The following is a 42,793-nucleotide window of genomic DNA, read 5'->3' on the forward strand; positions in this document are numbered from 1 at the left end:
GGAACAGCGCATCTCCAACTTCATGCTCTGGCAGGTCGCCTACGCGGAATGGGTCTTCCCGACCGTGCTGTGGCCCGACTTCCGCGCGCCGCACTTCCTCGAATGCCTGCACATCTACCGGCAACGCGATCGCCGCTTCGGTGGCGCGCTGCCCGAGCGGAACGGAGATTCCCGATCGTGACCAACGCAGACGGCGGAACCCCCGACAGCGGCCAGGACGGTGCGACCGAGTTCGACGGCGGTACGTCACGGCCGAGTGCGGAGAACGGACGCGGGCCGTTGTTCGGCGCGGGCTCGCAGTTCCAGGAATTCGTCAACGATCCGCGGTGGGCGCTGGCCATGGTCCGGGCGACGGTGCTGGAGGCCGCGCACCCGCAGGTCGGCGCCGCGCTGATCGACAACTCCACTTTCGTCGCCCACCCGTGGCGACGGCTGCGCAACACCCTCCGCAGCTTGCAGCGCATGTTCGGGGACGACGAACAGGTACGGCTCCGCGAGGCGGCACGGCTGAACCGCCTCCACGCACGGCTCAATGGAGCCGACCCGCGGGGCCGGCCCTACAGCGCGATGGACCCCGCTGTACGGGCCTGGGTGGTGGCGACCATCTTCGAGTCCACCGTGACCATGTGCCGACTGAGCGGACAGCCTCTTGAGCAGCACGCCATGGAGCGGCTGTACACCGAGTTCCAGGCATACCTGGCCGCCATGGGAGACGAGGCCGGTCACCTGCCGCCCACCCTCTCCGAGTTCTGGCTCTACTACGACCACGTGGTGGCACAGGAGCTGGAGAACACCGAGGCGATGCGGATCATCCTCTACAAGCTGTTCGACCATCTGCCCGCTCCGGCCCTGCTGGGCGGGGTGCCCACGCTATGGGCCACCGGCCGGGCCGTCGTCGGCCCGCTCATCGGGGCGATCACCGTTGCCTCGCTCCCGGAGCCCTTCCGCCGACGTGCCGGGCTGCCCGAGATGCCCGGTGCTCAGACGCTGATGCAGGGGGCTTATCTGGCCGTCGGCCTGGCCCGGTTCCTGCCGAACGGCTGGCTCCGAGCTGACGCCATCGCCGACCTGCTGGCTCTCTCGCCCCACAGTGACGACCCGCGAGCTCGGGCGGTCACCGCCCTGCACGACAAAATGCGGCGGGCCGGTGCCCTGATCCGGCTCATCACGCCTCTCCCTCCGCAACCGGAACCCGTCTCCCGCAACGGCACCGAACGCAGTGCGGAGGAGTTCTTCCGCGAGGTACTCGACCAGACCGGCGACGGGTACCTGGACTGGCCGGACCTCGCCGCCATGGCCCGCGAACTGTCCACCCGCCTCGATCTGGAGGAGCCCGAGGAAACGAGGCTCTACAACGCCTACGCCGACTGGTGGCGCGAACTCCAGACGGCACTGGACACCGACGGTGACGGCCGCGTCAGCGCCCGCGAGTACGCCACCGCCGTTCCCGCCCTGGCCGGCCCCGCACTGATCAAGGTCGCCGAGGTCCTCTTCGACGCCACGGACAAGGACGGCGACCAGCACATCGACGCAGACGAATACCGGGCGCTGTTCCAGACCGCGTTCCACCGCGATGCGGTCGGCACCGACCGTACCTACACGCGCGGCGCCTTCATCGGGGACTTCCTGGCCTTCATGTCCGGCCGCCGACGATCGACAGCCTACGATCCTCTGCTCGCCCAGGCGTGAGCCGCTCAGTCGCGGTGCGCCGAACGCAGTCGGATGCGGATGTTGCCGAAGTGGTCGCGGATCGCCCCTTCGGCCCGCAGGGCGTCACCCGAGCGCACCGACTCCAGGATCTCCCGGTGCTGCTTGCAGGTGACCCTCGGATCCGTGGGCACGTCCACGAGGTCGGTCCGCACCCGGTGGAAGGCGTCCCAGAACGCCTCCAGTACCTCGCTCAGCAGCGTGTTGTCCAGCCTCCCGTAGAGCGCGGCGTGAAACGCCCGGTCCGTCTCGGCGCGCACCGAGCCCTCCGCCGCCTCCGCCTCCATCCGCCGTACAACCGCGTCCAGCTCGGCGAGATCCGCCTCCGGGATGCGGCCTGCCAGCCGCGCGATCAGCCCCGTCTCCACGGCCTCGCGCAGCTCGAGGAGTTCGAGCAGGCTGTCCTCGCCCCGGTAGTGCCCGGCGACGGTACGGAAGATCAGCCCCTCGATCATCGGCGCCATCGACATGGGTCCGACGTACGTCCCGAAGCCGTGCCGGATCTCCACGATCCCCATCGCCTGCAGCGCCTTGAGCGCCTCGCGTACGGAGTTGCGGCTGACGCCGAGGAGCTCCATCAGCTCGGTCTCGGTGGGCAGCGGGGCGCCCGAGGGGAGCCGCTGGTCGATGATCAGCCGCTTGATACGTTCCTGTATGTGCGCCGCCACCGCCACCTCCGATCCGGACAGCTTAGCGGCGGCGGCACGAGCAGGTCAGATGTGTTCGATGAAGGCGGCCCAGGCTTCGGGGGAGACAGTGAGCGGGGTCCGCTCGGTGTTCTTGGAGTCCCGGATGTGGACGGCCTTGGTGCGTATGGCTACCTCGACGCAGTTGTCCCCCTCGCTTCCGCTGTAGCTGCTCTTGAACCAGTCCGGTTCGGTCATGCTCATAGCGCTCCTCGCATCTGCTTCAGCAGGCTCACGGTCGCCCCACAGTCAAGGGCTTCCGCACGCAGCCTGCCATAGCGCTGGAGGAGGACACTCACGTCTTTCGGTGCGACTATCAGGCTGCTAGAACGCTGCCCTTCGGTGTAGCCGACCCACTGATGGTCCGGGGTCTCGGCCAGGTACATGTGGCCGTCGACACCGGAGTGCTCCTCCTGGCACAGCGGCATGAGCTGGATCTCCACGTTGCGCTGACGGCCGACCTCCAGCAGATGGTCGATCGACGCCCGGGTAACCTCTGGGCCTCCCAAGTGCCGTTCGAGTACGGCCTGTTCGATGATGAAGCTGAACGCTGTGCTCGGCCTCTCGGTGAGAAGGTGCTGGCGGTCCAAGCGGGCCGTGACCTCTCGCTCGACCTGTTCCTCAGTGACGGGCGGCAGCCTCCGCTCAAAGAGGGCGCGGATGTACGGTTCGGGCTGGAGCAGCCCGGGGATCGCCCGGCACTCATAAGCGAGGAGGGACACCGCCTCCTCCTCGATCCCCGCCCACCGTAAGAACCACGACGCGAGGCCGACCTTTCGGGTCAGCGTGCGGTACGCCGCGCCCAGGACGCGGGCGGCCGGGGCGCCCAGGACCTCCTCCGTGCGCGGGATCAGTTCCTTCGGCGGGAAGCGCCTGCCCTGTTCCATCTTCGCGACGTACGTCGCCGAGTACCGGACCCGTGGGGCGAACTGCTCCTGCGTCAGGCCCGCCTCGTCCCGTAGGGCCTTCAGTACCGCGCCAAAGGTCTTGAGGCTCTCCGACGTTTCCGGTTCGCTGTCTTTTGTCATCCTCATATCGTCACGGGCGGTGACCGGTCCGGTCCAGGCGGTGAACTGGTACAAGCGAAACTGGGTGGGTGTCGTGCCTGGCAGAGGCCGCCGCCGGGCCGGGACGCTTCCGCCATGACCGCACCACAGGGCCAAGTCCCCGTCACCGTACGTACGTTCGCGCAGCGATTCTCCGCCACCCGGCGCGGCGCCCGGCTCGCCCGGCTGTTGGCCGTCCACCAGCTCACCGAGTGGGGGTTCGCCCCAGGGGTGGGCGGCTATGACGCGGCGATCCTGGTCGTGGCCGAGCTCTCGGCCAACGCGGCGCTCCATGGGCGCGTACCGGGGCGGGACTTCGGGGTGCGGCTGGCGTACGACGAACGGAGTGGCGTCCTGGAGATCGAGGTGAGCGACACCCACGAGAAGTGCCCCGTGCCGAAGGCGCCCACGTCGGACGACGAGGAGGGGAGGGGGCTGATGCTGGTCGAGGCGGTGGCGGATCGCTGGGGCATCAGGGAGCGAAGGGGGCCGGGCAAGACCGTATGGGCGCGGATCACCCAGGCGAGGTGACTTTGAGCAAGGGTCCGGGGGATGGGGGCCGGGGCCTCGCCGCCGGCCGCCGGGCCGGTGGGGGTCGGCGCCGTGGCGGCTCAGCGGTGTGGGGGCTCGGGCCGATCCGGGCCGCCGGTCGACCGCCCCTCCGGGTACCCCCCTAAAAAACGCTTGATCTGAAGCAACTAATTTGTCAAACAGTTTCGAGAGGGGTACCCCACCCCCTGCCCCGCTGCTCACATGCGCCGAAGGCGCGAGACGGCGCCGCGCCCGACCGAACCGCGTAACCCAACACCCCCTCCCCGAGGGGCGGCTGGCGCGATGGACCGGCGCACCAGCCGCGCTCGACCCGGTCCGCACCACGGTGCGCCGGGGGGCGGGCCCTGGCGTGTGATCCTCCGGTACGGAAGATTCAGCGGCGCCATCAATTCGGTGCATTGCCGAATGAGTCGCACTGGAGGGGAACATGTCGCCTATTCGCATCTTTGTCGCATCGCTCGCCGTCGCCGGGGTGCTGGCCGGTATGGGGGCCGGTACCGCGACGGCTGCCGCCGTCAGCCGCTTCGACGACGGCAGCTTCGAGACGCCCACGGTGGCGGCCAACACGTTCGTGAACCTGGGGACGGGCGCGTCCATCGGGCCGTGGAAGGTCACGGCCGGAAACGTGGACCACATCGGGGACGGCTTCTGGCAGGCGGCCGAGGGTGGCCAGTCCGTGGACCTCAATGGTGGGGGTGCCGGGACGGTGGAGCAGACCTTCACCACGGTCCCGGGGAAGCGGTACTCGGTGACGTACTCCCTGGCGGGCAACCCGGCGGGCGGTCCCAGCGTGAAGACCGGATCGTTACTGATTGACGGGCAGAACTTCCGGAACTTCACCTTCGATATCACCGGCAAGTCCTTCGGGAACATGGGCTATGTGACCCAGGAGGTGACCTTCGTGGCGCGCGGCACCTCCACGACGCTGGCGTTCGCCAGCACCAACGGCAGCGCCTACGGGCCGGTCATCGACGACGTCAGGGTCAGCGCCTGCACGCCCTGCCCCTCCTGCGACTGATCGCAGAAGGGAGCCCTCGGCGCCCCCACGCGCCGGGGGCTCCCCCGTTCTCGGCAGAACTTCGCTCAGGCGGCCGCGCGCTGGCTGCGGGCCAAGGACGTCGCGGCCTTGCGGCGCTTGGGTGCGAGCACGTCGACCGGGGCGCCCGCGCCGCCGCCCGGCGTCTCGCGCCAGCGGTCCAGCCTGGCCACGACCTCGGCCAGCCGCCGATCGCCGGGATGGACGGCCACGTAGAAGAGCGACTCGTCCGGCTTCCGGTCGTCCCCGCCCCAGCGGACCACGCCGTCCAGCTCGGCGAGGATGTCGCGGATCACCACCTCCTGCTGCGGGAAGAAGCCGCCCTTGACGCCCGGCGGGTAGTGGCCGGGCCGGATCCGGACCGCCGTCCCCGACGCCTGGTTGCCCTCCGGCAGCCCCTTGCGGACCGTGCCGGGGCTGCGCCAGCCGATCACATCGCCCTTACGGAGCTCGTCGATCTCGTAGTGGTAGCGGCGGATCACATGGACCAGCACGGTCTCCGGTGCGCCGATGCGGACGGTGACGCCCTCCAGCGGGGTGCCGGGCACCGGGCGGGACCAGATGGCTCCGCCGCCGTCGGCGACCTTCTCCATCTCCCAGCCGTTGGGGCTCGGTCTGCCCGTCAGCACCCGGGCCTGGTTGGCCCGGAAGCGGCGGTATGCCTTCCGGATCTCCTCGCCGGTGGGCGTCTTGGAGTGCGAGGACGCGGCGTACGCGGGCGTCGCGAGCAGCGCGGAACCGGGGAGGGAGGCCAGCGCCGCCGCGCCGAGCAGCGCACCGGAGCGGGCGAGCAGCTGCCTACGGGATGGGTGGGATGGGTTGAACACGCTCATTCATCGTCCCCTCGTGACGGTAGGGCTGGTGGACCGGTTCTGGTCGCGGGTCACCACGGATACGGTGCCCGTGGCGATGGCCAGGGCGAAGGCGATACCCATGGCCGGGTTGACGTATCCGGGGACCGCGGCGTCGTAACTTCCGCCCTTGTCGATCTGGCAGGTGAAGCGCAGCGGAAGGTAGCGCGCTGAATAGCGGTCGACCTGGGCCGCCTTCTCCGGGCTGCCCGCCTTGGCGCACGCCTCGCGCATGGTGTCGCTCTCCATGAACATCACATGGAGCGCGCCCCAGATGTACAGGGCGATGGTCACGCAGACGGACAGCAGGGCGATTCCGCCGAGCCATTCGGCGCGCGTCTTCCGGCGGCCGGTGCGCTTGGCCAGGCCGGAGCCGAGGAGGGCGATCAGGGTGCAGACGGTGATGACCCCGATCAGGCAGATGAACAGCAGCAGGATCGAGTTGAGTCCGTCCGGCGAATCGGCCGCAAGGGATGAAGGCGCTTTGTTCACCGCATCATCCTGTTGTACTTCTCGAAGATGTAGTAGAGCGGCATGCGCTTTTTGGCGTCGGTGAAGGCGGGCTCCTTCGGGCCCTGGTAGCGCCGCAGCACCTCGTAGATCTCCGACTCCTTGTAGTCCAGCGAGGGCCGGCGGATCGCCGTTTCCGCGTCGACGCTGCCGGGCTTGCCGTCGGCTCCCCAGATATGGGCGTGGCCGACGGAGGTGAGGGCGAAGTCGTTGTCCGTGCGGAGCTTGTCCCACACCGAGAAGACGTCGGAGTCCTTGTCCGGGTCCTTCGGGGTGCCGGTCACCAGGCCGGTCCTGATGGAGTTGTTCCAGCAGAGAACGCCCACCAGCCCGAACATCTGGGCCACACCGGTGCTGCTGTCGCGCAGCGACACCACCCCGGGCAGGTCCTTGGCCCAGTCCGGCACATAGCCGTTGTGATAGAGCCACACCCCGGCGTCCTTGACCAGGTCCTCATTGCCGTAGTGCCGGAACTCCCAGAACGCCGTGGTCTGGATGAGTGCCTTCCGCATGCCGTAGGCCCGTGCCGTATTGGTCACGGCGACATCCCTGGCGATGATGGTTTCCAGGCACTGGGTGGTGGTGTAGATCCGGCCGTCGTCCTCGGGGAATCCGATGGACTTCATATACGTCTGGACGTCGGCGAGCAGCCCCGGGAAATAGGCCTGGTTGAAGAGGCTGTCCGGCATCGTCGCCACCGGGGGATTGAACGACCCCTGTCCGGTGTCCAGGCCGGAGGCGATGTTGTTGTCGATGTTGATCGAGCCGTCGCCGGAGCCGATCGTCTTGGTGACGATCTGGTCGAAGGCCCAGTTGGGCGGCAGCGGATAGCCGTAGTTCCCGGAGAATCCGCTGGACATGTCGGAGACGAAACTCGCCGTGGCATGGCCCGCCTCGGAGACCCGGATGCACACATTGCGCGGTCCGTAGACCCCGATCTTGTACCGGTTCCCGGCGATGGCCATGCCGTCCACGATGCCCTTGAAGTGCGGCAGGACATTGTCGGTGACCTCGTAGTCGTACGCGTCGAAGTCCACGGCGAAGAAGATCCGGGTGCCGTCCTTGAAGCCGTGGTCATCGGCGGCGTTCGCCGCCGCGATGCCCGCCGCGTTGCCCGCCGTGTAGTTGAAGCCCGAGGCGTCACGGCCGAAGGTCTGATAGATCGGGAAACACCGGAGCCCGTTGTCGGCGAGGGTCTGGAGCTCGCCGATCTGGATGGCCTTCTCGGGGAGATCGGTGGTGCTGGGGTTGGTGAGATAACGGCCGATGTACTTGTACCCGGCGGCCTTCAGGGTGTTGGCACGGGCCTGGGTGATCTTGGTGACGCCGTCGCACGCCTGGCCCTGGCGGTCCTGGTCGCCGTAGGAGACCAGCAGCGACGCCCAGGTGGAGTAGTCGCCCTTTCCGGTGACCGGGAGCTTGGCGAAGTCCTGGAAGCTGCTCACCGCCGATTGCAGCGCGGATCCGAACGAGGTGCTGAACGGCACATTGGGCCGCTGGTTCAGGATCATCGCGGCGGAGAACAGCCGCACCCAGGTGCTGGTCTCGCCCGAGGCGACGGTGTGCTGCTTCAGCCCGGACTGGGTGCCGGGGCCGAAGTTCCCGTTGGCCACACCGTCGGCCATGCCGAGTTCGTACTGCACCGCCAGCAGCATGGACTTGGCGACGGTCCGCGAGTGGTGCCCGTCGCACGGGATGACGAAGTAGTCCTGCCGCTTGATGTAGCTGGCGTTCAGATGCTGCTGCACCTTGCGGATGTCGGCGCCGCCGTCACCGGTGACGATGTAGGCGTCCATGGTGAGCAGCCCCTTGAAGACCTTGGGGGAGAGGCTGCCCGCCTCGAAGACGCCCGCCACGCCCATGTCGGTCATCAGCTCGGTGAGCGAGTTCGCCACCGTGGAGCTGAACGCCCCGTCGATCCCGCCGCCGTTGTACCCCTTGCAGTACAGCCCCGACTGAATGATCTTCGTGAACTTGGCCGAGGGCGTCGTACTGGCGGTGAGCTTCGGATACTTCGACTGGAGCGTGCTCAGCGTGGTGGGGCCGAAGCTGTCGGAGAGACTGGTGATGCCCAGCTCGTACTGGAGCGCCCGGGTGAGCGCGTACATCACGGTCCAGCTCGTCTTCCCGTCCACCTCGAGCGCCGGAATGCCCAGCTTCCCGCCGTATGTGTCGTTGATGAACTGCTGCGCCCGCATGACCATGGCGTCGGCCATGACGTCTCCTTCAGTGCCGAGTGACGGGGGTCAGTTGCACGCGAAGACGTAGTCGGACTTGTAGTTGATGTAGAGGCTGCTGGAGGTCTTGCCCATCTTGGCGGTCACCGGGGCGCAGGCGAGGCTGGAGACGTAGACCGGGCCCGCGTACTCGCTGAAGTTGCCCGAGTCGGTGTCGCAGCCGGTGCCGTCCACCTTGCAGACCTTGAGGTACATGTACTGCGAGGCGCCGTAGTTGTTGTCCATGATCGCGCAGCCCTTGCCGCCGTTGGTGTAGCTGAACAGCGTGGCCAGGCGCATGTTCGGGTCGGTGCCCTCGGGCAGCGGAACGACCTTGTTCAGCGCGTAGCCGGTGCCGCACACGGTCGCGGCGGCGGCGGTCGGCCCGGGGTTGGCCTTGGCGAACGCCTTGGTCTCGGCCGACGCCCGCGGGGACACCTTGACGTCGGTCGCATCGGGGCGCTCGGCGGCGGAGGCCTGGGGCGCGGTCAGCGTGAGGACGGCGGCCGCGGCGGAGGCGAGGGCGGCACCGACGGTGGATCTGAGGATTCTGGACATGGACGTACCCCTCCCGTGAAGGCTGATGAGAGCGAAGAACGCGAGGGCCTCTCCCCAAGGCCCGAACGCGGCAACAAGCGCTTTCCGCGCTGTGGTCGCACGGAAGATATTCACTGGTCATGGCCTTGGACAAGAGGTCTGGACACGTCGGGAGAGCGGAGCGTGGCCTTCCGGCGGCAGGCCGTCACGGAGGAAGTACGGAGTGGGTCCCCAATGAGGGGATAAAGCGACTCATGTGCAAGGAGCTCGGTATACGGAGTGTTGATATGTGTTGCTGGTCACTATCTCCTGACTCAGTGGGCGCGTGTCCGCCCGAGGCAATACCGGACGGGAACGGCCAGGAGCCACCAGTACTCCGCCGCGTCGGACGAGACGATCACCGCCACCGGCACCGAGCTTCCGAAGACGAACGCGATACCCACCGCGTGCTGGAGTGACCGGGCGAACAGAGTGCGCGGAATGTCGGTGTCGCGCAGGCCGGGGCGCCGGAGGAGGCGGGTCGACATCGCCGCGATCAGCAGCGCGGCCAGGGCGATCGTGCCGGCGTACAGCGAGGTCGCGATCGCGCTGCTGTGGTACTCCGTGACGATCTTCGTCGGAAACGGCAGGGCGGCGACGAGGGCCATCAGCGCCAGATCCAGGTAGAGCAGCGGGCCGTCCACCACCTTGGTCATCCGGAACAGCCGGTGATGCGAGATCCACAGCGCTCCGACCACGACAAAGCTGAGCAGATATCCGGCGACCGACGGGAGCGCCTCCTCCCGCAGCGCGTGCCCGAGTTCGGCCGCGGGGAGATCCTCCGGGACCGTGATCTCCAGGGCGAGGAGCGTGATGGCGATGGCGAAGACCGCGTCGGAGAACGCTTGTATCCGCTCGATGTCGATTCCGTGCAGAGACCTCACCGTCAACAGCTCCTGATTCATGTCGGGTGCGGGGCGCGGGTGCGGCCCGGTGGGACTCTGCATACTACGAAGCTGACATGTCAAGTCGGCTCGTGCTGCGGAATAGGTGCCCAGCTGTAGGGACTCTATGGGGTCATTGATGTCATCTTTGACATGTCGAGAGTGACATGTACTTTGAAGTACATGAGCTTCTTCGAGGTTGTGGCCGCCGTGGCGGTCGTCGTGGCCCTCATCGCGCGCCAACTGCGCGGAGAGGCGCTCACCGGGCGGCGGCTGATGCTGCTCCCCGTGGTTCTCACCGTGATCGGCATAGCCGACCTGAGCCGGAACGGCCGCCATCCGGCCTCCATCGACGTGGTGTGCCTGGTGGCCGGAGCGCTGCTGGCCGCCGGTATCGGCGCGGCTCAGGGCGCGACGATGCGGCTGGAGCGGCGCGCCGGTGTGCTGTGGGCGCGGATGCCGCCGGTCGGCCTGTGGCTGTGGGCCCTGCTGGTGGTCACCCGCGTGGGGATGATGGCCGTCGCCCACGTGGTGGACGCGAAGGTGGCGGCATCCTCGGCGACCATCCTGCTGATGCTGGGCGTCAACCGGCTCGGGCAGGCGCTTGTCCTCGTCCCGCGCGTGATGTCCTCCGGCATGGCGTTCGCCCCGGAGCGGGACGGCAGGACGTTCCCGGAACAGGTGTCGCAGCGGTTCGCGCCTCCGCCACTGGACGACGAGGCCCCCGGGCGGCCTGGCGGCGCCGGTCCGGCGGCACCCGCCGGTCCGACGGCACCCACCGCCCCCACGGCGCCGTACACCGACCGGCGTCAGGGCGATCCGCTGGACCTCATACGCGGTCGCAGGCAGCAGCGCCGGGCGCGCCGGTTCAGCGACTGGCGCTGACGGCCCGCGGCGGCCGAAATCCCCCCATCAACAAGGAGCGGAATGCAATTCATCAAGGGTTTCCTGCCATGGGTGGCCTTCGCGGGCCTGTCCGCCTTCGGATGGCAGTGGGCATCCCTGGGCGCTCTCGTCGTCAGCGCCTTGGTCCTGGTCAAGGGGTTGATAGACGGCTACAAGGCCGACGCCCTCGTGCTGGAGTACAGCAACACCCTGTTCTTCGCGCTGTGGACCGTGCTGGCCTTCGCCGATACGAACAGCCCCGCCGAGCATCTCGACGGGCCGGTGTCCATGGCCTGGCTGGCCGCCACCGCCTGGGGTTCGATCGTCTTCGGCCGTCCGTTCACCACCGGTCTCGCGAAGCGGGACGTACCGCCCGAGATGTGGAACGACCCCGGCTTCATCAGGACCAATCTGATTCTCACCAGGGTCTGGGCCACCGCCTTCTCGATCAGCATCCTCACCCTGGGCCTGGTCGTGGTCGCCGACCTGAACGTGGCGTTCAGGGTCTTCTTCCAGGCCACCGGGCTGATCGTGCCCGCCATCTTCACGGTCCAGTACCCCAAGCGTGTCCAGGCGCGGATGAACGACGCCATGGTTCAAGGAGTCCGAGCATGACGACCACCACACCCGCCCCGCACCTCGCGCAGAACTACGCCCCGGTGATGGACGAGATGACCGTCCGGGACCTGGAGGTCACCGGGGCGATTCCCCCGGAGCTCAGCGGCTGGTACCTGCGGAACGGGCCCAACCCCCAGGACGCCGACTCCGCCCACTGGTTCCTGGGTGACGGCATGGTGCACGGTGTCCGTCTCGAGGGCGGCAGGGCGACCTCGTACCGCAACCGCTGGGTCAGGACCACGAAGCTGACGGACGTCCGGAATACCTACGACGACGGTCCCGAGGAGGACTTGCTCGCGGGCTCGGCCAACACCCATGTGGTGCGGCACGCGAGGCGCACCTTCGCCCTGGTGGAAGGGTCCCTTCCGTACGAACTCGACTGCCGCCCCGGCCGCGAGCTTGACACCGTCGGCCCCTACGACTTCGGCGGGCGTCTCAACACCGCGATGACCGCGCATCCCAAGACGTGCCCGGTCACCGGCGAGCTCCACTTCTTCGGATACGGCGGTTTCAAGCCCCCGTTCCTCACGTACCACCGGGCGGACGCGTCGGGCGCCCTGACGGTCAGCCGGCCGATCGATGTGCCGGCGCACACGATGATGCACGACTTCCACCTGACCACCTCCTACGTCGTCTTCATGGACCTGCCCGTCCTCTTCGACCAGGACGAGGCTCTCCACGGCGACGGTCTTCCGTACAAGTGGCACCCGACGTACGGGGCGCGGCTCGGCGTGCTGCGCCGCAATGACCCGTTCGGTGCCGTCCGCTGGCTTCCCATCGAGCCGTGCTACGTGTTCCACGCGCTGAACGCGTACGACGAGGGGCCCGACAGCGGGCGGATCGTGATGCACGTGGCCCGCTACCCGGTCTACAACGAGACCAATGCCACCCTGTGGCGGTGGGAGCTCGACCTCGACGCGGGCAGGGTCACCGAGGTCCAGATCGACGACACTCCGTGTGAGTTCCCCCGCGTGGACGACCGCCTCGCGGGCCAGGACTCCCGATTCGGGCACGTCACGGTGGCCGACACCCCGCATGTCGGCACCGGCCTGCCGCGCTCCTATCTGGTCCGCTACGACCTGCACTCGGGCACCGCGACGCGCCATGAGTTCGCCGCGGGCCGGACTCCGGGCGAGGCCGCGTTCGCCGCGGCCGACGACACGCCGGGCGGCCCCGGCTGGCTGATGAGCTACGTCCACGACGCGAGCACCGACAGGAGCGACCTGGTGATCCTGGACGCCCAGAACGTCGTGGCACCACCCGTGGCCACGATCCACCTTCCCCGCCGCGTCCCGTTCGGCTTTCACGGCAACTGGCTGCCGGACGAGTGACGGCGTCGCCGACCGGGACGCGGCGGCGGGGCACGGACGGGGGCACCACGGATTCCGTGGTGCCCCCGTCCGTTGGGCCGTGGCGCGTCAGGAGGAGGCGATGCCTATGCCGAGTCGGACCCTTGGCGCCTGTTCACGTGTTCGATGGCCCATAGCGCCCAGTCGTGAGTCGCCTGGTACTGGCGCAGGCCGTACTCGGCGGCGAGCTGTCCGAGGGTGTCGCGGCCCTGTCGTGGTTCGGCGTCCTGTTCCGCGCGGAGCCTGCGGAGTTCGGAGATGCGCCCCTCGGCGTGCTCGACAAGGCCGCGCAGCGCGGTGACGGTCTCGTCCGGCTCCAGCGCTTCGAGCAGGAACAACCGCAGGACCTGCTCATTGCGCACCACGCCCTGCCCCCAAGGCGCGAGCAGCCACTCCCGCAGCTCCTCGCGGCCCTTGTCCGTCACCGCGTAGGTCCGGCTACGGCGAGCGCCCTCATGCGTCACCTCGACGAGCCCTTGCTCCGCCATCCGGATCAGCTCGGGGTACACGCTCGTGTGGCCGGCCTGCCAGGCGTACCGCCCGAGGTCGCGCTCGAACTCCTTGCTCAGCTCGTAGCCGCTCGCGGGCTCGATGGCGAGGAGGCCCAGCAGTGCGTGCGACAGAGACATGGAGAAATCCTAATGGGCGTCCTCGGAAGCCGAGGACGCCCAGGTCAGCGATATAGGTGCTGGTGCGCCGCCAGGGACTCGAACCCCGGACCCGCTGATTAAGAGTCAGCTGCTCTAACCAACTGAGCTAGCGGCGCCCGCTGACGTGGGAATCCTACCGGACCCGGCGGGGTGTTCAGGGTGCCGTCGGGGCCCGTCCGCCCCGGTGTCCATCTCGCGCCATTGGTATGGACATGACCATTGCCCCTGGATACTCTCACACTTGGTCTAGACCGCCGTGCACGGCTCGTCGAAGCACTCCCCACGTCTTCAGGAGCGAAGCATGCGCAAGAAGATCAGCGCCGCCGTCATCGGCATCGGTCTCGCGGCGATTTCCGTCCTCGCGACCGGCGGCAGCGCCTCCAGCCACGGCTACACCGACTCGCCCATCAGCCGCCAGAAGCTGTGCGCCAACGGCACGGTGACGGGCTGCGGCGACATCCAGTACGAGCCCCAGAGCGTCGAGGGTCCGAAGGGCTTCCCCTCGGGCGGTCCCGCGGACGGTTCGATCTGCGCGGGCGGCAACAGCCGGTTCTCGCAGCTCGACGACCCGCGGGGCGGCAACTGGCCCACGACCAAGCTGACCGCCGGCCGGAGCTACACCTTCAACTGGCGGTTCACGGCCTCCCACGCGACCACGGACTTCAAGTACTACATCACCAAGAATGGCTGGAACCCCAGCCAGAAGCTGACCCGTGCGAGCCTGGATTCCCAGCCCTTCCTGACCGTTCCGTACAACGGTCAGCGTCCGCCGTCCACGCTCTCCCACTCGGGGACCATCCCGAGCGGTAAGACCGGCAGACACATGATCCTCGCCGTGTGGACCATCGCGGACACCTCGAACGCCTTCTACGCCTGCTCGGACGTCCAGTTCTGACGTCGCTGGTGTGGTGCCGCCCCGGGGCGGCACCACACCGTCGTCACACGATCAGGCGTCGAACGCGCCCGCCTTCGCGCTCCGGACGAAGGCGGCGAGCACCGCCGGCACGGTGGTCAGCGCGGTGCCGGGGTCGTCGCTCTCACGCAGCCGGACGCGGCCGCCGGCGGCGGTGACCTCGACGCACTGTCCCTCGCCCACGGAGTACGAGGACTTGCGCCAGTGGGGGTGGCGATGCGCGGTCATTGCAGAGGTGTTCATATGTGGGGCCCTCTTTCTCATACCAGACCAGCGATAAGGGCCTTCGTCGCATCCGTGGACAGTGCGCGGTCCGCGATATGGCCGAAGGCGTCGGCGAAGACGTTGACGTCGTCGACTCCTTCGACGTAAGTGGGGCCGCGCAGGTTCTCCTGGGTGACCACATCCGGCATGGGGCCCGGGAAGGCCACGAGTGTGAACGCTCCGGCGTCCCCGGGGTTGGGGGCCGCGTCGATCGGCATCACCTGGAGCGTGACCGTGGGCCAGTCCGCCACGTCCAGCAGCCGCTTCAGCTGAGCGGCCATGATGTCGGGCCGGCCGGTGAACCTGCGGCGCAGCGCCGCCTCGTGGATGACGGCCCACAGCCGCAGCGGGTGGCAGGAGCGGGTGAGGACGGCCTGGCGGGCCAGGCGCACCTCGGCGAGGGCGTCGACCTCGGAGGCGGTGCGGGCCACGGCGTTCGCCGCGATGGTCTCGCGGGCGTAGTCGGCGGTCTGGAGCAGGCCGGGGACGACCAGTGAGGCGTAGTCGCGGACGCTCTCCGCGTCGCTCTCCAGCGATATGTAGTCGGCGTAGGCGGGGCCCACGACGCCGCGATAGGTCTGCCACCAGCCGCGTTTGCCCGCGTCCTTGGCCAGTCCCTCCAGGGCTATGCGGGTGCCCGGGTCGGTGACGGCATAGGCCCTCAGCAGGGTTTCGACCTCGGTGGTGCGGATCGTCGCGTTGGCGTTCTCGATCCGGGAGAGTTTCGGCGCCGTCCAGCGGCGGGCGTCGGACGATCCGTTCGCGGCCGCATTGAGTGCGTCGGCCGCCGCGTCCAGTGTCATCCCCGCTTCGGTGCGCAGTTTCCGTAGCGTGGAGCCCAGGCGCCTGCGCCGAACGGTGGGCACTGGCTGGTAGGACATGTCGCCAGTCTGTCGTATTGCCAACTACGCCTACCAGCCAGGCATATGCCAGTCTTGGGCGAGTGGGTCGAAACATTGCGAGTGGGACGTTCCATAGGCCAGGATCGCTAGGGGACACGGCAGCGCGTCGTGCTTTGGAGGGGCCCCGGAGCATATGGCTGAGAACATCTCGCAGCGATACGAACTGCGCCTCCGTGCCCATCCGCGGATACTCGCCGACATACGCCGCGCCGTTGCGGCGCGACTGCGGCTGTGGGGGCGTGAGGAACTGATCAGCGCGGCGGGTATGTGCGTCACCGAACTGCTGTCCAACGTTCACAAGCACGCGGCCTCTCCCGAATGCGTCCTCACCCTGGAGAACCTTCCGCACGGAATCCACGCGGCGGTGAGCGACAACGAATCCGGGCTGCCGGTCGTCAAGGAGCCGGACTTCCTCTCCGAGAGCGGCCGGGGGATGTTCCTGCTGAGCAAGACCGCCCATGACTGGGGCACGGATCTCACCCCGACCGGCAAGACGGTCTGGTTCACCCTCCGCGCGGAAGAGGTGGAACCGTGAGCGGAAGCGGTGGAACCGTGACCAGCGGCGCCGGTAGCGTGGGGCCGAGACATGGGGCAGGGGGTGGGCCATGGACCCGGTGACGACGGGTGCGCTGGTCGCGGCGGTCAACGCGGCGGTGTCGGGCGCCGGCGGCGAGGCCGGGCGGCGGGCCCTGGACTCCTTCGGCGCGCTGGTCCGCAGGGTGCTGCGGCGGGGCGAGGGCGAACCGGCCGGTGAGCCGGATCCGGAGCCGGGTGGCCCGGATCCGGTGGCGATTCCGTACGATGACGGCGTCCGGCTGCGCCAGTTGGCCGATCTGGTGGTCGAACGGGCCCGTCAGGACCCGGAGTTCGGCCGTGACCTGGCGGCCTGGATGCGTGAGCACGGCGAGCCGGCCGGGGAGGCGGGGGCCGTGCACAACAGCATCGGGGGCAACGCCCGTATCACCGGCCCGGTCATCCAGGGACGGGACTTCCAAGGGCCGATCAGCTTCGGCTGATGCCGATCGGCCGTGCCGAGTTGGCAGTAACCGGACATTGGCCCCCACGCCGCGTCGCCGAACGGCGTCGATTCGCTGCGGTCCGTAGTCTCCCCGGGTCCGGAAGGTGCACTCGCCGGTAACTTGTGGACACGCGCCCCCGGCGCATCGGCGGCCCGACAGCACGACGCGCGCCGCCGCACGCCGTTTTGACAACTCTTTACCTCACGCCCCGCGTTGACGCGGTCGCTGTGCGCGAATTAGTGTCGTCATGGATTTCGCACAATGCTGCTCACGCATTTCGGGGCAGGGAAATTGACGAGAATCAGGCCGGTATTCGCATAACCAGGTCACTGTCACCCGGCAGGGGAAGTCATGGTTGGTCTTGTGAGGGTGCCCGAGCCTTCTCCCATGAGCACGGAGAGCACGGAGACTCCCTCGTCGGGCGCCATCGACTATGTCGAACACGCGCTGTTGGCCGCCCGTGATCTGATCGAGTCCACGGTCACCCGGCACCGAAGGGAGCTGGCCCAGGACTCCTGGGCGGGGACGGCTCTGGGGAAGGTGCCGCTCGCCGAGGTCGTCGACACCCTGGTCGACTGCGCCGAGCGGACCGTCAGCGTGGTGCTGCCGGGCAACGAGGAGCAGACGCGGGCCGTCTGCGCCGCGCTCGCCCGCCCGGCCAGGGGAGCCCGGCGCGCCGTCGTCGTACGGCTGTTGTGCGAGGAGCCGGTGCTGGCCTCGGGGGCGGTACGGGCGCTGGCGCGCACCGATCCGCGGTGCGAGATCCGGATCTGCGACGGCGGGCTGCCGGCGTTACCCGAGGCGCTGCTCATCGACGGCGAGGTGGTCTACCTCAGGAGGGGGCCGTCGGAGCCGGGGCGGGGCCCGGGGCAGGCATCGCTCGTCGAGGACCCCGCCACGGTGCGGGCCCTGGAGATGATGTTCGCCGGGACCTGGGGGAACGCCGTGGCGCTCGCGGACCATCCGCGGCTGGGCGGGCGGTTGTGCCCGGACTCCGCACGGCGGATCCTGGAGTGTCTGCGCACCGGCCACACCGATGAGGTGGCGGCGCGCCAGATGCAGGTCTCCCTGCGCACCTATCGCCGGTACGTGGCGGAGATCATGCGTGAACTGGGGGCCAACTCCCGCTTCCAGGCGGGGGTGCGGGCGGTGGAAATGGGGCTGCTGCCCAGCCGTCACTGAACGGCGCTCGAGACCTTGACCACGTCACGAGGCGGAAAGTGCGGGAATATCGACATGATGGAGCGCGGACGCGATCCTGGACCGGAGGCCGCGCTCGCGGGAGACAGCCTGGAGGGGACGCTACGGGAGGTACGGGACCTCATTGAGTCCACGGTGATCCAGCACCGCGCCCGGCGCGCCCGGGACGCGCGGTTCACCGAGGTGGGGGTGGAGGACGCCGCGTTCCTCGCCGCCGCCGAGGACGTGATCGGCCAGGCCGGGCGGAGCGTGGACGCCGTCTTCCCCGAGTGCTCGTCCCGGATGGCGCCGGTGCAGGCCGCGCTCGGCGCGCTGCTCACGGACCTCGGCGAGCCGGTCGGGGTGCGGGTGCTGCGCGGCAGATCCGCCCCTGGCCCCGGATCGACCGGGCCCGCCTCCGGGGCCGCTGCCGGGCCCGCCTCCGGACCCGCTGCCGGAGCGGCGCCGTCGGGGCCCGCACCGCGGCCCATCCCCGGGCCCGCGCCGCCCGCGGAGGCGCCCGGTGCCGCCCCGGCCGCCCGCCCCGCGCAGGTGCGGATCGCGTCGGTGCCGCTGCCCACGGCGGTGATCGCCGACGGCCGGACCGCCCTGGTGTGCACCGAGGCCGAGGAGGGGCGGCAGACCTCGGTCATCGAGGACCCGGTGGTGGTGGCCACCCTGTACGGCATGTTCCGCTCCATCTGGGGCGGCGCCGTGCCCGCCGCCCGCCCGCTCGACTTCGGCAACCGCGCCCGCACCGAAATGGTCCGCCGGGTGCTGGCCCGGCTGCGCGACGGGGTCACCGACGAGGCCGCCGCCCGCGACCTGGCGATCTCGGTGCGTACGTACCGCCGCTATGTCACCGGGATCCTGGAGCTGCTGGAGGCCAACTCCCGTTTCCAGGCGGGGGTGCGCGCCACTGAGCTCGGCATCCTTGGAAATACGTCCACATGATAATTTCGTTTTCCCCATCGACATTGTGATCCGGAGCGTGCTGGCGATAGGTTGCCTGCGGGCGTGCCGAGATCTGGTAACAGCCGGTAATGCAAGGGGATTTGGGGATGACCGAAGGGCACGGAAGGGGCGCGACCGCCACGGCGGGCGCGGACGGCGAGTCGACTGCGGACGAGCCGCATTCACCCCGACCGGGACATGCGCGAATGACCGGTGACGGCGGCGGAAATGGTGAGAAGCCGCGGTCCGGGGCCGTCCGGAAAATGACCGGAGCGGCATCCGGGGCGGCTCTCGCCGACCGGCGCGGAACACTGTTCCGGAGTGTGCTGCCGCCGCTGGTATTCGGGCTGTTGCTGCTTGTCGTCTGGGACGTCGTGACCCGGACCGGAGCCGTTGCGGAGTTCTATCTTCCGGCTCCGCTGGACCTCGCGCGGCAATTCCTCGATGACGTCTTCCACGGTGATCTCGTCGACTACACCGAGGAGACGGTGTGGGAGGCGCTGGCGGGCAGCGGTATCGGCATCGGAGTGGCGCTGCCGCTCGGCTATCTGATCGCCCGCAGCGAGATCGCCGCGGCGGCCCTCCAGCCGTATGTGGCCGCCTCGCAGGCCATGCCCGCGGTGGCGCTGGCCCCCCTGCTGGCCCTGTGGATCGGGTACGGACTGCTGCCCATCGCGGTCCTCTGCGCGCTGCTGGTCTTCTTCCCCATCCTCGTCAACACCGTACTGGGGCTGCGTTCGCTGGACCCCGATGTGATGGGGGCCGCGCGGGTGGACGGGGTGGGGTGGTGGGGGATGCTCTGGTACATCGAGCTTCCGCTCGCCCTGCCCAGCGTCCTCGCGGGGGTGCGCAACGGCCTCACGCTCTCCATCACCGGCGCGGTCGTCGGCGAATTCGTGATGGGCGGCGACGGACTGGGGCAGCTGCTGTCGGTGCAGCGCCAGGAGGCCGACACCATCGGACTGTTCTCGACGCTCGTCATGCTCGGCCTTCTCGCCGCCGTCTCGTACGGAGTGGTCCGCCTGGTCGAGCGGCTCGTTCAGCGCGACTGACAACTTTCACCCAAGAGGAGAAGTACGTGCGTTTCGTGCAGACGTCCATGCGGCGTGCTCACAGACATCGGGTCACCGGCGCGGCCGCCCTCGCCTCGGTGGTGGCACTGACCACTTTGACCTCATGCGCCGAGGAGCCGAAGAACGCGGGGGCCAAGGGCGGCGCAAGCATCACCGTGGGGCTGACCTACACCCCCAACATCCAGTTCTCGCCGTTCTATGTGGCCGTCGAAAAGGGCTACTACAAGGACGCCGGACTCAATGTGGAACTGCGCCACCACGGCGCGGCCGAAGATCTCTTCGGGGCTCTCACATCGGGCAAGGAAGATGTGATCTACGCGGGCGGCGACGAGATGCTTCAGGCGCGCGCCAAGAATGTGCCGGTCGTGGACATCGCCACCTTTTACCAGAAATACCCGGTGGGGCTGATCGTGCCCAAGGAATCCGAGATCCGGACCCCCGCCGACCTCAAGGGCCGGAAGATCGGCACCCCCGGCGCCTTCGGCGAGACCTATTTCGGTTTGCTGGCGCTCCTGAAGGAGGGCGGCCTTTCCACCAAGGACGCCAAGGTACAGAACATCGGCTTCACCCAGCAGGCGGCCCTCACCGGAAACAAGGTCGAGGGGGTGATGGGCTATCTGAACAATGACGCCGTCTCGTTCAAGGAGGCGGGCAAGGCCGTCCGGTCGATAACCCTCAACTCGGGCTCGGCGGGGGACCAGCTGGTCGGCGTGGGTCTGGGCGCCAAGAAGAAGACGCTCGACAAGCGCGGCGAAGACATCAAGAAGTTCGTCGACGCGTCTTTGCGCGGATTGCGCTATGCGATCGACCACCAGGACGAGGCCATCAAGCTCAGCGAGAAGTACGTACCGGGACTGCGCGGCGAGAAGCAGAAGAACAACGCTCGCGCGGTGCTCAAGGCCACGGCGCCGCTGATGAAGAACGACCAGGGCGAGCTGGGCGTGATCGATCCGCAGACCTGGACCCGGATGGCCGACTTCATGTACGACCAGGGGCTCCTGGAGAAGAGCGTCACGCCTGAGGATGCCTACGACACGTCGTATCTGCCCAAGTCGTAGTCGCGCTGGACGGCGGTCAGGGGTTCGTCGTCCGGCTGTGCAGCGCGGCGGCCACCGTGAACGCGGCCGCCGCGCCCAGCGCGAGGGCCAGCCAGCCGCCCGTGGCCGAGGCGTTGGCCACGACGAACAGCCCGATCGGTGGGCCGGAGGCGGTACCCAGGTTCCAGGCCAGCGACGCCAGGGCGCTCGCCCGGCCCACCGCCGCCTCGCCCGACCAGCGCAGCAGCAGCGGGTAGAAGGCGGAGGAGTACATCAGCTCGCCCGCCGCGAAGATCACCGCGAAGGCCAGCAGCAGCCCGTACCGCACGGCGGCCGGGGCCGCCTCCCCGGCCAGTGCCGCGCCCAGACCGCAGCCGAACGCCCCGGTCCACAGCACCGGACCGGCGGCCAGGCTCACGGTCTCCGGCAGCCGTTCCAGCCGGCGGCGCAGCAGCGGCTGCAGGGCGATCAGGGCGAAGGAGTTGGCCGCCACCACCGCGCTGACCCAGCCCAGCGTGACCGCCATACGGTCGTGCATCAGCAGCGGTACGGTCGCCTCGATCTGGGTGAAGCCGACGATGGCGAAGAGCGCCTGGGCCAGGATCAGCAGCGCCATCGGGCGCGCCCGCAGCAGGGTCCGATAGGTCGGCCCGGCGCCGGACGGCTTAGGTGGTGTCCGATCCCCTCCCCGCCCCTTCCCGCTACCAGGGGCTTCGCCCCTGGACCCCGTATGCGGCTCCGCCGCGTGGTCCGCCGGACCCCCCGTAGTGGGCTCGGCCCGGGGCCGTACGCCCAGGATCACCGCGATCAGCGGCAGCGCCGCCAGCCCGTTGGCCAGGTACAGCCAACGCAGCGCCCCCACCGGGGTGGCCGCGCCGTGCAGCGCGAGCCCGGCCGCGACCGAACCCAGCCCGATCCCGGCGTTGTTGACGATGTGCCGGATGGCGAAGGCCGAGCGGCGGCCGCTCTCGGGGACGGCGGTGTCCACGATGCCCACGATCGAGGCGTAGAAGAGCCCGAAGCCCGCACCGACGCACACCCCCGAGGCGAGCACCAGCGCCACCGAACCGGCGGGTGCCAGCAGGGCGTACCCGACCGCGAGCGCCGCGCCGCCCAGCGCGCCCACCCGGTGCGGGCTGCCCCGGTCGGCCAGCGGCCCGCCGGCCAGGGCGGCGGCGAAGCTGGCCGCGGCCATCGCGATGAAGTAGCCGCCCGCCGCCCGGCCGCCGAGCCCCAGCAACTGGCTGATGTAGATCGAGGTGAACGGGAAGCACAGCCCGTTGCCCAGACTGGAGAGCAGCAGCGCGCCCATGAGCAGGCCGAAGCGGCGCCCCAGGGGCGTACGGGGCGCCGTGGCGCGTATGGCCGTCACGGGGTGAGCGCGGCCCGCACCTTGAGCAGCTCCTCGACCCTGCGCAGGTCGTACGGGGCCGGGAGGGAGAGCACCACATGGACCGCCCCGGCCTCGGCGAACCCCTCGACCAGCGGCAGCTGATCCGGGTTGACCATCACCGTACGGGCCACCGCGCCCGGGTCCCGGCCGACCCGTTCGCACCACTCGTCCAGCACCCCGCTCAGCTCGCGGAACTCGGCGACCGGGTCCTCGGAGGCCCAGCCGTACCAGTTCCACCAGTCGGCCTCGCGGGCCACCAGCTCCAGGGTGCGCCGCCGCCCGGCGCCGCCGATCAGCAGCGGAAGCGGGCCCGCGGGGCCGGGGTTGAGCTTGGCCAGCCGCTCCTTGACGGCGGTGACGGACGCGGCGAAGGCGTCCATCCGCCCGGCCGGTCCGGGGAAGGGCAGCCCGTACTCGGCGTGCTCGGCCTCGAACCAGCCCGCGCCAAGCCCCAGCACCAGCCGCCCGCCGCTGAGCTGGTCGACAGTGCGGGCCATGTCAGCCAGCAGATGCGGATTGCGGAACGCGGTGCAGCTCACCAGCGGCCCGATGGTGGCCCGCTGGGTGTCGACCGCCATCGCGGACAGCAGCGACCAGCACTCGAAGTGGCGCCCGGCGGGGTCGCCGGTGTGCGGCAGGAAGTGGTCCCAGGTCCACAGCGAGTCGACCCCGATGGCGTCGGCCTCCCGCCACGCGGTGCGCAGCTCGGCGATTCCGGTGTGCTGGGGGTGGAGTTGGACGCCTACGCGCAGGGACACGGAGGGGAATCCTTTCTCTTGGCGGTTCGGGCGAAAGCGCTGTGCGGCTCTCTTGGCGGTTCGAGCGAAAGCGCTGTGCGGCAGCGCCGCGGAGGGGCGCCGCGCGCGGCTACGGCGTGACGACGACGCGGTAGACGGGCGTCTCCGCGGCCTGCTTGAGCGCCTTCTCGACCTCGTCCAGCGAGTAGCGTGCCGTGACCAGCGTCTCCAGCCGCCCGGACAGCTCCCCGCCGCGCAGCAGTTCGGCGGCGGCGCGCCAGTCGTCCGGCTCATGGCTGAAGGAGCCGGTGACGGTCAGCTGGCGGCGGTGCACCTCATAGCCGGGGAGTTCGGCGGGCGGGCCGCCGGGGCCGCCGCCGTAGAGGACGATGGTGCCGCCGTCGGCGACCGCGGCGAGCGCCGTGGCGATGGCCTCCTTGGAGGCGATGGTCACGAAGACCACGTCGGCGGGCGGCAGTTGGCCGACGTCCTCGGGGGTGACGGCCGCGCCGGCGCCCGCCGCCGCGATGGCGGCCAGCCGCTGCTCGTCGCGTTCGACCACCGCGACGCCGCGGGCCTGGAGGCGCGTGGCGACGGCGAGGTGGAGATGGCCCATGTAGCCGGCGCCGATGACGGTGACCCGGTCCCCGGCGCGGAAGCCGCCGCGGCGCAGCGAGTGGACCACACAGGCCAGCGGCTCGCCCATGGCGGCGACGGCGGGGTCGGCGTCGCCGACCGACCACACCCGGGAGGCGGGCAGGGCGATGTACTCGGCGAGCCCCGCGCCCATGGTGATCGCGCCGTCCTCCCGCTTGTGCCCCTGGAGCGCGACGCAGATGGCGGTCTGGCCGCGCCGGCAGCTGCGGCAGGCGCCGCAGCGCGGCAGTCCGTCGAGGGCGACGAGGGAGCCGACGGCGGGCATGTCCTCCAGCGTGGCGGCCTTGGCGCCGATCCGCTCGACCCAGCCGGATATCTCATGTCCGGCGGCGGCGGGGTAGACCGTCATCCGCCCCGCGTAGAGATTGGCCTCCATGGTGCAGATGCCGCAGGCCGCGATGCGTACCAGCACCTCGGAGTCACCGATGTCGGGGACGGGTATCTCTCTGGTCTCCACCTGGCCTGCCGCCGTGATGACAGCTGTCCGCATGTGAACTGCCTTCCCCGTTTACGGATGTTGTGCCGGGAGGCTATGCCGGGGCGACGGGGGTGGCAAGGAAGAAGGATCACATGCTGGATCGTGCTCCGGAAGATGTCTTGCGGAAGCCCCACCAGACGATCAGGGCTCCGGCCGCGGCGGCGGCCGCGCCGACGACGGAGGCCACGTGCATGGCGTGGACGAACCCCTGGTCGGCGATGTCCGACAGCCGGGGCAGCCGCATCTTCGCGCCGAGCAGCCGGGTGGCCTCGGGCGACTCCGCGGCGCCGTCGGCGGCACGGGACGGCAGTCCGTTCAGGCGCGGGGTGACCCGGTCGCGGTAGACGCTGACCAGGACCGAGCCGAGGACCGCCACTCCGAGGACCCCGCCGATCTGCCGCAGCGAGTTGTTGACGGCGGAGCCCGCGCCGGTCCGGTCGGCGGGGAGGATCGCCATGATGGCCTCGGTGGTGGGGGCGACGGCCGCGCCCATGCCCAGGCCCTGGAGGATGAGGAAGACCCAGAACAGCGGCAGTCCGCTGTGCTCGTCGAGGAATACGTAGGCGACGAATCCGGAGGTGGCGATCAGCATGGCCGCGGTGACGACCGGGCCCACCCCGTAGGCCCGTACGAGCTTGGCCGAGAGCGGGGCGCCCAGCAGCACGCCGAGGGCGACCGGGGCGATGGAGAGACCGCACTCCAGCGGGGTCTGGCCGTGGACGCCCTGGAGGTAGAAGCTGGTGTAGTACATCGAGCCGTTGAGCCCGAAGAACGTGAGCATGACGGCGACGCTGGCGCCGGTGAAGCGGATGTCGCGGAAGAGCCGGACATCGAAGCTGGGGTTGGCGACGCGCAGTTCGACGAGCACGAAGACCGCGACCAGCAGCACACCCCCGGCCAGCGCGCCGACGATGGCCGGGTCGGTCCAGTCGTTGCGGTGGCCGCCCTCGATGACGCCCCAGACGATGGCGAAGAGCCCGGCGGTGGAGAGCACCACGCCCAGCGGGTCGAACTTCTGCCGCACCCGGGTCACCACACCGGGCAGGAACACGAACGATCCGGCCACGCACGCCACCACGATCGGCACGTTCACCAGGAAGACCGAACCCCACCAGAAGTGGTCGAGCAGCACTCCACTGAGCATCGGCCCGGTGGCGATCGCGATGGCACTGGAACCCGACCAGATGGCGATGGCGGTGGCCCGGTGCCGCTCGTCGAAGACCTGGGCGATCAGGGCGAGGGTCGCGGGCATGATCAGGGCGCTGCCGATGCCCATCGCGCCGCGGGCCACGATCAGTTCGGTGGCCGAGCCGGAGTAGGCGGCCCAGACGGAGGCCGCGCCGAAGAGCACCATGCCGGTGAGGAGTAAGCGGCGGTGGCCGTAGCGGTCGGCGAGCACCCCGCCGGTGAACAGCAGCACCGCGAAGACCAGGGTGTAGGAACTGATGCTCCACTGGAGCTGATTGGGGCTGGCGCCGAGCCCCTCGGTGGGGTCGGCCAGGGTCTTGAGGGCGACGTTCAGCACGGTGTTGTCCAGCCACACCGCGAGTTGGGACAGGACGAGCACCGAAAGCGCGAGCCATTGGCGACCGGTGGGGGAGTCCGAAGGACCGGCCTGGTTGGCATCAGTGGTCGCGGTGTTCTGTGCAGCCATGGGGGCGGCGCCTTTCGGGACCCAAGGCATGGTGGGGGGTCCGCGTCGTATGGCTAGGGATGGCGTGCTGGCTCCAGAGGAAGTTACCAATCCGTCGAGCGGAGGCGCAGCCCCTTGCCGGCACGGGGAGGTGTCGTGGCCGGAACGCGAGGGTATTTCCCGGCGGGAAGTGCCCCATAAGGAGCGATCTTCCTTGCCGTGTGCCAGGGGGCTCGTTAGTGTTCCCGGAAAGGGAACGGGGGTGTCCTTTGAGCCATTTCGGAATTCAACCAAATGGGCGAGTGCCTATTGACGGATTTGACGGGGAGGTGGGCACGGGGGGCGCGGTTCGAACGGAGCCGGACATGGGTTCTGACAACCTGGAGGAGACTCTGGGCCAGGCGTTACGCCTCCTGGAGTCCGCCGTGCACCACCACCGCCGCTCCGCGCTGGCCTCGGCGTCCGCCGAACTGCCGGTGGACGGGGAGGCCGTGGCCGGGTGGGTGGCGCGGCTGGTGCTGCGCGCCGAGCGGGATGTGATCTGGAGTCTGCCGGAGGTCATGGGCGAGGACCACGCCCGGCTCGTCGGGCAGACGCTCGCCCAGCTGGCGGGCAAGGGGGTCAGGACCCGGATGCTGTGCCCGCCGGCGGTCATCCGGGGCGCGGCGTGGCAGCGTTCGGTGGGCACCGTGACGCGCCTGGAGGTGCGCGTCTTCGAAGGGGTGCGGCAGGAGTTGGTGGTCGTGGACGGCGCGGCGGTCATCGCGCCCGACGCCTCGCCGGGCGAGCCCGGCGGCTCCCACGCCTCGATGATCCAGAACTCGACGGTGGCCGATATGCTGCACCAACTGCTGTGCGGCATGTGGGACACGGCTCAGCGCCCGATGCGGCCGCTGTCGTTCGAGGGCGGTGCGCGCGGCCGGGTGCTGCGCGAGGTGCTGACGCTGATGGCGGAGGGCTACAAGGACGACGCCGCGGCGCGCAAACTCGGCCTTTCGGTGCGTACCTACCGTCGCTATGTGGCCGACATCATGCGGGACCTGCAAGTCGAATCGCGGTTCCAGGCCGGAGTGCGCGCCGTGCGCGCCGGGCTGATGGAGTCCGACCCCGACTAGGGTCCGTCAGAAGGACCCTGGGGCGGGCCGTCGCACCGGGAAGGCAGCCGGGTTGTTGGCGGTTTGAACGTTATTGGCACGCTTCTGTCCACCGGCGACCTGGCAGCTTCCTGCAGATTCCATCTTCTGACCGCGGGGTAACCGGCTGCCGTCTGCAGCTTTATGACACGCCGACTAGTCGAACGCTGGTGTTCATCGGGTGCGTGACAGCTAGTGGACTCTGGGGTTGTCCCCTCCCGGACCGGCGCCTAGCGTCAGCGGAAGCTTCGTCGCTTTGCCCATGCCCGAAAATGGAGGTGCGCGGTAATGACCGCCATCGTCGAAGAGCGTCGTGAAACCATCAAGGAAATCGTCACCGATATTCTTGAGATCGACCCCGACGAGGTCACCGAGACCAGTCTCTTCAAAGAAGAGCATGACGCGGATTCACTGCGTGCCATTGAAATACTCGCGGCATTGGAGAAAACCTTCAACATTGTCATAGACCAGTCCGAACTCAGCCGGATGGTAAACCTCCGGGGCGTCTATGAGGTTGTCTCCGACGCGGCGGGCTGGTGACCGCCGGATCCTGGCGGACTCCTCGGAAGGCAGGGCGAAATGCGTGGTGAGCCGGGTCGTAGGGTCGTTGTCACCGGCCTCGGGGCGGTGTCCGGCATCGGCATCGGCGCGGCGGAATTCCTCGCCGGACTGCGCGCCGGGAAGAGCGCGGCGGGGCCCATCACCGCGTTCGACACGGAGGGCTTCGACCGCTCTACGGCGTGTGAGGTCAAGGATTTCGAGCCGGACCGGTGGATTCGAAATCTCGATGTGCGGACGCTGGGCCGGGCGAGCCGGTTCTCGGTCGCGGCGGCCCGTATGGCGGTGGCCGACGCCGGATTCCCCGAGCCGGAGAGCGCGCTGCGCGACATCCCCTGTCTGATCTCCGTCGGCACGACCGACGGCGAGTCCAGGGACCTGGACCATCTGGTCGAGGAGGAAGTGGACCTGGGGCCCGAGCGGATGGATCCCACGGTCGCCCGGCGGGTGCCCGCGGGACGGCTGTCGAGCTCGATCGCCCAGGAGTTCGGCCTCACCCGCGCCGAGGCGGTCACCCTCCCCACCGCGTGCGCCGCCGGGAACTACGCGGTCGGCTACGGCTACGACGCCATCCGCGGCGGGGACGTGGACGTGGCGCTGTGCGGCGGGGCCGACGCGCTGTGCCGCAAGACCTTCACCGGCTTCTACCGCCTGGGCACCATCGCCCCCGAGCGCTGTCAGCCCTTCGACAAGGACCGCAAGGGCATCCTGACCGGCGAGGGCGCGGGCATCCTGGTGCTGGAGAGCCTGGAGTCGGCGCTGGCCCGCGGCGCCCGTATCTACGCCGAGGTGCTCGGCTACGGCCTCAACTGCGACGCGGACCACCCCGTGGCCCCCAACCAGGACAGCGTGGTCCGCTGTATGCGGCTCGCCCTGGAGAACGCCCGGGTCAAGCCGGACGAGGTCGACTTCATCTCCGCGCACGGCACCGGCACCAAGGCCAACGACATCACCGAGGCCCGCGCCATCCGCCAGGTCTTCGGGGACACCGCCCCGCCGCGCACGGTCTCCATCAAGTCGATGATCGGCCATTCCATGGGCGCCGCCGGGGCCCTGGCCTCGATCGCCTGCTCCCTCGCGCTCACCGAGGGCTTCATCCCGCCGACCATCAACCATGACCACACCGACCCCGAGTGCGGTCTGGACTGTGTCCCCAACCAGGCCGTGACAGCGGACCTGAAGGTGGTCCAGAACAACGGGCTGGCCTTCGGCGGCAACAACGCCGTCGTCATCTTCGGCAAGGCCCGAGCGGACTGGTCATGAGCCAGCTGGTGACGGGCGCGGGCGCGGTGGCGAGCGTGGGCGACGGCGTCGACGAGGTCTTCCGGGCCCTGTGCGCGGGCACCAGCGGACTCGGCGAACTGCGCGGCTTCGACCGGGAGCGGTACCGGACCCGGCACGCCTACGAGATCGACGACCGCCCCGCGCCCGGCACCGACCTCCCGGGCCGCGCCACCGACTGGCTGCTGCGCGCGGTCGGCGAGGCCGCGGCCCAGGCGGGGCTCGGCGAGGACCTGAGCGAGGTGCCCGTCCTCATCGGCACCGGGCTGCGGGAACTGCGTTCGGCCGAGCTCGCGTGGCGCGACGGCACCCCTTTCGACATCGGTCGGCTGCACTTCGGTACCGCGCTGCGCGAACGTTTCGGCGCGGTCCGCACCCACACCTTCTCGGGGGCCTGCTCGGCCTCCCTCTACGCGCTCGCACTCGCCGCCGACCTGCTGGCCACGGGCGCCGAGGACACTGTCGTGGTGGCCGGAGTCGACACCCTCACCGAGTCGATGTACGGGCTGCTGGACCGCGTCAACAGCGAACCCCCCGACCGCGTCCGGCCGTTCGACCGGGACCGCCGCGGGGTGCTCATGGGCGACGGCGCGGCCGCCGTGGTGCTGCGCCGGGAGGAGCCCGGCGCCGAGGGCCGCGCGCTCGGCCGGGTGCGCGCCGTCAGCATGAACTGCGACGCGAACCATGTGACCGCCCCCGACCCCCAGGGCATCGCGCGGGCGGTGTACGAGGCGCAGTGGCGGGCGGACGTCAAACCCGGCGACATCGACCTGGTGCTGCTGCACGGGACCGGCACCCAGCTGAACGACGCCGCCGAGGCGGCCGCCATCGCCGAGGTCTTCGGCCGCGAGGTCAGCGGGCCCCTGATGACCGCCATAAAGTGCATGACCGGCCACACCTCGGGCGGCTCCGGGCTGCTCAGCCTCATCGTCGCGCTGGAGTCCCTGGCCTCCGGCCGGGTGCCGCCCACTCTGGGCCTGGCCGAACCGCTGCCCGAGGCCGAGGCGTTCCGCTTCGTCCGGGAGGAGGCGCGGGAGGACGGGGATCTGCGGGTCGCGCAGATCGACGCGTTCGGCTTCGGCGGGGTCAACGCGGTCGCCATCGTCGAGAGGGCCGGCCGATGACGCGAGGCCCCGGCGAAGTCGTCGTCACCGGCGTCGGCCTGGCCGTCCCCGAGGCCGGCACCCCCGAGGCGCTGCTGCGCCGCACCGCCTGCCCCGTCACCGGGCCCGCCCCCGAACCGTTCGACACCGCCGCCCGGATCGGCCGCCGGGGCCACCGCTACAAGGACCGGGCCACCCGGCTGGCGCTGTGCGCCGCGCTGGAGGCGCTGCGGAACGCCGGGCTGATCCCCTCCGACGGCGAGGAGGTGACCGTGCCCGGCGACACCATCGGCGTGGTCGCCAGCTCCAACCTGGGCAACCTCGACACCGCCTGCCTCACCGCCGCCGCCATCGCCGAGCGGTCGGCCGTGGACCTCAGCCCCATGAGCCTGCCGAACGCCTCCAGCAATGTGATCGCCTCCTGGGTGGCCATCCGCCACGGGCTGCGCGGCCCCAACCTGATGCTGTGCAACGGGGCGACCTCCGGCCTGGACGCCGTGCACTGGGGCGCCACGCTGGTCGCCGCGGGCCGGGTCCGGCGCGCGGTGGTGATCGGCGTGGAGACCCACAACGCCGTCGTGGAGGATCTGCTCGGCCGGTCCGCCGGTGAACTGCTGGACGGCGCGGCCGCCATCGTCGTCGAGGGGGCGCGCTGGGCCGAGGCCCGGGGGGCGCGAGCCGTCGCCGCCCTCGGGCCGTACGAACGGCGGGCCGGGCTCGGCGGCTGCGTCGAGGCCCTGCTGCCCGACGGCGCCGCCCCCGGCGTCTGGTTCACCCCCGAGCGTTACGCCGAGGGGCCCGCCGGGGCCGTGCCGGTGCCGGGGGCCGTGCCGCGCTACGACGTCACCGATGCGGTGGGCCGGGCCTCCGGGGCCCTCGGGGTGCTCCAGTGCGCGGCGGCCGTCGGCTGGCTGGCCCGCGCCGGGGCGGGGGCCGGAGCCGATCCGGAAGCGGCAGCGGGGGCGGGGGCGGGAGCGGGAGCGGGAGCCGGGAGCGCTTTCGGGGCCGCCGGTCCCGGGGCCGCGCCGGACCCGGTGCCCGCGTTCCGCCAGGCGCTGATCACCAGCGGGGACGACACCGCGGACGCCGTGGCCGGACTGCTGCTGCGCCCCACGCCCGACCGGCGCCCCCCGCACCCCGCACGTGCCCCCCTTATCTCCATGGAGTGTTCCCGATGACCGCCGCCGCCCCGCCGATGTCGACCAAAGCCCTGCTGACGGACGTCACCACCGTCCGGCTGCGCCCGCGCTACGAGGGGTCGAACATCTGCACCTGGATCGGCTTCAAACACGTCAACTACCTCGTCGAGGAAGCCGTGCTGGTGCACTTCGCGGATTCCGGTGCGCCCGCCCGGCGGCTGTACGAGGAGCACGGTCTCGGGCTGGACATCGTCGCCCTGGAGACCCGCATCCTGCACGCCTTCCACATGGACGACGTGGCCGAGGCCGAGGTGGTGCCGGACACCGAGGACGACGACCGCACCCTCGGCTTCCGGGTGACCCTCCGGGTGGAGCGCGACGGCTCGGTCCTCAAGGCCGTGGCCGCCAAGGTGCGGGTCTCGCTGCGCGCCGACACCTATCTGCCGGAGGCCGGCGAACCCCCCGCCGAGTTCGCGCCCTTCGTGGTGGACCGGCTGGGGGCCGAGGCGCGCCCGGGCGAGCTGGCGCCGGTCCGGATGGTGCTGGCGGACGGGGACGAGGCCGCCGTCCTGGCGTCGCTGACCGCGGGCCGCAACGCGTACGCCTGGAAGTGGAACATCCCGTACCCCTACTGCCACTTCACCGAGCGGCTCCAGATGTCCGGCTATCTGCGGCTGCTGGAGGAGGCCAAGGACCGCTTCGTCCTCGACCGCGGCATCTCCATCAAGACCCTGCTGGACGACCGCAAATGGATACCGGTCGTCCCCCAGTCCTCGGTGCGCGTCATCGACGAGGCGGTGATGGAGGAGGACCTCTACTCCGTCTACACGGTCGAGGAGATCTTCAAGGACCTCACCTACACCGCCCGGATGGACTGCTTCGTGGTCCGCGACGGCGCGCTCACCCTCACCGCCACCGGCCGGATCACCCACGGCTACGCGGTGATCGACAGCCGCAGCGACTGGCGGCTGGTCCCCTTCGACCGGCGGGTGCTGGACGCGCTCGGCGGAGAACAGAGCGGCACCTGATGGACGACGTACTGGTCACCGGCCTCGGCGCGCTGTCCCCGCTGGGCGCGGGCGTCGCCGCCTTCTGGCGCGGGATGCACAAGGCGGGCACCGCGCCGTCGCGGGTCCCCGATCCGCTCGCCCATATGGACCATCCGCTGATGTACCTGGTGCCGGAGGCCGACCTTCCGGACGGGCCCGAGGAGCAGGACGGGCTGCCGCTCGGGCGCGGCTCGCGGTTCGCGCTCGCGGCGGCGCGCGAGGCGGTCGCCGACGCGGGGCTCGCCGCGCTGCCGGGGGCCTCCGGGGTGCCGGGGCCGGGGGCCGGGCCGGGTACGGGGCCGTACGCCATGGGGTCGTACGCCGCGGGGCCGTACGCCGCGGGCGGCGGGCTCGATCCGCGCCGGGTGGCCGTCGCCCTCAGCACCGGTATGGGCGACACGGATCTGCACGAGGGCTGGTGGACCGGCGAGGCCCCGGCATCCGGCCGCTGGGCGCCCCCCTTCCCGCTGGCCTCGGTGGTCGGCGGGTGGTTCGGCGCCCAGGGCGTCAACACCTGCGTCAGCAACGCGTGCGCCGCCAGCGGCTACGCGCTCTCGGTGGGCGCCGATCTGATCCGCTCCGGCGAGGCCGACGTGGTCATCGCGGGCGGCGCCGAGGCGTACTCCCGGGTCGCCCTGGCCTGCTTCAACCGGCTGGGCGCCATCGACCCCGAGCGCTGCCGCCCGTTCGCCGTCGAGCGGCAGGGCACCGTCTTCGGCGAGGGTGCCGCCGTGCTCGTCCTGGAGTCCGCCACGCACGCCCGCGCGCGCGGCGCGCGTACCGTCTACGGCCGTCTGGCGGGCGCCGGCTGGAGCTGCGACGCCTACCACGCGACCGCCCCCGAGCCCTCCGGAGAGCAGATCGAGCGCGCGATGCGCGAGGCGCTGCGGGAGGCGGGGGCCGGGACCGGATCCGAGTCCGGGGCCGGGTCCGGGGCCGAGTCGGGCGGGCTGGGGTTCGTGATCCCGCACGGCACCGGCACCGAGCTCAACGACGTGGTGGAGAGCCGGGTACTGGACGCGCTGACCCCCCGTACGCCCCTCTACAGCGTCAAGGCGCTCATCGGGCACACGGGCGGCGCGGCGGGCGCCTTCGCCGCGCTGGCCGCCAGCTTGGTGCTGCACCACAGGACGCTGCCGCCGAACGTGCCGGTCGGCGAGCGGGACCCGGAGTGCGCGGTGCCGCTGCCGTCCGGCTCCGCGCCCATGACCGGGGCGTACGGGCTGGTCAACGCCTACGCCTTCGGGGGCAACAACATCTCGCTCGTCTTCGGGGAGGCCGCCGCGTGAGCGACGCACGTGCGGCCGCCGGGCCGCGGATGGCGACGAAAGCCGCGCCTCCGCGCCGCGCGGGCGGAGAAGCGAACAAGGAGGCAGCGCGCGACGAACCGGCCGTCGGCCTGGTGGTGACGGGTATCGGCACCGTGGGCGCGGACGGCTTCGACTTCCGTACGGCGCTCGGCCGCCACGGCTACAAGTACCTGCCCGCCGCCTCCCAGTACTTCCTCGCCGCGGCCAAGCGCGCGCTGGCCCAGGCGGGGCCGGACGCCCTGGAGGCGGTCGGGCCCGAGGAGCGGGGCGCCGCGGTGGGCACCAACAGCGCGGCCGTCGCCCTGCACCACACGATGGACCGTACGGTCACGGCCACCGGGGCGGCCGACCTGTCCCCGGTCACCGCGCCCTACTTCTCCATCAACCTCTTCGGCAGCCGGCTGGCCACCGAACACGACCTCAAGGGCTTCAACCTCACCTTCACCAGCCCCCGGGTCGCGGGCCTGGAGGCGCTCCAGACCGGCCAGCGCGCCCTCGCCACCGGCCGGGCCCGGCGGCTGCTGGCCGGTGCCACCGAGGAGGCGCTGCCCGACGGCGAGCCGGGGGCGGACACCTCGGAGGCCGGAGCCGTCGCGCTGGTGCTGGAGCCCGAACCGGCCGCCCGGAGCCGGGGAGTGGCGGCGCTGGGCCGGGTGGGCGTCCGCTCGTTCTTCCTGCCGCCGAAGGCGGCCGCCTCCGCCGAGGGGGCCGAGCACGCCGCGGCGCTGCTGCGGGACGCGCTGGACGCCCTCGGCCACCGGCCGGACCGGCCGCTGGCCGTCACCGCCGTCCTCGACGGCTCCCCGGTCGGCGAGGCCATGGCGGCGGCGCTGGACGAGAAGGCGCTGGGCGGGCGGGCCCTGGCGGGGAAGCCCGAGCGGGTCCCGGCGGGCGCGGGCGCCCTGGAGCCGGTGGCACGCGTGGCCGCCGCCCTCGCCGCCCCGGACGGCCACCCCCACGCCGTGGTCACCGCGGCGGCCGAGGGGAACGCCGCCGTCTGCCTGATCACCCCCGGCGACGCGAACGCCGTGCCGGGCGCGCCCGCCGGGACCGATGCGGGCGTCATGCCGGGCGCGCCCGCCGAAGCCGACGCGGGCGCCGGAAGCGAGCAGCCGATGAGCGGACGACGGAGGGCGAGCGACCGATGATCACCCGTCTCGAAGGTTCCTGGTGCCTGGTCCTGGGCGCCTCCAGCGGTATGGGCCTGGCCATCGCCCATGAACTGGCCCGCGAGGGCGTCCACATCCTCGGCGTCCACTTCGACACCACCGACGGCCAGGAGAAGGCCGCCGTCGCCCGGGAGGAGATGCGCGGCCGGGGCGTCGAGGCCCACTTCTTCAACGCCAACGCCGCCTCCGCCCGCACCCGCGAGGAGCTGCTGCCCCGGTTCGAGGAGCTGACCGGCGGTACGGGCATCCGGATCGTGGTGCACTCCCTCGCCTTCGGCACCCTGCTGCCGTACGTCGGCGCCGAGGGCGAGGACAGCCTGACCGCCCGCCAGATGAACATGACGCTCGATGTGATGGCGCACTCGCTCGTCTACTGGACCCAGGACCTGTTCACCGCGGGGCTGCTGCGCCAGGGCGCCAAGGTGTACGCGATGACCAGCGCCGGGGGCGCCAGGGTGATGCCCCACTACGGCGCCGTCTCCGCCGCCAAGGCCGCCCTGGAGTCCCACGTACGCCAGCTCGCCCTGGAGCTCGCCCCCTCCGGCATCGCCGTCAACGCGCTGCGCGCCGGGGTCACCCCGACCCCGTCCATGGAGCGCATCCCCGGCAGCGACCGGCTCGCCGCCCACGCCCGGGACCTCAATCCGCACCGGCGGCTGACCCGGCCCGAGGACGTCGCCGAGGCGGTCTCGCTGCTCTCGCGCACCGACTCCTCCTGGATCACCGGCAATGTGATCGGCGTGGACGGCGGTGAGCTGCTGACATGACGGCCCATCTGCTGATCGAGAGCGGCGGGCCGCAGACCGGACCCGCCTGTGAGCGGTTCCTCGGCGATGCCGCGCGGCTGGCCAGGGACGGCCACCAGGTGGTGCTGTTCCTCGTGGAGAACGGCGTGACCGCCGCCGTCCCCGGCACCGCCCCGGGCATCGAGACGTTCCTGGGCGACGGCGGCGAACTGTGGGTGGACACCTTCTCCGCCGCCCAGCGCGCCCTGCCCGCCGCCGATCTGACGCCCCGGGCACGGCTGGTGGAGATGGACGACGTGGCCGCCAAGCTGCTGGAGCCGCGGATCAGGGCGGTGTGGCACTGATGCCCAGGCCCGTCCCCCGTACCGATGTACTGCTCAACCTCTTCGGCGCGCCCCACCAGACCGACCTGGTCACCTCGGCGCTGCGGCTGGCGGCCGCGCTGCTGCGCCGGGGCGCCCGGGTGCAGATCTGGACCTGCGGCGACGCCACCCGGCTGACCGGCGCGGCCCTCGGCGACACCAAACCGCGCGACTACACCGACCTGGGGCGCGAGCACCCCTCCACCGCCCGCCTCGTCCGCGAGCTGATCGAGGACCACCCCGACCGGCTGTACTGGTACGTGTGCCGCTTCTGCGCCGAGGAGCGCGGCGCCGCCGACCAGATCCCGCAGGTCCGCACGCGGGCGCCGTTCGTCTTCGCCGAGCATGTGAACGCGGCGGACAAGAGCCTGCTCATGGGGGTGTGCTGAGCCATGGGTGACCAGGCGCGCTGGCTGCTGATCGTGGAGAAGGCGTACCGGGGCTCGATCGAGACCCAGTACGCCGACGTGCTGTACTGCGTGCCCGATCTGCACCGGCAGAGCGGCGGCTGCGATCTGGCGCTGCGCGGCCCCGCCGCCGGCTACGCCCTCGACACCGGCCCCCGGCCCTCGCTGCGCCTCGGCGGCCGCACCCTGGACACCCTGCCCCATCCGCCCACTTCCGTGGCGAAGCTGCTGGCCGCCGGGGTGACCGTGCTGGTCGAGGAGGACGGTCTGGCCGCGCTCGGCCGCACCGCCGCCGAGCGGCTGCTGCCCGGCGTACGCGTCATCGGGGGCGACGACCTCGCGGCCCGCTGGCCTTCCTACGAACAGGTGTGGTTCCTGTGACCCGCCGCTCCCGCTCCCACGGCCCCTTGGCCTCTACCGAAGGAGTACCCGAACCCATGGTCAACGCCCCCTCCGGGGCAGCCCCGGTCATCTCGGCATGGACCGCCGTATCGCCCCTGGGGCTGCGCGGGGCCGACTTCAGCGCGGCCCTGCGATCCGGCCGCTCGGCCGCCCGGCCGCTGGACCCCGAGGAGTGGTCGGCGCCGTTCCGCGAGGCGAGTCTCGTGCCCGACTTCCACATCCGGCAGATCCTCGGCCGCAAGGGCACCCGCTCCATGGACCGGGCCACCGGCCTTGCCGTCACCGCGATACGCCATCTGCTGACCGGGGAACGGGAGTACGGCGAGGGCGAGCGGCTGCCGGGGGTGGGCGAGGAGACCGGTCTCGCGCTCGGCACCAGCACCGGCTCCGCCCAGAGCATCATGGACTTCACCCGGGACTCGCTGGTGGGCGAGAAGCCCTTCTACGTGGACCCGGCCCGGTTCCCCAACACCGTGATGAACTGCGCGGCCGGCCAGTCCGCCATCTGGCACGGGCTCAGGGGCCCCAACACCACCATCGCGGGCGGCCGCGCCACCGGGCTGCTCGCCCTGCGGTACGCGATGCGGCTCCAGCGGGCCGGACGGGCCGAGGCCGTGCTGTGCGGGGCGGTCGAGGAGTTCTCCTCGGCCCGCGCCTGGCTGGAGTGGCACGCCCGCGCGGACGAGAACAGCGCCGCCGTGCTCGGCGAGGGCGCGGCCGTATGGCTGCTGGAGCCCGACGCCTCGGCGCGCGAGCACGGCCGCGAGGGGCTCGCCGAGGTGGTGGGCCTGGAGTTCGGCTGCGCCGCGGACGCGAAGGCCGCCCGTACGGTGCTCGCCGAGGCGATCGGCCGGCTGCTGGACCGCACCGGGGTGACCCCCGGCGAGCTGAGCGCCGTCGCCGACTCCGGCGCCCCCGGCGCCGAGGGGGAGGCCGAGCTCGCCGCCCTCGCCGCCGCCCTCGGCGGCAAGGAGCCGCCGCGGATCACGGCCGCCGACACCATCGGCGACACCTGCGCCGCCGCGGCGGCCTTCCAGATCGCCACCGTGCTCGCGATGGCCGAGCGCAAGGAGATCCCCTCCGGCGGAACCGCCCTGGTCACCACCGTGGACCGGGACGGTGTGGTCGGCGCGGCCCTGCTGCGGATCCGGTGACGGGCCGCCGCCCACCGAACTGAAGGAGCTGGTTGAGATGACGGACCGAGAGACGATGGCCGCGCCCCCCGCGCCCCCCGCGGCCGCCGCGCCCCCTGCGCGCGCCGCAGCCGCCGCGGCCCCCGGCGACGAGGCGCCCCGTACGGCGGACGAGGCGCCCCGTACGGCGCTGGTCTTCCCCGGGCAGGGCGCCCAGAAGGCGGGCATGGGCGAGGCGTGGCGGGACACCGAGTCCTGGGCGCTGGTGGCGGAGATCTCCGAGTACACCGGTGTCGACGTCGAGGAACTCCTGCTGAAGGCCGACGACGAGACGCTGCGCCGCACCGACCTCGCCCAGATCGCCGTCTTCACCATCGAGGTGCTCGCCCACCGCGAGGCGGCGGCCGCCGGGCTGCTGGGCGGGGTGGTGGCCTGCGCCGGGCACAGCCTGGGCGAGTACACCGCGCTGCACGCCGCCGGGGCCGTGCCGCTCGCCGAGACCGCCCGCCTCGTCGCCGCCCGCGGCCGGGCCATGCGCGCGTGCGCCGAGCGGTCGCCCGGCACCATGGCCGCCGTGGTGCGGCTCGGCCCGGAGACCGTGGAGGCGCTGGTCGGCCGGGTCCAGGAGGAGGGCGGCCAGGAGGACGGCGGCCAGGTCTGGATCGCCAATGTGAACGCGCCCGGCGCCATCGTGCTCTCGGGCACCGCCGAGGCCGTTGACCGGCTGGCCGAACTGGCCGTGGAGAGCGAGGGCAAGGTGATCCGGCTCGCCGTCGGCGGCGCTTTCCACAGCCCGCTGATGGCCGCGGCCGCCGACGAGCTGCGCGAGGCCCTGGCCGCCGTGCGCTTCGCCCCCGAGCACACCCCGGTCGTCGCCAACGTGGACGCCCGTTCGTACGCGACCGGCGAGCACTGGCGGGACCTCGAACTGACCCAGCTCACCAGCCCGGTGCGCTGGGAGGAGAGCGTCCGCACACTCGCCGGCGAGCTGGGCTGCGTCCGGTTCGTGGAGCTGGGCCCCGGACGTCAGCTGACCGGCATGATCCGCCGGATCGCGGACGGCGCGCTCACCGTCCCGGTCGAGTCGGCCGCCGCCCTCGCCAAGCTCACCACCCCCGAAGCGTGAGCCCCACGCTCTGAGAGCGGAAGGAGACCCCCGCATGGCCGACGCCACCGCCGCCCTGGACATGGACGAGCTGCGCACCTTCGTCGCGGATGTGCTCGACGTGGACGAGGAGGACGTCACCGACGACGCCGACTTCGTCAAGACCCTCGGCGTGGACTCCCTGATGGCCCTTGAAGTCATGGTCGTCCTGGAGAAGAAGTACTCGGTGAAGCTGGAGGAGCGGGAGATGAAGGACATCACCACGCTCCGGAAGGTGTACGACCTGCTCGCCTCGAAGATGGGGAAGTGAGATGACGGCGGCCGCGTGCGGGCCGGTGGACGGCACCGTGGAGGTCGTGGACCCGGGTGTCCCCGGTGAGCGGCCGGCCCGGTGCGTGGCCGTGGTCGGCGCGTCGGAGAAGGTGTTCGCCGGGCACTTCCCGGGGTTCGCCATCTTTCCCGGGGTGTGTGTGGTGGAGTACGTCCAGCGCGGCGCCCTCGCCACCATGCCGGAGCGCGAACCGGGCGGGCGCTGGGTCCTGGCGGCCGTCGAGTCCTCCCGCTTCCTCAGCCCGGTCTACCCCGGTGACGAGCTGACCAGCGAATACGTCTGGTCGCGCAAGGACGGTGGCTGGCGCTGCCGGGCCTCGGCGGCCACCGGGCGCGGGACCGCCGCGCAGATAAGGCTGCGCTTCGAGAACCGGGACGCCAGATGATCACCGTCGATCAGATCAGGCGGATGCTGCCGCACCGCTACCCCATGCTGCTGGTCGACCGGGTCACCGAGCTGGTGCCGGGCGAGCGGGCGACCGGGCTGAAGGCGGTCACCTGCAACGAGCCCTGGTACGAGGGGATGCCGGACACCGCGACCGAGGAGGACTACCACTATCCGTGGACGGTGCTCATCGAGTCCTGGTGCCATGTGGCCGGGGTGCTGGTCACCTGGGACCGGCCCAACCCCGATGTGCGCTCGGGCAAGGCGATGCTCCTCGGCGGCATCACGGACGCCGAGTTCCATCGGCCGGTGGTGCCCGGCGATGTGGTGGAGCACCATGTGCGGCTGGCCCGCCAGGTCGGCGAGACCTACGTCTTCGAGGGCGAGAGCCTGGTCGGCAAGGAGACCGCCCTCACCATAGGGCGGCTGACGATGACCATGCGCCCGGCCTCCGATCTGGCCGCCCCGCCCGCGACCGAGCCCCATGAGCCCGGACCGCCCGTGCCCGACCCGCTCTGACCGTAGACCACCCCCGGGAGAAGGACCTCACCGTATGTCCGACCGAATATCCGACGACACGGGCCGCGCATCCGGTGACGAGGAGCCGACGCCTGACGAGGAGCCGACGCCGCGCGTCGCGCTGGTCTCCGGCGGCTCCCGCGGCATAGGCCGGGCCACTGTGCTCCGGCTGGCCCGGGACGGTTTCGATGTGGCGTTCTGCCATCGCTCCAGCCCCGACGCCGCCCGTGAACTGGAGGAGGCGGCGGCGCGGCTGGGCGGCGGGCGGGTGCTCGGCCGGCAGACGGACGTCCGCGACGCGGGCGCGGTGCGCGAGCTGGTCGCCTTCACCGAGGAGTCGCTCGGCCCGGTCGAGGTCGCGGTCACCTCCGCCGGGATCACCCGGGACAATCCGCTGCTGCTGATGACGGACGAGGAGTGGCGCGGCGTCCTGGAGGTCAACCTGGACGGCACCTATCACCTGTGCCGTTCCGTGGTGTTCGGAATGATGAAACGCAAGTCCGGATGCGTCATCAACATCTCGTCCGTCGCCGGTGTCCACGGCAATGCGACCCAGACCAATTACGCGGCCTCCAAAGCGGGGATCATCGGCTTCACCAAGTCGCTCGCCAAGGAGGTCGGCCGGTATGGCATTCGAGCCAATGTGGTGGCACCCGGCTTCATCGAGACCGATATGACGGCCGAGCTCTCCGACCGGGCGCGCAAGGAGGCGGAGCAGAGCATCCCGCTGCGCCGCTTCGGCCGTCCGGAGGAGGTCGCCGACATGGTCGCGTACCTGGTCGGAGCGGAATATGTGACCGGTGCGGTGTTCCAGGTGGACGGCGGCATCGTCCTCTGACCGGCATCGCCGCACCGCTGTGCGGGCGGAGCGCACGGTGTGATCGCTCGCTGAACGAGCGTTACGCAGGAGACGGACGAGCGAGGAGGTACGGACGTGGCAGCCAAGCGCAGCAAAGTACCGCGGTTCTATTTCAATTTCCGCAGCCCGTACAGCTGGATCGCCTACCGTGATCTGATGGACCGCTATCCGGATGTCGCACAGGCGGTGGAATGGCATCTGTGGTGGGAGCCGGACGCGGACGGGGAGCGCCGTATGGCCGAACACGGCCATCACTTCCCCTATTCGGCGATGTCCCGGGAGAAGCATCTCTATATCCTCCAGGATGTGCGCCGGCTGACGACCGACCGCGGTCTCGCGGTCAGCTGGCCGGTGGATCACGATCCGGTCTGGGAGGTGCCGCATCTGCCGTACTTCCTCGCGCTCGACGCGGGGCTCGGCCCCGCCTGGATCGAGCGCGTGTACCGAGCGCGCTGGCAGGAGGGCCGCGACATCTGCGACCGTTCGACCATCGCGGACATCGCCGGGGAGCTGGGGCTGCCGGCCGAACGGGCGGCGGCGGCCGCCGATGACGAGGAGCTGCGCGTCGGCCGGGGGCTCCAGGCCCTGCTCGCGCTCAGCGACGCCGGGGCGTTCGGCGTGCCGTTCTTCACCCACGGCTATGACAAGTTCTGGGGCGTGGACCGGCTGGCGGCCTTCGTCGCCTCGGTCCGCTCGGGGTCCGGCTCGGGGCCCCGGTCGGGGTCCGGGTCCGGCTCCGGCGCCCGGTCCCGGGACACGCCCCCCGCCGGGGCGTCGGACGCGGACGTCGCCGAGCTGTCGGACGCGGACTTCGCCGCCGCCCGGTCGGCCGATCCGGGCCATGCCGGAGGCTGTGGCTGACTCTTCGCCCGCCCGCTCGTTCACACGTTGTCGCCCGTCCACCCGCCCGACCCGACCGCCCCGCCACCCGACCGCTCAGCCGCCCGTCCCGACCGAGACGAGAACGCCCTGACCGCCGACGGACACTCCCCCTCCTGGAGGACGCAGATGCCCGAGCCACGCCAGACGTCGGCGCGGCCTCCTTCCCTGGGAGCCCGCGCCCTCTCGGCCGCGGCCCTGCCGATCGCCCCGCTGTTCGGGGCCTCGCTGGCGTATCTGGCCTTCCATCCGCGGCGCCGGGCACAGCGGGAGCACCCCCGGGACCACGGGCTGCCCTGCACCGAGCTGAAGGTCCCCTTCGCGGCGCGGAAGCACCTCGACACCTGGCTGTGCCCGGGGTCCCCCGAGAAGGTGGTGGTGCTCGGGCACAGCATGGCGACGGCGAAGGACCACAGCCTCCGCCACGCCAAGTTCCTGCACGACGCCGGGTACACCGTCTGTCTGTTCGACCACCGCAACCACGGGGCCAGCAGCGACGACCGGGCGCTGTTCGGGCTCGGCGACCGGTTCGCGAGCGATGTCACCGCCGTGGTGTCCCATCTGCGCGGCCGGCGGGGGTACGGCACGGCGCGGATAGCCTTCTACGGCTTCTCGTTCTCGTGCTTCTCGTCCATGTGGGCGCTGACGCACGACGGGTTCGAACTTGACGCGCTGGTGTGCGACAGCGGGCCGGGGCATGACGTCCCGCCGCTGCTGCGCAAGTTCCTGGAGGCGGAGGCGCTGCCGCTGCCCGCCGTGCTGAAGCGCGAGCCCGCCCGTTCGGTGGTGGCGCGGACGCTGTGCGCGGTGGGACCGGCCATGCTCCGGGCCCAGTGGCCGCCACCCGCGACGGGCAAGTTCGCCAAGATCCCCCTGTTGTTCATGTCGGGCGAGCACGATGCGATCGTGCCGCCTTCCTCGGTGGACGCGCTGGCCGAACGCTACGCCCAAGCCGAGACGCACGTCCTGCCGGGAGCCGAGCATCTGCTCGGGCTGGAGACCGATCCTGAAGGCTACGCGAGCGTGGTGCTGGATTTCCTCGAGCGGGCCCTGGGGTAGCCACCTTGACCGTCCTCGACGGGACGGAACTTTTCGGAAGAGGGAAGAGAGAGCATGCAA

49 protein-coding genes and 1 tRNA gene (1 of these 50 running past the window's edge) are annotated in these 42,793 nt (G+C 70.9%); 34 read left to right on the forward strand and 16 right to left on the reverse strand.

Features of this window, described 5'->3' with window-relative positions:
- Both uppS and JK364_RS42070 read left to right on the forward strand, forming a co-directional pair.
- Positions 1–181, forward strand: partial view of a polyprenyl diphosphate synthase gene (gene uppS, locus JK364_RS42065; RefSeq protein WP_307841549.1) — the 3' end only. 533 nt of this gene lie to the left of the window's left edge; only the last 181 of its 714 coding nucleotides appear in the window; its start codon lies off the left edge, out of view; the stop codon is at positions 179–181.
- Positions 103–1,689, forward strand: coding sequence for an oxygenase MpaB family protein (locus tag JK364_RS42070; protein ID WP_201856708.1), 1,587 nt, complete (start codon positions 103–105; stop codon positions 1,687–1,689). Before uppS ends, JK364_RS42070 begins: the two co-directional genes overlap by 79 nt.
- 5 nt (positions 1,690–1,694) lie before the next feature.
- Here JK364_RS42070 and JK364_RS42075 read toward each other — a convergent pair whose 3' ends face one another.
- From JK364_RS42075 to JK364_RS42085, 3 genes are read right to left on the reverse strand one after another with little or no spacing between them, the layout of a single operon-like run.
- On the reverse strand, positions 1,695–2,375 hold the full coding sequence (locus JK364_RS42075) for a FadR/GntR family transcriptional regulator (RefSeq protein ID WP_201856709.1): 681 nt from the start codon (positions 2,373–2,375) through the stop codon (positions 1,695–1,697).
- Between the two features lie 45 nt (positions 2,376–2,420).
- Entirely contained in the window at positions 2,421–2,597 is a 177-nt protein-coding gene (locus JK364_RS42080; protein WP_201856710.1) for a DUF397 domain-containing protein, read from the reverse strand.
- The gene (locus JK364_RS42085) at positions 2,594–3,421 is read right to left on the reverse strand and encodes a helix-turn-helix domain-containing protein (RefSeq protein WP_230993303.1); all 828 of its coding nucleotides are present in this window, start codon (positions 3,419–3,421) and stop codon (positions 2,594–2,596) included. The genes JK364_RS42080 and JK364_RS42085 overlap by 4 nt, the downstream gene beginning before the upstream one ends.
- Positions 3,422–3,535: 114 nt before the next feature.
- Between JK364_RS42085 and JK364_RS42090 the strand changes: the two genes are divergently transcribed.
- Entirely contained in the window at positions 3,536–3,970 is a 435-nt protein-coding gene (locus JK364_RS42090; RefSeq protein WP_201856711.1) for an ATP-binding protein, read from the forward strand.
- Positions 3,971–4,418: 448 nt separating this feature from the next.
- Positions 4,419–5,009, forward strand: coding sequence for a choice-of-anchor C family protein (locus JK364_RS42095; protein WP_201856712.1), 591 nt, complete (start codon positions 4,419–4,421; stop codon positions 5,007–5,009).
- 65 nt (positions 5,010–5,074) lie between these two features.
- Here JK364_RS42095 and JK364_RS42100 read toward each other — a convergent pair whose 3' ends face one another.
- The 5 genes from JK364_RS42100 to JK364_RS42120 form a co-directional block, all read right to left on the reverse strand.
- Positions 5,075–5,860, reverse strand: coding sequence for a hypothetical protein (locus tag JK364_RS42100; RefSeq protein ID WP_201856713.1), 786 nt, complete (start codon positions 5,858–5,860; stop codon positions 5,075–5,077).
- Positions 5,861–6,370 (reverse strand): hypothetical protein, encoded by a 510-nt coding sequence (locus tag JK364_RS42105; protein ID WP_201856714.1) that lies wholly within the window; start codon positions 6,368–6,370, stop codon positions 5,861–5,863.
- On the reverse strand, positions 6,367–8,604 hold the full coding sequence (locus tag JK364_RS42110) for a glycoside hydrolase domain-containing protein (protein ID WP_201856715.1): 2,238 nt from the start codon (positions 8,602–8,604) through the stop codon (positions 6,367–6,369). Before JK364_RS42110 ends, JK364_RS42105 begins: the two co-directional genes overlap by 4 nt.
- A 30-nt stretch (positions 8,605–8,634) precedes the next feature.
- Positions 8,635–9,162 carry a hypothetical protein gene (locus JK364_RS42115; protein WP_201856716.1) on the reverse strand — a complete coding sequence of 176 codons (528 nt, stop codon included), beginning with the start codon at positions 9,160–9,162 and terminating at the stop codon, positions 8,635–8,637.
- A 293-nt stretch (positions 9,163–9,455) separates the two neighbouring features.
- Entirely contained in the window at positions 9,456–10,064 is a 609-nt protein-coding gene (locus JK364_RS42120) for a TMEM175 family protein (RefSeq protein WP_201856717.1), read from the reverse strand.
- A gap of 183 nt (positions 10,065–10,247) precedes the next feature.
- Between JK364_RS42120 and JK364_RS42125 the strand changes: the two genes are divergently transcribed.
- The 3 genes from JK364_RS42125 to JK364_RS42135 are packed head-to-tail and all read left to right on the forward strand — an operon-like array spanning position 10,248 to position 12,898.
- Positions 10,248–10,949, forward strand: coding sequence for a hypothetical protein (locus JK364_RS42125; protein ID WP_201856718.1), 702 nt, complete (start codon positions 10,248–10,250; stop codon positions 10,947–10,949).
- A 42-nt stretch (positions 10,950–10,991) separates the two neighbouring features.
- Positions 10,992–11,564, forward strand: coding sequence for a hypothetical protein (locus JK364_RS42130; RefSeq protein WP_201856719.1), 573 nt, complete (start codon positions 10,992–10,994; stop codon positions 11,562–11,564).
- Positions 11,561–12,898 carry a carotenoid oxygenase family protein gene (locus JK364_RS42135; protein ID WP_201856720.1) on the forward strand — a complete coding sequence of 446 codons (1,338 nt, stop codon included), beginning with the start codon at positions 11,561–11,563 and terminating at the stop codon, positions 12,896–12,898. The genes JK364_RS42130 and JK364_RS42135 overlap by 4 nt, the downstream gene beginning before the upstream one ends.
- 104 nt (positions 12,899–13,002) lie before the next feature.
- On the opposite strand, the gene JK364_RS42140 is transcribed toward JK364_RS42135, so the two are convergent.
- Positions 13,003–13,545, reverse strand: a complete 543-nt coding sequence (locus tag JK364_RS42140; protein WP_201856721.1) for a PadR family transcriptional regulator — start codon at positions 13,543–13,545, stop codon at positions 13,003–13,005.
- Between the two features lie 60 nt (positions 13,546–13,605).
- Positions 13,606–13,682 (reverse strand) — tRNA-Lys (locus JK364_RS42145).
- A 185-nt stretch (positions 13,683–13,867) separates the two neighbouring features.
- On the opposite strand from JK364_RS42145, the gene JK364_RS42150 reads away from it, so the two are divergent.
- Positions 13,868–14,461 carry a lytic polysaccharide monooxygenase auxiliary activity family 9 protein gene (locus JK364_RS42150; protein WP_201856722.1) on the forward strand — a complete coding sequence of 198 codons (594 nt, stop codon included), beginning with the start codon at positions 13,868–13,870 and terminating at the stop codon, positions 14,459–14,461.
- 51 nt (positions 14,462–14,512) lie between these two features.
- On the opposite strand, the gene JK364_RS42155 is transcribed toward JK364_RS42150, so the two are convergent.
- A complete protein-coding gene (locus JK364_RS42155) occupies positions 14,513–14,722 on the reverse strand; it encodes a DUF397 domain-containing protein (RefSeq protein ID WP_201856723.1) in 210 nt (69 codons plus the stop codon).
- 17 nt (positions 14,723–14,739) lie between these two features.
- Positions 14,740–15,624: a DUF5753 domain-containing protein gene (locus tag JK364_RS42160; protein WP_201856724.1), complete on the reverse strand. Its 885-nt coding sequence runs from the start codon at positions 15,622–15,624 to the stop codon at positions 14,740–14,742.
- Between the two features lie 154 nt (positions 15,625–15,778).
- Here JK364_RS42160 and JK364_RS42165 point away from each other — a divergent pair, with 154 nt between their 5' ends.
- From JK364_RS42165 to JK364_RS42190, 6 genes are all read left to right on the forward strand, one after another.
- The gene (locus JK364_RS42165; protein WP_201856725.1) at positions 15,779–16,180 is read left to right on the forward strand and encodes an ATP-binding protein; all 402 of its coding nucleotides are present in this window, start codon (positions 15,779–15,781) and stop codon (positions 16,178–16,180) included.
- A gap of 70 nt (positions 16,181–16,250) precedes the next feature.
- Positions 16,251–16,661, forward strand: coding sequence for a hypothetical protein (locus JK364_RS42170; RefSeq protein ID WP_201856726.1), 411 nt, complete (start codon positions 16,251–16,253; stop codon positions 16,659–16,661).
- A 390-nt stretch (positions 16,662–17,051) separates the two neighbouring features.
- On the forward strand, positions 17,052–17,846 hold the full coding sequence (locus JK364_RS42175) for a helix-turn-helix transcriptional regulator (RefSeq protein ID WP_230993304.1): 795 nt from the start codon (positions 17,052–17,054) through the stop codon (positions 17,844–17,846).
- Between the two features lie 54 nt (positions 17,847–17,900).
- Complete coding sequence (locus tag JK364_RS42180; RefSeq protein WP_201856728.1) at positions 17,901–18,797, forward strand: helix-turn-helix transcriptional regulator; 897 nt, start codon at positions 17,901–17,903, stop codon at positions 18,795–18,797.
- Between the two features lie 488 nt (positions 18,798–19,285).
- A complete protein-coding gene (locus JK364_RS42185) occupies positions 19,286–19,849 on the forward strand; it encodes an ABC transporter permease (RefSeq protein ID WP_240813168.1) in 564 nt (187 codons plus the stop codon).
- 26 nt (positions 19,850–19,875) lie between these two features.
- On the forward strand, positions 19,876–20,928 hold the full coding sequence (locus JK364_RS42190; RefSeq protein ID WP_201856730.1) for an ABC transporter substrate-binding protein: 1,053 nt from the start codon (positions 19,876–19,878) through the stop codon (positions 20,926–20,928).
- A 16-nt stretch (positions 20,929–20,944) separates the two neighbouring features.
- On the opposite strand, the gene JK364_RS42195 is transcribed toward JK364_RS42190, so the two are convergent.
- The 4 genes from JK364_RS42195 to JK364_RS42210 form a co-directional block, all read right to left on the reverse strand.
- The gene (locus JK364_RS42195) at positions 20,945–22,279 is read right to left on the reverse strand and encodes an MFS transporter (protein WP_307841546.1); all 1,335 of its coding nucleotides are present in this window, start codon (positions 22,277–22,279) and stop codon (positions 20,945–20,947) included.
- On the reverse strand, positions 22,276–23,058 hold the full coding sequence (locus JK364_RS42200) for an LLM class F420-dependent oxidoreductase (RefSeq protein ID WP_201856731.1): 783 nt from the start codon (positions 23,056–23,058) through the stop codon (positions 22,276–22,278). Before JK364_RS42200 ends, JK364_RS42195 begins: the two co-directional genes overlap by 4 nt.
- Positions 23,059–23,167: 109 nt before the next feature.
- Positions 23,168–24,184, reverse strand: a complete 1,017-nt coding sequence (locus tag JK364_RS42205) for a zinc-dependent alcohol dehydrogenase (RefSeq protein ID WP_201856732.1) — start codon at positions 24,182–24,184, stop codon at positions 23,168–23,170.
- Between the two features lie 76 nt (positions 24,185–24,260).
- Entirely contained in the window at positions 24,261–25,826 is a 1,566-nt protein-coding gene (locus tag JK364_RS42210) for an MFS transporter (protein ID WP_201856733.1), read from the reverse strand.
- A gap of 344 nt (positions 25,827–26,170) precedes the next feature.
- On the opposite strand from JK364_RS42210, the gene JK364_RS42215 reads away from it, so the two are divergent.
- The 20 genes from JK364_RS42215 to JK364_RS42310 all read left to right on the forward strand — a co-directional run bounded on the left by JK364_RS42215 (position 26,171) and on the right by JK364_RS42310 (position 42,733).
- Positions 26,171–26,920: a helix-turn-helix transcriptional regulator gene (locus JK364_RS42215; RefSeq protein WP_201856734.1), complete on the forward strand. Its 750-nt coding sequence runs from the start codon at positions 26,171–26,173 to the stop codon at positions 26,918–26,920.
- Positions 26,921–27,226: 306 nt separating this feature from the next.
- Positions 27,227–27,478 (forward strand): acyl carrier protein, encoded by a 252-nt coding sequence (locus JK364_RS42220; RefSeq protein WP_020871025.1) that lies wholly within the window; start codon positions 27,227–27,229, stop codon positions 27,476–27,478.
- Positions 27,479–27,517: 39 nt separating this feature from the next.
- Positions 27,518–28,759 carry a beta-ketoacyl-[acyl-carrier-protein] synthase family protein gene (locus JK364_RS42225; protein WP_201856735.1) on the forward strand — a complete coding sequence of 414 codons (1,242 nt, stop codon included), beginning with the start codon at positions 27,518–27,520 and terminating at the stop codon, positions 28,757–28,759.
- Positions 28,756–29,901, forward strand: coding sequence for a beta-ketoacyl synthase N-terminal-like domain-containing protein (locus JK364_RS42230; RefSeq protein WP_201856736.1), 1,146 nt, complete (start codon positions 28,756–28,758; stop codon positions 29,899–29,901). The genes JK364_RS42225 and JK364_RS42230 overlap by 4 nt, the downstream gene beginning before the upstream one ends.
- Positions 29,898–31,058: a beta-ketoacyl synthase N-terminal-like domain-containing protein gene (locus JK364_RS42235; protein WP_201856737.1), complete on the forward strand. Its 1,161-nt coding sequence runs from the start codon at positions 29,898–29,900 to the stop codon at positions 31,056–31,058. The genes JK364_RS42230 and JK364_RS42235 overlap by 4 nt, the downstream gene beginning before the upstream one ends.
- Positions 31,055–32,047: a hypothetical protein gene (locus tag JK364_RS42240; protein WP_201856738.1), complete on the forward strand. Its 993-nt coding sequence runs from the start codon at positions 31,055–31,057 to the stop codon at positions 32,045–32,047. The genes JK364_RS42235 and JK364_RS42240 overlap by 4 nt, the downstream gene beginning before the upstream one ends.
- A complete protein-coding gene (locus JK364_RS42245) occupies positions 32,047–33,357 on the forward strand; it encodes a beta-ketoacyl synthase N-terminal-like domain-containing protein (protein ID WP_201856739.1) in 1,311 nt (436 codons plus the stop codon). The genes JK364_RS42240 and JK364_RS42245 overlap by 1 nt, the downstream gene beginning before the upstream one ends.
- On the forward strand, positions 33,354–34,526 hold the full coding sequence (locus JK364_RS42250) for a beta-ketoacyl synthase N-terminal-like domain-containing protein (RefSeq protein ID WP_307841547.1): 1,173 nt from the start codon (positions 33,354–33,356) through the stop codon (positions 34,524–34,526). Before JK364_RS42245 ends, JK364_RS42250 begins: the two co-directional genes overlap by 4 nt.
- Positions 34,523–35,314 carry an SDR family oxidoreductase gene (locus tag JK364_RS42255; protein WP_201856740.1) on the forward strand — a complete coding sequence of 264 codons (792 nt, stop codon included), beginning with the start codon at positions 34,523–34,525 and terminating at the stop codon, positions 35,312–35,314. The genes JK364_RS42250 and JK364_RS42255 overlap by 4 nt, the downstream gene beginning before the upstream one ends.
- Positions 35,311–35,637, forward strand: coding sequence for a DsrE family protein (locus tag JK364_RS42260; protein WP_201856741.1), 327 nt, complete (start codon positions 35,311–35,313; stop codon positions 35,635–35,637). The genes JK364_RS42255 and JK364_RS42260 overlap by 4 nt, the downstream gene beginning before the upstream one ends.
- A complete protein-coding gene (locus JK364_RS42265) occupies positions 35,637–36,044 on the forward strand; it encodes a DsrE family protein (RefSeq protein ID WP_201856742.1) in 408 nt (135 codons plus the stop codon). Before JK364_RS42260 ends, JK364_RS42265 begins: the two co-directional genes overlap by 1 nt.
- Before the next feature lie 3 nt (positions 36,045–36,047).
- Positions 36,048–36,443 (forward strand): hypothetical protein, encoded by a 396-nt coding sequence (locus tag JK364_RS42270; protein WP_020871035.1) that lies wholly within the window; start codon positions 36,048–36,050, stop codon positions 36,441–36,443.
- A 56-nt stretch (positions 36,444–36,499) separates the two neighbouring features.
- Positions 36,500–37,618, forward strand: coding sequence for a beta-ketoacyl synthase N-terminal-like domain-containing protein (locus tag JK364_RS42275; RefSeq protein WP_201856743.1), 1,119 nt, complete (start codon positions 36,500–36,502; stop codon positions 37,616–37,618).
- Positions 37,619–37,655: 37 nt separating this feature from the next.
- The gene (locus JK364_RS42280; RefSeq protein WP_230993306.1) at positions 37,656–38,723 is read left to right on the forward strand and encodes an ACP S-malonyltransferase; all 1,068 of its coding nucleotides are present in this window, start codon (positions 37,656–37,658) and stop codon (positions 38,721–38,723) included.
- A gap of 34 nt (positions 38,724–38,757) precedes the next feature.
- A complete protein-coding gene (locus JK364_RS42285; protein WP_201856744.1) occupies positions 38,758–39,012 on the forward strand; it encodes an acyl carrier protein in 255 nt (84 codons plus the stop codon).
- A 1-nt stretch (position 39,013) separates the two neighbouring features.
- On the forward strand, positions 39,014–39,418 hold the full coding sequence (locus JK364_RS42290) for a 3-hydroxyacyl-ACP dehydratase FabZ family protein (protein WP_201856745.1): 405 nt from the start codon (positions 39,014–39,016) through the stop codon (positions 39,416–39,418).
- Positions 39,415–39,936 carry a 3-hydroxyacyl-ACP dehydratase FabZ family protein gene (locus tag JK364_RS42295; RefSeq protein WP_201856746.1) on the forward strand — a complete coding sequence of 174 codons (522 nt, stop codon included), beginning with the start codon at positions 39,415–39,417 and terminating at the stop codon, positions 39,934–39,936. The genes JK364_RS42290 and JK364_RS42295 overlap by 4 nt, the downstream gene beginning before the upstream one ends.
- 34 nt (positions 39,937–39,970) lie before the next feature.
- Positions 39,971–40,774 carry a 3-oxoacyl-ACP reductase FabG gene (fabG, locus tag JK364_RS42300; protein ID WP_230993307.1) on the forward strand — a complete coding sequence of 268 codons (804 nt, stop codon included), beginning with the start codon at positions 39,971–39,973 and terminating at the stop codon, positions 40,772–40,774.
- A 96-nt stretch (positions 40,775–40,870) separates the two neighbouring features.
- Positions 40,871–41,656 (forward strand): DsbA family protein, encoded by a 786-nt coding sequence (locus JK364_RS42305; RefSeq protein ID WP_201856747.1) that lies wholly within the window; start codon positions 40,871–40,873, stop codon positions 41,654–41,656.
- A gap of 147 nt (positions 41,657–41,803) precedes the next feature.
- Complete coding sequence (locus JK364_RS42310) at positions 41,804–42,733, forward strand: alpha/beta hydrolase (RefSeq protein WP_201856748.1); 930 nt, start codon at positions 41,804–41,806, stop codon at positions 42,731–42,733.
- Positions 42,734–42,793 lie beyond the last annotated feature (60 nt).

It is taken from the genome of Streptomyces endocoffeicus, assembly GCF_016741935.1.
GTDB classification, from domain to species: domain Bacteria; phylum Actinomycetota; class Actinomycetes; order Streptomycetales; family Streptomycetaceae; genus Streptomyces; species Streptomyces endocoffeicus.

Coding starts and splice junctions, on each gene's coding strand:
- JK364_RS42070 (WP_201856708.1), top strand. CDS start 103: ATGCCTGCACATCTACCGGCAACGCGATCGCCGCTTCGGTGGCGCGCT.
- JK364_RS42080 (WP_201856710.1), bottom strand. CDS start 2,597: ATGAGCATGACCGAACCGGACTGGTTCAAGAGCAGCTACAGCGGAAGC.
- JK364_RS42085 (WP_230993303.1), bottom strand. CDS start 3,421: ATGACAAAAGACAGCGAACCGGAAACGTCGGAGAGCCTCAAGACCTTT.
- JK364_RS42090 (WP_201856711.1), top strand. CDS start 3,536: ATGACCGCACCACAGGGCCAAGTCCCCGTCACCGTACGTACGTTCGCG.
- JK364_RS42095 (WP_201856712.1), top strand. CDS start 4,419: ATGTCGCCTATTCGCATCTTTGTCGCATCGCTCGCCGTCGCCGGGGTG.
- JK364_RS42100 (WP_201856713.1), bottom strand. CDS start 5,860: ATGAGCGTGTTCAACCCATCCCACCCATCCCGTAGGCAGCTGCTCGCC.
- JK364_RS42110 (WP_201856715.1), bottom strand. CDS start 8,604: ATGGCCGACGCCATGGTCATGCGGGCGCAGCAGTTCATCAACGACACA.
- JK364_RS42115 (WP_201856716.1), bottom strand. CDS start 9,162: ATGTCCAGAATCCTCAGATCCACCGTCGGTGCCGCCCTCGCCTCCGCC.
- JK364_RS42125 (WP_201856718.1), top strand. CDS start 10,248: ATGAGCTTCTTCGAGGTTGTGGCCGCCGTGGCGGTCGTCGTGGCCCTC.
- JK364_RS42130 (WP_201856719.1), top strand. CDS start 10,992: ATGCAATTCATCAAGGGTTTCCTGCCATGGGTGGCCTTCGCGGGCCTG.
- JK364_RS42135 (WP_201856720.1), top strand. CDS start 11,561: ATGACGACCACCACACCCGCCCCGCACCTCGCGCAGAACTACGCCCCG.
- JK364_RS42140 (WP_201856721.1), bottom strand. CDS start 13,545: ATGTCTCTGTCGCACGCACTGCTGGGCCTCCTCGCCATCGAGCCCGCG.
- JK364_RS42150 (WP_201856722.1), top strand. CDS start 13,868: ATGCGCAAGAAGATCAGCGCCGCCGTCATCGGCATCGGTCTCGCGGCG.
- JK364_RS42155 (WP_201856723.1), bottom strand. CDS start 14,722: ATGAACACCTCTGCAATGACCGCGCATCGCCACCCCCACTGGCGCAAG.
- JK364_RS42160 (WP_201856724.1), bottom strand. CDS start 15,624: ATGTCCTACCAGCCAGTGCCCACCGTTCGGCGCAGGCGCCTGGGCTCC.
- JK364_RS42165 (WP_201856725.1), top strand. CDS start 15,779: ATGGCTGAGAACATCTCGCAGCGATACGAACTGCGCCTCCGTGCCCAT.
- JK364_RS42170 (WP_201856726.1), top strand. CDS start 16,251: ATGGACCCGGTGACGACGGGTGCGCTGGTCGCGGCGGTCAACGCGGCG.
- JK364_RS42175 (WP_230993304.1), top strand. CDS start 17,052: ATGAGCACGGAGAGCACGGAGACTCCCTCGTCGGGCGCCATCGACTAT.
- JK364_RS42180 (WP_201856728.1), top strand. CDS start 17,901: ATGATGGAGCGCGGACGCGATCCTGGACCGGAGGCCGCGCTCGCGGGA.
- JK364_RS42205 (WP_201856732.1), bottom strand. CDS start 24,184: ATGCGGACAGCTGTCATCACGGCGGCAGGCCAGGTGGAGACCAGAGAG.
- JK364_RS42210 (WP_201856733.1), bottom strand. CDS start 25,826: ATGGCTGCACAGAACACCGCGACCACTGATGCCAACCAGGCCGGTCCT.
- JK364_RS42215 (WP_201856734.1), top strand. CDS start 26,171: ATGGGTTCTGACAACCTGGAGGAGACTCTGGGCCAGGCGTTACGCCTC.
- JK364_RS42220 (WP_020871025.1), top strand. CDS start 27,227: ATGACCGCCATCGTCGAAGAGCGTCGTGAAACCATCAAGGAAATCGTC.
- JK364_RS42225 (WP_201856735.1), top strand. CDS start 27,518: ATGCGTGGTGAGCCGGGTCGTAGGGTCGTTGTCACCGGCCTCGGGGCG.
- JK364_RS42230 (WP_201856736.1), top strand. CDS start 28,756: ATGAGCCAGCTGGTGACGGGCGCGGGCGCGGTGGCGAGCGTGGGCGAC.
- JK364_RS42235 (WP_201856737.1), top strand. CDS start 29,898: ATGACGCGAGGCCCCGGCGAAGTCGTCGTCACCGGCGTCGGCCTGGCC.
- JK364_RS42240 (WP_201856738.1), top strand. CDS start 31,055: ATGACCGCCGCCGCCCCGCCGATGTCGACCAAAGCCCTGCTGACGGAC.
- JK364_RS42245 (WP_201856739.1), top strand. CDS start 32,047: ATGGACGACGTACTGGTCACCGGCCTCGGCGCGCTGTCCCCGCTGGGC.
- JK364_RS42255 (WP_201856740.1), top strand. CDS start 34,523: ATGATCACCCGTCTCGAAGGTTCCTGGTGCCTGGTCCTGGGCGCCTCC.
- JK364_RS42260 (WP_201856741.1), top strand. CDS start 35,311: ATGACGGCCCATCTGCTGATCGAGAGCGGCGGGCCGCAGACCGGACCC.
- JK364_RS42265 (WP_201856742.1), top strand. CDS start 35,637: ATGCCCAGGCCCGTCCCCCGTACCGATGTACTGCTCAACCTCTTCGGC.
- JK364_RS42270 (WP_020871035.1), top strand. CDS start 36,048: ATGGGTGACCAGGCGCGCTGGCTGCTGATCGTGGAGAAGGCGTACCGG.
- JK364_RS42275 (WP_201856743.1), top strand. CDS start 36,500: ATGGTCAACGCCCCCTCCGGGGCAGCCCCGGTCATCTCGGCATGGACC.
- JK364_RS42280 (WP_230993306.1), top strand. CDS start 37,656: ATGACGGACCGAGAGACGATGGCCGCGCCCCCCGCGCCCCCCGCGGCC.
- JK364_RS42285 (WP_201856744.1), top strand. CDS start 38,758: ATGGCCGACGCCACCGCCGCCCTGGACATGGACGAGCTGCGCACCTTC.
- JK364_RS42290 (WP_201856745.1), top strand. CDS start 39,014: ATGACGGCGGCCGCGTGCGGGCCGGTGGACGGCACCGTGGAGGTCGTG.
- JK364_RS42295 (WP_201856746.1), top strand. CDS start 39,415: ATGATCACCGTCGATCAGATCAGGCGGATGCTGCCGCACCGCTACCCC.
- fabG (WP_230993307.1), top strand. CDS start 39,971: ATGTCCGACCGAATATCCGACGACACGGGCCGCGCATCCGGTGACGAG.
- JK364_RS42310 (WP_201856748.1), top strand. CDS start 41,804: ATGCCCGAGCCACGCCAGACGTCGGCGCGGCCTCCTTCCCTGGGAGCC.